The 54384-nt window shown below is 50.3% G+C and carries 67 protein-coding genes, 4 tRNA genes and 1 pseudogene (1 of these 72 running past the window's edge); 35 read left to right on the plus strand and 37 right to left on the minus strand.

The genetic code is table 11. The annotated features are described in order from the left end of the window. Positions 1-4 precede the first annotated feature (4 nt). Positions 5-508 (plus strand): non-heme ferritin-like protein, encoded by a 504-nt coding sequence (locus OOJ59_RS04935; protein ID WP_038641501.1) that lies wholly within the window; start codon positions 5-7, stop codon positions 506-508. Positions 509-644: 136 nt separating this feature from the next. On the opposite strand, the gene OOJ59_RS04940 is transcribed toward OOJ59_RS04935, so the two are convergent. After that, positions 645-896, minus strand: coding sequence for a DUF2766 family protein (locus tag OOJ59_RS04940; protein ID WP_005127709.1), 252 nt, complete (start codon positions 894-896; stop codon positions 645-647). A gap of 131 nt (positions 897-1027) precedes the next feature. Between OOJ59_RS04940 and OOJ59_RS04945 the strand changes: the two genes are divergently transcribed. After that, entirely contained in the window at positions 1028-2449 is a 1422-nt protein-coding gene (locus OOJ59_RS04945) for an MFS transporter (protein ID WP_159120902.1), read from the plus strand. A gap of 33 nt (positions 2450-2482) precedes the next feature. Here the strand turns inward: OOJ59_RS04945 and OOJ59_RS04950 are convergent, their stop codons facing one another. Then, positions 2483-3121: an RpiB/LacA/LacB family sugar-phosphate isomerase gene (locus OOJ59_RS04950; protein ID WP_038641506.1), complete on the minus strand. Its 639-nt coding sequence runs from the start codon at positions 3119-3121 to the stop codon at positions 2483-2485. A 267-nt stretch (positions 3122-3388) separates the two neighbouring features. On the opposite strand from OOJ59_RS04950, the gene OOJ59_RS04955 reads away from it, so the two are divergent. Continuing rightward, positions 3389-3724, plus strand: coding sequence for a YecR-like lipofamily protein (locus OOJ59_RS04955; protein ID WP_038641508.1), 336 nt, complete (start codon positions 3389-3391; stop codon positions 3722-3724). A gap of 193 nt (positions 3725-3917) precedes the next feature. Beyond that, positions 3918-4415, plus strand: coding sequence for a non-heme ferritin (gene ftnA / locus OOJ59_RS04960; protein ID WP_038641510.1), 498 nt, complete (start codon positions 3918-3920; stop codon positions 4413-4415). 45 nt (positions 4416-4460) lie between these two features. Here the strand turns inward: ftnA and OOJ59_RS04965 are convergent, their stop codons facing one another. Continuing rightward, the gene (locus OOJ59_RS04965; RefSeq protein ID WP_038641513.1) at positions 4461-4700 is read right to left on the minus strand and encodes a YecH family metal-binding protein; all 240 of its coding nucleotides are present in this window, start codon (positions 4698-4700) and stop codon (positions 4461-4463) included. Positions 4701-4927: 227 nt separating this feature from the next. Between OOJ59_RS04965 and tyrP the strand changes: the two genes are divergently transcribed. Continuing rightward, positions 4928-6139, plus strand: a complete 1212-nt coding sequence (gene tyrP, locus OOJ59_RS04970) for a tyrosine transporter TyrP (protein WP_085048020.1) — start codon at positions 4928-4930, stop codon at positions 6137-6139. A gap of 27 nt (positions 6140-6166) precedes the next feature. Here the strand turns inward: tyrP and OOJ59_RS04975 are convergent, their stop codons facing one another. From OOJ59_RS04975 to OOJ59_RS04990, 4 genes are all read right to left on the minus strand, one after another. Then, the gene (locus tag OOJ59_RS04975) at positions 6167-6832 is read right to left on the minus strand and encodes a YecA/YgfB family protein (RefSeq protein WP_038641516.1); all 666 of its coding nucleotides are present in this window, start codon (positions 6830-6832) and stop codon (positions 6167-6169) included. Positions 6833-7040: 208 nt separating this feature from the next. Continuing rightward, on the minus strand, positions 7041-7322 hold the full coding sequence (locus OOJ59_RS04980; protein ID WP_160955820.1) for a heavy-metal-associated domain-containing protein: 282 nt from the start codon (positions 7320-7322) through the stop codon (positions 7041-7043). After that, positions 7319-7675 (minus strand): mercuric transporter MerT family protein, encoded by a 357-nt coding sequence (locus OOJ59_RS04985; RefSeq protein ID WP_160955819.1) that lies wholly within the window; start codon positions 7673-7675, stop codon positions 7319-7321. Before OOJ59_RS04985 ends, OOJ59_RS04980 begins: the two co-directional genes overlap by 4 nt. Then, positions 7653-8795 carry a transglutaminase-like domain-containing protein gene (locus OOJ59_RS04990; protein ID WP_160955818.1) on the minus strand — a complete coding sequence of 381 codons (1143 nt, stop codon included), beginning with the start codon at positions 8793-8795 and terminating at the stop codon, positions 7653-7655. Before OOJ59_RS04990 ends, OOJ59_RS04985 begins: the two co-directional genes overlap by 23 nt. A 328-nt stretch (positions 8796-9123) precedes the next feature. Between OOJ59_RS04990 and OOJ59_RS04995 the strand changes: the two genes are divergently transcribed. Beyond that, a complete protein-coding gene (locus OOJ59_RS04995) occupies positions 9124-10149 on the plus strand; it encodes a patatin-like phospholipase family protein (RefSeq protein ID WP_085048015.1) in 1026 nt (341 codons plus the stop codon). 19 nt (positions 10150-10168) lie between these two features. Here the strand turns inward: OOJ59_RS04995 and OOJ59_RS05000 are convergent, their stop codons facing one another. Together OOJ59_RS05000 and OOJ59_RS05005 are read right to left on the minus strand one after the other, a co-directional pair. Continuing rightward, the gene (locus OOJ59_RS05000) at positions 10169-10639 is read right to left on the minus strand and encodes an SRPBCC family protein (RefSeq protein ID WP_069323579.1); all 471 of its coding nucleotides are present in this window, start codon (positions 10637-10639) and stop codon (positions 10169-10171) included. A 13-nt stretch (positions 10640-10652) separates the two neighbouring features. Beyond that, positions 10653-11342, minus strand: a complete 690-nt coding sequence (locus tag OOJ59_RS05005) for a LolA family protein (RefSeq protein ID WP_160955817.1) — start codon at positions 11340-11342, stop codon at positions 10653-10655. 200 nt (positions 11343-11542) lie between these two features. Here OOJ59_RS05005 and OOJ59_RS05010 point away from each other — a divergent pair, with 200 nt between their 5' ends. After that, on the plus strand, positions 11543-11887 hold the full coding sequence (locus OOJ59_RS05010; protein WP_159120908.1) for a hypothetical protein: 345 nt from the start codon (positions 11543-11545) through the stop codon (positions 11885-11887). Between the two features lie 138 nt (positions 11888-12025). Here OOJ59_RS05010 and OOJ59_RS05015 read toward each other — a convergent pair. The 6 genes from OOJ59_RS05015 to uvrY all read right to left on the minus strand — a co-directional run bounded on the left by OOJ59_RS05015 (position 12026) and on the right by uvrY (position 15566). Next, a tRNA-Leu gene (locus OOJ59_RS05015) sits at positions 12026-12112 on the minus strand. A gap of 12 nt (positions 12113-12124) precedes the next feature. Next, positions 12125-12198, minus strand: a tRNA-Cys gene (locus tag OOJ59_RS05020). A 51-nt stretch (positions 12199-12249) separates the two neighbouring features. After that, positions 12250-12325 (minus strand) — tRNA-Gly (locus tag OOJ59_RS05025). A gap of 151 nt (positions 12326-12476) precedes the next feature. Next, entirely contained in the window at positions 12477-13025 is a 549-nt protein-coding gene (pgsA, locus tag OOJ59_RS05030) for a CDP-diacylglycerol--glycerol-3-phosphate 3-phosphatidyltransferase (RefSeq protein ID WP_038641531.1), read from the minus strand. Positions 13026-13080: 55 nt separating this feature from the next. After that, positions 13081-14913, minus strand: a complete 1833-nt coding sequence (uvrC, locus tag OOJ59_RS05035; RefSeq protein WP_087856028.1) for an excinuclease ABC subunit UvrC — start codon at positions 14911-14913, stop codon at positions 13081-13083. Then, entirely contained in the window at positions 14910-15566 is a 657-nt protein-coding gene (gene uvrY / locus OOJ59_RS05040) for a UvrY/SirA/GacA family response regulator transcription factor (protein ID WP_038641535.1), read from the minus strand. Before uvrY ends, uvrC begins: the two co-directional genes overlap by 4 nt. A 392-nt stretch (positions 15567-15958) precedes the next feature. On the opposite strand from uvrY, the gene OOJ59_RS28165 reads away from it, so the two are divergent. After that, positions 15959-16006: a hypothetical protein gene (locus OOJ59_RS28165; protein WP_419866966.1), complete on the plus strand. Its 48-nt coding sequence runs from the start codon at positions 15959-15961 to the stop codon at positions 16004-16006. Positions 16007-16025: 19 nt separating this feature from the next. Next, complete coding sequence (locus OOJ59_RS05045; RefSeq protein ID WP_006684077.1) at positions 16026-16250, plus strand: DUF2594 family protein; 225 nt, start codon at positions 16026-16028, stop codon at positions 16248-16250. A gap of 66 nt (positions 16251-16316) precedes the next feature. Here the strand turns inward: OOJ59_RS05045 and sdiA are convergent, their stop codons facing one another. From sdiA to OOJ59_RS05090, 9 genes are all read right to left on the minus strand, one after another. After that, positions 16317-17039, minus strand: coding sequence for a transcriptional regulator SdiA (sdiA, locus tag OOJ59_RS05050; RefSeq protein WP_087856027.1), 723 nt, complete (start codon positions 17037-17039; stop codon positions 16317-16319). 231 nt (positions 17040-17270) lie between these two features. Then, positions 17271-18023, minus strand: coding sequence for an L-cystine ABC transporter ATP-binding protein TcyN (gene tcyN / locus OOJ59_RS05055; protein ID WP_003030477.1), 753 nt, complete (start codon positions 18021-18023; stop codon positions 17271-17273). After that, on the minus strand, positions 18020-18688 hold the full coding sequence (gene tcyL, locus OOJ59_RS05060) for a cystine ABC transporter permease (protein ID WP_006684074.1): 669 nt from the start codon (positions 18686-18688) through the stop codon (positions 18020-18022). Before tcyL ends, tcyN begins: the two co-directional genes overlap by 4 nt. 20 nt (positions 18689-18708) lie before the next feature. After that, the gene (gene dcyD, locus OOJ59_RS05065) at positions 18709-19695 is read right to left on the minus strand and encodes a D-cysteine desulfhydrase (protein ID WP_087856025.1); all 987 of its coding nucleotides are present in this window, start codon (positions 19693-19695) and stop codon (positions 18709-18711) included. 107 nt (positions 19696-19802) lie between these two features. Further along, positions 19803-20603, minus strand: coding sequence for a cystine ABC transporter substrate-binding protein (tcyJ, locus tag OOJ59_RS05070; protein ID WP_032939603.1), 801 nt, complete (start codon positions 20601-20603; stop codon positions 19803-19805). A 225-nt stretch (positions 20604-20828) separates the two neighbouring features. Further along, positions 20829-21380: a flagella biosynthesis regulatory protein FliZ gene (gene fliZ, locus OOJ59_RS05075; RefSeq protein ID WP_069323574.1), complete on the minus strand. Its 552-nt coding sequence runs from the start codon at positions 21378-21380 to the stop codon at positions 20829-20831. Positions 21381-21436: 56 nt separating this feature from the next. Then, on the minus strand, positions 21437-22156 hold the full coding sequence (gene fliA / locus OOJ59_RS05080; protein WP_038641545.1) for an RNA polymerase sigma factor FliA: 720 nt from the start codon (positions 22154-22156) through the stop codon (positions 21437-21439). 196 nt (positions 22157-22352) lie between these two features. Further along, a complete protein-coding gene (gene fliB, locus OOJ59_RS05085) occupies positions 22353-23555 on the minus strand; it encodes a flagellin lysine-N-methylase (protein WP_160955816.1) in 1203 nt (400 codons plus the stop codon). A gap of 79 nt (positions 23556-23634) precedes the next feature. Further along, entirely contained in the window at positions 23635-24873 is a 1239-nt protein-coding gene (locus OOJ59_RS05090) for a FliC/FljB family flagellin (RefSeq protein WP_160955815.1), read from the minus strand. A 255-nt stretch (positions 24874-25128) separates the two neighbouring features. On the opposite strand from OOJ59_RS05090, the gene fliD reads away from it, so the two are divergent. The 4 genes from fliD (at position 25129) to amyA (ending at position 28879) form a co-directional block, all read left to right on the plus strand. Beyond that, on the plus strand, positions 25129-26529 hold the full coding sequence (fliD, locus tag OOJ59_RS05095) for a flagellar filament capping protein FliD (protein WP_121529191.1): 1401 nt from the start codon (positions 25129-25131) through the stop codon (positions 26527-26529). A 15-nt stretch (positions 26530-26544) separates the two neighbouring features. Next, positions 26545-26952, plus strand: a complete 408-nt coding sequence (gene fliS / locus OOJ59_RS05100; protein ID WP_085048008.1) for a flagellar export chaperone FliS — start codon at positions 26545-26547, stop codon at positions 26950-26952. Beyond that, positions 26952-27323 (plus strand): flagella biosynthesis regulatory protein FliT, encoded by a 372-nt coding sequence (fliT, locus tag OOJ59_RS05105; protein ID WP_003030458.1) that lies wholly within the window; start codon positions 26952-26954, stop codon positions 27321-27323. Before fliS ends, fliT begins: the two co-directional genes overlap by 1 nt. 68 nt (positions 27324-27391) lie before the next feature. Then, a complete protein-coding gene (gene amyA / locus OOJ59_RS05110; RefSeq protein ID WP_160955814.1) occupies positions 27392-28879 on the plus strand; it encodes an alpha-amylase in 1488 nt (495 codons plus the stop codon). A 40-nt stretch (positions 28880-28919) separates the two neighbouring features. Here the strand turns inward: amyA and yedD are convergent, their stop codons facing one another. After that, a complete protein-coding gene (gene yedD, locus OOJ59_RS05115) occupies positions 28920-29333 on the minus strand; it encodes a lipoprotein YedD (RefSeq protein WP_268063362.1) in 414 nt (137 codons plus the stop codon). Between the two features lie 164 nt (positions 29334-29497). On the opposite strand from yedD, the gene yedE reads away from it, so the two are divergent. After that, the gene (yedE, locus tag OOJ59_RS05120; RefSeq protein ID WP_371414781.1) at positions 29498-30724 is read left to right on the plus strand and encodes a selenium metabolism membrane protein YedE/FdhT; all 1227 of its coding nucleotides are present in this window, start codon (positions 29498-29500) and stop codon (positions 30722-30724) included. Next, entirely contained in the window at positions 30721-30954 is a 234-nt protein-coding gene (gene yedF, locus OOJ59_RS05125; RefSeq protein ID WP_000790504.1) for a sulfurtransferase-like selenium metabolism protein YedF, read from the plus strand. The genes yedE and yedF overlap by 4 nt, the downstream gene beginning before the upstream one ends. Positions 30955-31008: 54 nt before the next feature. On the opposite strand, the gene fliE is transcribed toward yedF, so the two are convergent. Next, the gene (gene fliE / locus OOJ59_RS05130) at positions 31009-31323 is read right to left on the minus strand and encodes a flagellar hook-basal body complex protein FliE (protein WP_016153486.1); all 315 of its coding nucleotides are present in this window, start codon (positions 31321-31323) and stop codon (positions 31009-31011) included. 216 nt (positions 31324-31539) lie between these two features. Here fliE and fliF point away from each other — a divergent pair, with 216 nt between their 5' ends. From fliF to rcsA, 14 genes are all read left to right on the plus strand, one after another. Beyond that, positions 31540-33213: a flagellar basal-body MS-ring/collar protein FliF gene (gene fliF / locus OOJ59_RS05135; protein ID WP_038641569.1), complete on the plus strand. Its 1674-nt coding sequence runs from the start codon at positions 31540-31542 to the stop codon at positions 33211-33213. Further along, the gene (fliG, locus tag OOJ59_RS05140; RefSeq protein ID WP_003030443.1) at positions 33206-34204 is read left to right on the plus strand and encodes a flagellar motor switch protein FliG; all 999 of its coding nucleotides are present in this window, start codon (positions 33206-33208) and stop codon (positions 34202-34204) included. Before fliF ends, fliG begins: the two co-directional genes overlap by 8 nt. Beyond that, positions 34197-34904, plus strand: a complete 708-nt coding sequence (gene fliH, locus OOJ59_RS05145) for a flagellar assembly protein FliH (protein ID WP_069323568.1) — start codon at positions 34197-34199, stop codon at positions 34902-34904. Before fliG ends, fliH begins: the two co-directional genes overlap by 8 nt. Then, entirely contained in the window at positions 34904-36274 is a 1371-nt protein-coding gene (gene fliI / locus OOJ59_RS05150; RefSeq protein WP_042307679.1) for a flagellar protein export ATPase FliI, read from the plus strand. The genes fliH and fliI overlap by 1 nt, the downstream gene beginning before the upstream one ends. A gap of 21 nt (positions 36275-36295) precedes the next feature. Next, positions 36296-36739, plus strand: a complete 444-nt coding sequence (gene fliJ, locus OOJ59_RS05155) for a flagellar export protein FliJ (protein ID WP_003030438.1) — start codon at positions 36296-36298, stop codon at positions 36737-36739. Next, a complete protein-coding gene (fliK, locus tag OOJ59_RS05160) occupies positions 36736-37950 on the plus strand; it encodes a flagellar hook length control protein FliK (protein ID WP_160955812.1) in 1215 nt (404 codons plus the stop codon). Before fliJ ends, fliK begins: the two co-directional genes overlap by 4 nt. A 104-nt stretch (positions 37951-38054) precedes the next feature. After that, complete coding sequence (fliL, locus tag OOJ59_RS05165) at positions 38055-38522, plus strand: flagellar basal body-associated protein FliL (RefSeq protein WP_038641578.1); 468 nt, start codon at positions 38055-38057, stop codon at positions 38520-38522. 4 nt (positions 38523-38526) lie between these two features. Further along, positions 38527-39531 carry a flagellar motor switch protein FliM gene (gene fliM, locus OOJ59_RS05170; protein ID WP_038641580.1) on the plus strand — a complete coding sequence of 335 codons (1005 nt, stop codon included), beginning with the start codon at positions 38527-38529 and terminating at the stop codon, positions 39529-39531. Further along, positions 39528-39941, plus strand: coding sequence for a flagellar motor switch protein FliN (gene fliN, locus OOJ59_RS05175; RefSeq protein ID WP_005127761.1), 414 nt, complete (start codon positions 39528-39530; stop codon positions 39939-39941). Before fliM ends, fliN begins: the two co-directional genes overlap by 4 nt. Beyond that, positions 39941-40318, plus strand: a complete 378-nt coding sequence (gene fliO / locus OOJ59_RS05180) for a flagellar biosynthetic protein FliO (protein ID WP_137350964.1) — start codon at positions 39941-39943, stop codon at positions 40316-40318. Before fliN ends, fliO begins: the two co-directional genes overlap by 1 nt. Continuing rightward, on the plus strand, positions 40318-41055 hold the full coding sequence (gene fliP, locus OOJ59_RS05185; protein ID WP_038641584.1) for a flagellar type III secretion system pore protein FliP: 738 nt from the start codon (positions 40318-40320) through the stop codon (positions 41053-41055). The genes fliO and fliP overlap by 1 nt, the downstream gene beginning before the upstream one ends. A 9-nt stretch (positions 41056-41064) precedes the next feature. Next, positions 41065-41334 (plus strand): flagellar biosynthesis protein FliQ, encoded by a 270-nt coding sequence (fliQ, locus tag OOJ59_RS05190; protein ID WP_032939600.1) that lies wholly within the window; start codon positions 41065-41067, stop codon positions 41332-41334. An 8-nt stretch (positions 41335-41342) separates the two neighbouring features. Next, on the plus strand, positions 41343-42128 hold the full coding sequence (gene fliR, locus OOJ59_RS05195; protein WP_160955811.1) for a flagellar biosynthetic protein FliR: 786 nt from the start codon (positions 41343-41345) through the stop codon (positions 42126-42128). 287 nt (positions 42129-42415) lie between these two features. After that, positions 42416-43039: a transcriptional regulator RcsA gene (rcsA, locus tag OOJ59_RS05200; protein WP_038641587.1), complete on the plus strand. Its 624-nt coding sequence runs from the start codon at positions 42416-42418 to the stop codon at positions 43037-43039. 54 nt (positions 43040-43093) lie between these two features. Here the strand turns inward: rcsA and dsrB are convergent, their stop codons facing one another. After that, positions 43094-43282, minus strand: coding sequence for a protein DsrB (dsrB, locus tag OOJ59_RS05205; protein ID WP_038641589.1), 189 nt, complete (start codon positions 43280-43282; stop codon positions 43094-43096). Between the two features lie 163 nt (positions 43283-43445). On the opposite strand from dsrB, the gene yodD reads away from it, so the two are divergent. Then, a complete protein-coding gene (gene yodD / locus OOJ59_RS05210) occupies positions 43446-43673 on the plus strand; it encodes a YodD family peroxide/acid resistance protein (protein ID WP_032939599.1) in 228 nt (75 codons plus the stop codon). 205 nt (positions 43674-43878) lie between these two features. Here yodD and OOJ59_RS05215 read toward each other — a convergent pair whose 3' ends face one another. Beyond that, positions 43879-44061, minus strand: coding sequence for a YodC family protein (locus OOJ59_RS05215; protein WP_038641592.1), 183 nt, complete (start codon positions 44059-44061; stop codon positions 43879-43881). Between the two features lie 77 nt (positions 44062-44138). Then, a complete protein-coding gene (locus OOJ59_RS05220; protein ID WP_193157171.1) occupies positions 44139-45053 on the minus strand; it encodes a DUF808 domain-containing protein in 915 nt (304 codons plus the stop codon). A gap of 175 nt (positions 45054-45228) precedes the next feature. On the opposite strand from OOJ59_RS05220, the gene yedA reads away from it, so the two are divergent. Further along, the gene (gene yedA, locus OOJ59_RS05225) at positions 45229-46149 is read left to right on the plus strand and encodes a drug/metabolite exporter YedA (RefSeq protein WP_087856013.1); all 921 of its coding nucleotides are present in this window, start codon (positions 45229-45231) and stop codon (positions 46147-46149) included. Here the strand turns inward: yedA and OOJ59_RS05230 are convergent. The 3 genes from OOJ59_RS05230 to OOJ59_RS05240 all read right to left on the minus strand — a co-directional run bounded on the left by OOJ59_RS05230 (position 46141) and on the right by OOJ59_RS05240 (position 48788). After that, positions 46141-46608 carry a very short patch repair endonuclease gene (locus OOJ59_RS05230; RefSeq protein WP_038641598.1) on the minus strand — a complete coding sequence of 156 codons (468 nt, stop codon included), beginning with the start codon at positions 46606-46608 and terminating at the stop codon, positions 46141-46143. The genes yedA and OOJ59_RS05230 overlap by 9 nt on opposite strands. Then, a complete protein-coding gene (locus OOJ59_RS05235) occupies positions 46589-48019 on the minus strand; it encodes a DNA cytosine methyltransferase (protein WP_160955809.1) in 1431 nt (476 codons plus the stop codon). The genes OOJ59_RS05230 and OOJ59_RS05235 overlap by 20 nt, the downstream gene beginning before the upstream one ends. Before the next feature lie 76 nt (positions 48020-48095). Continuing rightward, complete coding sequence (locus OOJ59_RS05240) at positions 48096-48788, minus strand: phosphohydrolase (protein ID WP_160955808.1); 693 nt, start codon at positions 48786-48788, stop codon at positions 48096-48098. 440 nt (positions 48789-49228) lie between these two features. Between OOJ59_RS05240 and ompC the strand changes: the two genes are divergently transcribed. After that, on the plus strand, positions 49229-50404 hold the full coding sequence (ompC, locus tag OOJ59_RS05245) for a porin OmpC (protein ID WP_085047996.1): 1176 nt from the start codon (positions 49229-49231) through the stop codon (positions 50402-50404). A gap of 105 nt (positions 50405-50509) precedes the next feature. Here ompC and OOJ59_RS05250 read toward each other — a convergent pair whose 3' ends face one another. Then, positions 50510-50842, minus strand: coding sequence for an EmrE family multidrug efflux SMR transporter (locus OOJ59_RS05250; RefSeq protein WP_003839058.1), 333 nt, complete (start codon positions 50840-50842; stop codon positions 50510-50512). Positions 50843-50921: 79 nt separating this feature from the next. Further along, complete coding sequence (locus tag OOJ59_RS05255) at positions 50922-51281, minus strand: hypothetical protein (RefSeq protein WP_160956366.1); 360 nt, start codon at positions 51279-51281, stop codon at positions 50922-50924. A gap of 294 nt (positions 51282-51575) precedes the next feature. Between OOJ59_RS05255 and OOJ59_RS05260 the strand changes: the two genes are divergently transcribed. Both OOJ59_RS05260 and OOJ59_RS05265 read left to right on the plus strand, forming a co-directional pair. Next, positions 51576-51950, plus strand: coding sequence for a VOC family protein (locus OOJ59_RS05260; RefSeq protein WP_193157068.1), 375 nt, complete (start codon positions 51576-51578; stop codon positions 51948-51950). 18 nt (positions 51951-51968) lie between these two features. Then, positions 51969-52139, plus strand: a pseudogene (locus OOJ59_RS05265) (tyrosine-type recombinase/integrase); the annotation flags it as partial. A gap of 7 nt (positions 52140-52146) precedes the next feature. Here OOJ59_RS05265 and OOJ59_RS05270 read toward each other — a convergent pair. The 3 genes from OOJ59_RS05270 to OOJ59_RS05280 all read right to left on the minus strand — a co-directional run bounded on the left by OOJ59_RS05270 (position 52147) and on the right by OOJ59_RS05280 (position 54271). Continuing rightward, positions 52147-52680, minus strand: a complete 534-nt coding sequence (locus tag OOJ59_RS05270) for a hypothetical protein (protein ID WP_268063353.1) — start codon at positions 52678-52680, stop codon at positions 52147-52149. Continuing rightward, entirely contained in the window at positions 52677-53951 is a 1275-nt protein-coding gene (locus OOJ59_RS05275) for an AAA family ATPase (RefSeq protein WP_193157070.1), read from the minus strand. Before OOJ59_RS05275 ends, OOJ59_RS05270 begins: the two co-directional genes overlap by 4 nt. Positions 53952-54181: 230 nt before the next feature. After that, positions 54182-54271 (minus strand) — tRNA-Ser (locus tag OOJ59_RS05280). A 93-nt stretch (positions 54272-54364) separates the two neighbouring features. On the opposite strand from OOJ59_RS05280, the gene mtfA reads away from it, so the two are divergent. Next, positions 54365-54384, plus strand: partial view of a DgsA anti-repressor MtfA gene (mtfA, locus tag OOJ59_RS05285; RefSeq protein ID WP_038641617.1) — the 5' portion only. The gene runs 778 nt beyond the window's last position; 20 of the gene's 798 nt are visible here — the first part of the coding sequence; it begins with the start codon at positions 54365-54367; its stop codon lies off the right edge, out of view.

Here is a 54384-nt window from a genome sequence, read left to right on the forward strand (position 1 = left end):
TGATATGGCTGCAGTTGGAATTGTTCATAAACTCAACACGCAAATGAATCTTGAGTTCTACGCATCGAATCTTTACCTGCACCTTAGCGAATGGTGCTACGAACATAGCCTGACAGGTACCGCAACGTTTCTACGCACGCAGGCGCAGGGTAACGTAACTCAAATGATGCGTATGTTTAATTTTATGAAAAGCGCCGGGGCTAACCCCATCGTCAAGGCCATCGATGTTCCGGGTGATGAACTGACTTCCCTTGAAGAACTGTTTCAGAAAACACTGGATGAGTACCAACAGCGTTCGAGTAAGCTTTCACGCTTAACCAATGAAGCTGAAGCATTGAACGATGAGCCAACCGTTGATTTTCTCCACGATCTGGAAAAAGAGCAGCAGCAGGATGGCGTACTGTTACAAACCATTCTTGATGAAGTCCGCAGCGCGAAACGCGCGGGACTGTGCATGGCGCAAACCGATAAACATCTGCTGAACGTCGTAAACTACCAACATCACTAATCTTCAATTTTCATAACGCTAGCCGGATAGTCATGCCACGCATCTTATCCGGCTAGCGCTCAATGATCGCTACGCTCGCGCCTCTCATTCTCAAAGGCGCAAAAAACCTTTCTAAAACCTGAAACAACGGTTTATTTTAGTGAGACTCATTCTGCGGCGTGAATTTCAACTCGATCAAGGCAACTGCTTTTTGTATTGCACGCATAGTAACCGGATCGGCACCTGCAGGGTGACTTGAAAAGTCGATGCTTTTCAGTTGGCTGGACATTTTCTCCCGGACTTCTACCGGGGCGATAACATCAATGACATCCAGAATTTGTTTGATAACCAGCTGACAGGCAACAACGTCCGAGAGCAGTTCCTGATCGGCATTCAGTGTTTGGGACATAATGAGCTCCTTATAGAAAGGTCGTCATAGTACCCATTCAGCGATCGAAACGGTAGCGGCGTACGCATAACGGATACGCTGAAAATAAAAAAACAGACCCGGTCAGTTTCTTTTGAGATGGCAAGCACAACATGAGTGAACATTTAGCAGTTGAGAATAAACGCGGTCTCTCCCCGGCGGCATTACTTGTAGCCGGCGCTTTCTTTATGGAGTTTATTGACGGTACGGTGATCGCTACCGCCCTGCCCGACATGGCCAAAAGCTTTGGCGTACAGGCGGTTGACCTGAATATTGGTATTAGCGCCTACCTGATCACCCTCGCCGTACTTATCCCCGCCAGCGGCTGGATTGCGGACCGCTTTGGCGCCAGAAAAGTGTTTACCCTCGCACTGGCGATATTTACCCTCGCCTCGGTCTTATGCGGTTTGTCCACCAGTCTTGAAAGCTTTGTCGCCATGCGAATCTTACAGGGCGTGGGCGGCGCATTAATGGTTCCTGTTGGCCGCCTTGCGGTATTACGCACCACGCCTAAACATCAGTTAATCACCGCCATTGCGACTCTGACCTGGCCCGCGTTAGTCGCGCCCATCATCGGTCCTCCGCTTGGCGGATTCATCACCAGCTATGCCAACTGGCGTTGGATCTTCTTCATTAACGTCCCATTGGGAATACTGGCGATAGCGCTGGCGCTACGTTTTATTCCGGATATTCATGACGACGAGCGCCGTCCGTTTGATATAGCGGGGTTTGTCGCGACCTCTGTTGCCATGGTAAGTCTGGTGTATGCCATGGAGTTGCTGGGAACCCAGCAGCCGCAGGGTTGGCTAACTGCCGGACTTCTCACGCTGGGAATAGCGACTTTCCTGTTTGCCCTACGCCATTTTCGCCGCGCCGCCTGGCCGATGATTCGTCTTGATGCCATGAGCGTCCCGACTTTTCGCGTCACGATGTATGGCGGATCGCTGTTTCGCGCCTCTATCAGCGCCGTACCATTTCTGCTGCCGTTAATGTTCCAGGTAGGTTTTGGCATGAACGCTTTTCACGCAGGTTCGCTGGTGCTGGCGGTGTTTGTAGGCAATCTGACGATAAAACCTGCCACCACGCCGTTGATACGCTGGCTGGGCTTTAAGAAATTGCTGTTGATCAACGGGGCCCTTAACATCCTGGCGCTGCTGGCCTGTGCATTGATAACGCCGCAAACGCCCGTATGGGTTATTTTGCTGGTGCTGTATCTGGGCGGTGTGTTCCGTTCAATCCAGTTTACCGGCGTCAGTACGCTTGCGTTTGCGGACGTCCCCGCGTCGCAAATGAGCTACGCCAATACGCTGTTCAGTACGGCAACACAGTTAGCAGTGGGACTGGGAATTTCATTAGCCGCTATTGGGATCCGCATCGGCGCTGAAGTCAGTGAATGGCTGGCGCTGGGCAATATTCCGGGGATCAGCTTCCGCCTGGCCTTTGTGGCTATCGCCATAATTTGTCTGGTCGGTATGGTGGATACGCTGCGGCTTACCCATGATGCCGGAAGTGCGGTGTCAGATAAGAATAGATAGCCCGGCGGGAGAACACCGCCGGGCCAGCAGGATTTAGCCAATAATCTCGCGCACAAACGCTTCGATCGACTTGTCCTGGCAGTTTTCAAAGAAGCACTGCTGGAAGCGTGGACCCGAGACGGCGGTTTTCACCAGTTCAGGATCGATAGCGCGCAGCGTATCCAGATAATTCTCTTTTACCACTGCCGCTTTCACCTGATTCAGAATACCGGCGTTACGCACCTGAGGCTCTTTACGTTCCGGTGGATAACCTTCCCCGGTACGTCCAGTAAACGCTTTTTCAAACATATAGCGCACATTGAGCTCGGCGCCCCAGCCAAAGCCTTTGGCGAAGGCCAGAGAAAGCGCATTCCCATTGTTGATTTGAGAAAACAAGAATGCGTCCGCCGGATCGAGGCAGTAGCCGCATACGACCCCCGGATGGATATTCAGTGACATCATTGCGCCCTGACCCGTACCACAGCCGGTGACCACAAAATCCACGGCTCTGGAATTCAGCAGGATGCTGGCCATAATCCCTAAATGAATGTAGGTCAGATGATGGTCATTTTCATCGCTCATGCCGACGTTATAAACGGGAAAACCTTTCTCATCCGCAACGGCTTTAAGCTCGTTATGAATGATGGCGTTTTTGCTTGCCTGGCTGTTTTCCATCATCAATGCAATTTTCATTCTGTCATCTCCTGAATGCGTAGCGTGGACTGCTGAAAGTCATAACATTCAGGCCACATTACTATTTTGCAAACCCACTTTCAAATTTAATGAAATTTTGTTTTATAAAGTAATGAAGGGCTCACATTTTTCCCTCAGCAGCTCAGAATGGCCTCAAGAAAGTAACGTCGTTGCGATTAATCGCAGGTGATCTTCAGGCTATTCAAGCCATTGATACGTCGAAAGGCATGCCATGATAGACTATCTCCGAACTTTCAGAGCGATCTCATGAAGACCTTTATCATTGCCCTTTTGCCGCTCGTGCTGACAGGATGCACTATTACTAAACAGGCGCAGGTGAGCGAAGCCAGCGCCATCACCGGCGTGGTTCGCCTGACTTACAACCAGGCCATGTTGCAAACGGCACGAACCGATGACTACGTAACCCAGGGAACCGCCACCAAAGAGTGCCAGCGTATGGGTTATGCCAGCGCCGTTGCGTTTGGGCAGCCAGTGTCAACCTGTAGCGTATATGCCGGTTCTTTGTGTTTGAACACCAAAATTACGCTCGCCTGGCAGTGTCACGGCGTCGCGGTATCTCCAGCGTCCTCATTCAATTACTAATATTTTCGACCAGCATTTTTTTGCTGGTCATTTGTTACTTCGGTATTTATATCCTCCGCTCAATAGCGTTAATGCGTTTTATTCCCATTCGTATTTTTAATAAATAAATTTATTATTTTACCTTTTGCAAATAATTAAATAACAAATTATAGTGGCGCCACGTAATATATAATAACGTTTGTGGAGCAGAACCATGCTGAAAACAGAAATGATCGACCAACTGAATGAGCAAATGAACCTTGAATTATATTCATCTCTGCTCTACCAACAGATGAGCGCGTGGTGCAGCTATCACAGCTTCGAAGGTGCTGCCGCGTTTCTGCGCCGTCACGCCCAGGAAGAGATGACGCATATGCAGCGTCTGTTCGACTACCTGACTGACACCGGTAGCTTACCGCGTATTAATACCGTCTCTTCCCCCTTCGCTGAATATGCTTCTCTGGACGAACTGTTCCGTGTCACTTACGAACACGAACAGCTGATCACCCGGAAAATTAATGAACTGGCTCACGCGGCAATGACCCACCAGGATTATCCGACGTTTAATTTCCTGCAGTGGTATGTTGCCGAGCAGCATGAAGAAGAGAAATTATTTAAATCTGTTATTGATAAGCTATCGCTGGCAGGAAAAAGCGGTGAAGGTCTTTATTTCATCGACAAAGAGCTGGCTACGCTCGATACGCAGAATTAATTCTGTTGGATAACGGTGGTGAGATGCCACCGTTATTCGATAATCTTAATGGCGGCAGATCTTGCTTTCGTGCGTAGAGAAGCCGTCTTCTTTTGCAATAAACTTCCCCTTCGCCGCTAAAAATGCCACCAGCTCAGCCGCCGTCATTCCTTGCGCAGAACAGGTGTGAAAACGTGCCCGCTCGCCAAAACGAGCCGTAATCGCCGCTTCAAGACTGGCATTTGAATACTGCTCGCCAGATTCAATCATCATGTTGAGCACTTCATGCCCGTGAATAGATTCCATACTACCTCCTCAATAAAGGGCATAGCCTAATGTGAACCGCAGGGTGCTGCTTTGCGCTAACACAGGTTTACCAGCAGATAAATGTCATTTCCCATACATCTTAAAATCACCCAACAATCGTAAAGATTTATGTACACGCATTGTAACGGTGATTTGACGAAAATAATGTTTTGCCTTAACCTGCGCCGCAGATATAACCGTTGATTATCTCTGGGACAGAGGAAAGCGTGAAAAACAGAACCCTGGGTAGTATTTTTATCGTGGCGGGAACCACGATTGGTGCCGGTATGTTGGCAATGCCGCTGGCTGCGGCAGGCGTGGGGTTTAGCGTCACGCTGGTATTGTTAGTCAGTCTTTGGGCGTTAATGTGCTACACCGCGCTGTTGCTGCTTGAAGTGTATCAACACGTACCGGCTGACACCGGGCTGGGTACCCTGGCGAAACGTTATCTTGGCCGTTACGGACAATGGGTAACGGGTTTTAGCATGATGTTTTTAATGTACGCGCTGACGGCGGCGTACATCAGTGGCGCAGGTGAACTGCTGGCCTCCAGCATCAGCGACTGGACCGGGACAGCTATCTCGCCATCAACAGGTGTACTGCTGTTCACCTTTGTTGCCGGTGGTGTGGTTTGCGTTGGGACGTCGCTGGTCGATCTGTTCAACCGTCTGTTGTTCAGTGCCAAGATAATTTTCCTGGTGGCGATGCTGGCCCTGTTAATGCCGCATATCCATAAAGTGAATCTGCTTACGCTGCCGCTTCAGCAAGGGCTTGCGCTGTCCGCAATCCCGGTTATCTTCACGTCGTTCGGTTTTCACGGCAGCGTTCCGAGTATCGTCAGCTATATGAACGGTAACATCCGTAAACTGCGCTGGGTATTTATTACCGGTAGCGCCATTCCTCTGATCGCCTATATTTTCTGGCAACTGGCAACGCTGGGCAGCATTAACTCGTCCACGTTCATGGGGCTGTTAGCCAACCACGCTGGTTTAAACGGATTGCTACAGGCATTACGTGAAGTCGTGGCATCGCCGCACGTTGAACTGGCGGTACATTTGTTTGCCGATCTCGCACTGGCGACCTCTTTCCTCGGTGTCGCGCTGGGGCTGTTTGACTATCTGGCAGACCTTTTCCAGCGCCGAAATACCGTAGCAGGAAGGATGCAAACCGGCGTGGTGACGTTCCTGCCGCCGCTGGCATTCGCGCTGTTCTATCCACGTGGTTTCGTGATGGCGCTGGGATATGCGGGCGTTGCCCTCGCGGTACTGGCGCTACTGATCCCCGCCATGCTGGCATGGCAAAGCAGAAAACATAACCCGCAGGCTAATTACCGCGTGGCGGGTGGCGCACCGGCGCTGGCGTTGGTGTTTATGTGCGGCATTGTGGTGATCGCGGTACAGTTTTCCATTGCAGCAGGGTTACTGCCTGAAGTGGGTTAAACAAAAGGGGCTTTACGCCCCTTTCTGTTAATGCAGACAGCACTGCTTGTATTTTTTCCCACTGCCGCACGGGCACGGGTCGTTACGTCCTACCTTGGCATCCACTTTTACCGGCACCTTCACCGGCGTTTCCTGCGGATGCGCCATCCACCAGGCATGCAGATCCAACGCCGCCAGACGGATAGCGTCCACGCTTTCCTCAAACTCTTCTGGCGTCAGTTTCTCAACCACCGCGAAGTTTTCTTCTGTACCGTGCAGCGCAATAGCCTCGAGCGCCGGTTTCAACGTATCCGGTAATGTGGACCAGTCCGACAACGCGACGCCGCGCATATAACCAAAGCACCACTCTTCTACGATGGTCAGTTCATGCTCGTCAATTTCACGCAGACCAAACAGCGGCTCAAACTGCTCAGGGTATTCATCCAGACGATCGGCCGTATCCGCCATGTGCTGAAACGCCAGGTTCATGAAGCGCGTCATTTCTTTTTCGGAGGACCAGCGAGGGACATACTGCGCACCACCCCAAATTGCGACCAGCCACTGCTCCGGTTCAATTTCATACGGTGAACTCAGCACCGCCGTCAGCAAACCATCCAGTTCTGACACATCCAGAATAGCCTTGTCCGTATTGTACTTAGTCAGTACATCATCCAGCCATTCCAGTTCGCTCTCGTTTAATGGTCCCGTTTTCATAACGCTTTTCCTTAGTCAAAAATTCTCGCCTGTAATCATCCTACATGGCTGGAGGGATAACAGATACAAATGGGCGTGGGCGGCTTACAATTGCCGCCAGTTCAGGTTAACAGGAAACGAGGGGAATTCCGGTAGTTAACGCACAAAAGAGAACACCCGGCCGCCGGGCATCATACCGGGAAAACAGAACAAAACCACCCGTAGGTGGTTATTGTTGCTCAATACGGTTAAGCGTCGCGCTATACCCGGTTTTTTCTACCGCTTTAAGCAAAGTATCGGTAGGAAAACCTTCAGGCACGATCGCTTCTGTCTGCCTTGTCTTGAGTGAGGATTTCGCCTTAATGACGCCATCGGTTTCGCGTAATGCCTGATTGACCGAAATTACGCATAACGAGCAGGTCATATTTTGTATATCCAGCACCACTTTTTGATTGGCCGCCTGAACCCACAACGGCAATAATAAGCCTGCAACTAACGTGAAAATCTTCATTCAAACACCTCATAAAACCAGGCAACCAGCGTTGGGTAAAATAACACCGGCAAAATCAACGCCAGCGCACACCAGTAGAGAACGCGCGCTTGTTTCAGGGTTAGCCAGCCAGAACACCACAACCGTTTGGAAAAATAGAGTCGCCAGAAAACACGCAGTAATAATCCCAATGACAGCAGCATCAAAGGAATTCGTATAAACTCAAACCGGGTTAAAACAGCAAAGCTCGCCGCTGAAATACCAAATAACAGATATAACAGCGGCCCAACGCAGCATAAACCGGCAGTGACGGCAGCCGCCGCGGCCGTCAGCAGGGTCAGTCCCGCGCCTTTAGCGTTGTTCTGTGGCGACATAGCGGTAGGAGAACACTTTAGGATCGTAGAAATTGATCGGGTCGCCATCGACTTCTGCGTAAGGATAACCAAAGTTGTTCATGGCGCCCTGCTCTGTCGCCGGATACAGCTCGAAATCACGTCCATAGTTGAATCCTACCCAGTTCATTTCCCAGTTACCGAACAAGTAAGCGTTGACGGCCTGGACATCGGCATCCTGATGCGATTTTTTCTCAGCCAGACGCATTTTGGTCACGTCAGCGGGATCGCACGGTAACCAACCGTAGCCTGCCAGATAGAATTCGGCGCGACAGTGCTGTCCACCGCTGACATCGGCAACGCCTGCGCTATCGGCCTTGCCAAAGGCGCTTGTCGAGTAGCGCTCGAGCTTATTGGCTTTGCCCAGACGGATGCCAAACAGTTCACGCGCCGGAATACCGCTGGCCCGTGTCAAAGCAACAAAAACGGAGCTCATATCGGTACATTTTCCCTTGAGCTTGCCGCTTTTTAAGATCTCCGCCACATCACCGGTACCGCAGCCAATAACGTCATTATCTCGTTCCATATGGCTACTCACCCAGTCGTAAATGAGACGCGCTTTTTTCAGCGGATCTTGCTCATTACCGGTAATTTTGCGCGCGGTTTCCAGAACCAGCCCATCAACAGGCGTATGTGCCGTCGGTAACAAGTAGGGTTTTACATCCAGCGGATAAATAATCTGCTCCGGTACTTGCCAGGTTTTTAGCGCATCCTGCTTCAACGGCTCCCAGTCGGCAGTTTCGATGTCGATATCAACGTTAATCAACAATTCGCTCTGGGAGTCTGGCCAGGTGGCGAACAGCGTCTTCGCGCCATAGGCATTGTTGGTGGTGACATATGCCTGCTGATAGTTCCCGCTAAAGGCAAGGGCTGTCATTTGTTGAAACGCAGTGTCTACAGGTAGCGGGATCCAGAGTTTCACCACACCGCGCGATCCCTCAGCAGGGTTGAGTTTATACGTTTGTGATAAGACAAAGCGTCGACGCGCGACAGGCGCGACTGTTGGCTCCGCAGCATGTACCGTCTGGCTAAGAACCGTAGGCCCGACTAAACCGGCGGCGGAAAGGAGAACGCTATTTTTGAGAAATTGTCGACGTTGCATTGCTGTCTGTCCATGTTGTAAGAGTTGAGCTACGGCCCGTTGGGAAACCGGCGATCATCACAGCAGACAGACGCTGACTTAAAAAGGCGAGTCGATGGAGATTATTCATCAATAACAGACCTGTTAACTGTGAATGAAATGAGAGACTACAAGGTCGCTATTAAGCCATTTACAGGCAAAAAAGTACAGTAGCAAGCGGATATCAATCTGCCAGATCACCCTGTCGCATGAAGCAAACGCAGCAGAAATCCGGCCTATATTTAAATGCATGCAATAGTAGAAATAACCCAATCCATAATCCCGTTTCATATTCTGGGAGGAAGTAAAAATGGCAATGAGAATACTGTCTATTGATGGCGGCGGGATCAGAGGCATCCTGCCGGGTATGCTACTTGTGGCACTGGAGAAGAAATTGCAGGATATATCAGAAAATCCTGCCGCCAGAATTGCGGATTACTTCGATCTGGTTGCCGGTACCAGTACCGGGGCCATTCTGTGTTCTGCTTATGTTTGCCCTGACACAAAAGGAAAACCAAAGTTCTCCGCTCAGGAAGCCGTCAATTTCTACCTTCAGGATGGGGATGAAATTTTTGATGTCGGTGTCTGGAAAACAATCAGTTCACTGGGTGGCGCTACCGATGAGAAATATTCTGCAAAGGAGCTGGAGCGAGTATTAAAAATGGCATTCGGTGAAACAAAACTCAGTGAATTATTAAGACCAACCTGCTTTGTTTCTTATGACGTGAGCAGTCGTCTTCCTGTCATTTTCAAACAACATTCAGCCCTCGCCAAAAATCGGGACTTCCTGGTCAGGGACGCTTTACGGGGTACCTCTGCGGCTCCCACCTATTTCGAAGCAGCGCGTATTTATTCATTGCCCCCTGTTCCCGAAAAATTTGTCCTGGTTGATGGCGGTGTGGTAGCAAACGACCCCGCGCTCTGTGCCTATTCCGAAGCGATTAAATTCAGTAATGTCGCTGGCATTAAGGATATGATTATTGTCTCACTGGGAACCGGCAAGAAATTGCAGGGGTATTCCTATTCCGAAGTTAAGGACTGGGGCCCCTTTGGCTGGGCAAAACCGGCTATTGATATCGCGCTTGAGGGGGGGCCGCAGATGACCGCGTATTATCTGCAACAAATTGCCTCAACGGTAAAAAATTCTAAATACTACAGAATACAGCCTGAACTATACGGCGCCGATCCAACGCTGGATAACGCATCGCGTGAAAACTTAGAACTTCTGCGCCAGGCAGGTCTACAAAATGCCGCCGTGTATGATAAGACATTGACTGAGATCGCTAAGTTATTAATCAATAGTGGAGGCAATTTTAAATATCAGGACGCTCATTAATCCCCAACGCTGACTGAACTCAAAATATATGCACCTTCGTTGCCAGTTTACGGGCTAACCCTCTTGCCCCCTCACGCATGACCGTATTGTGATTCCAGCGAAATACGGGTGCCGCCAGCGGGGCAAGATAATTCATCCAACGGATAGTGGTTCGGACATTCCAGTCATATTTGACAATAGTCTCTTTGCCACTCGCAGTAAAAGACCACACACCTCGCCCTTCTACCGCCCCGCTGGCTTGTCCTTCAAGCAGAGAGCAAGGGAGAATATTCAATACATTGATATCAAAGGTTAAACGATAAGGAAGCGCCCCTTTCCAGGTATAACGATGTAGCGCGCCAATGCCCTGTAAATCCCCCTTCTTGATCTCCACAATTCTTTCCAGACTTCCCCACCATTCCGGCCACTGGTCCGGATGGGAAAAAATATCCCATACCTCCTGGATTGAAGCCTCAACCCGCCAGACCGTGGAAAACTGATACTCAGCCATAGTACGGGCTCCCTCAAGGCGTGAAGAAATTAGCGGGAAAACGGATGTTGATAACCATAGCTTCCAGAAGAACGGTTTCTAATCGCCGCCCATCTGGGGCATAGCCGATCACTTTGGCAGGGAATCCGTGATAATTATCCAGCCAGACGTCGTAGCGGTGAACGCCATCCACTGTCATTATTCCTGGCCCAACCACAGACACATGCGTCGTCTCCCGCCCCGCCAGACGCTCCTGAGCAACAAGCGTCGTTGTTCCCTCGCGCTGCAGATGGCGAATATTGCCTAACAACACGCCGATATCAGAGCGATCCACCCGATGACCGCGCTCATCCTGGATCAATGAATTGGTCGGCGACAGGTGCAAAATGGGCAACGACCCCACACCAAATGGCCATAATGTCACTTTACCGGTGACGGGATTAAAGATGAGCACCGCGCCTGAATGCGGCTGGGTAAAATCCATTCGTACGTAGCCGGGTTTCTGATAGCTGTAGCGAATGATTTTATTCTCATCCTGCGCAGATGAAGATCGCAGCATGACCTGATAAGAGCTCATGTTGTTAAATGACTGCAGCGAAAATGCAACAGGATCCGTGGCTCTGGCTCGCGGTGATAATCCCCCTCTTTCTTCCACCGACCATACTGAGCAACTAAAGACAAGCAATGCGGTGAACGCAACTAGCGGAAAAAATGAGACGCTCATGGCCGCCCCCTGTATCTGTACTATCTGCCAACAGGAGTCATCGCCTGTCGACTGTTATTATAGTTCTTAACCGCGTGGCGCTACTCTCCCTGCTTCTCAGACGCAGTAGGAACAGTTGGTTAAATTGTTGGTTTTCTTTTCAGTTGAGATGACAACATCAAGCTATACTTTAATAGCCACACTCTTAACAGGTATTAATCATGAAACTGCCATCGGTATTTTCATGCGCCGTTCTCATCTTACTGCTGCTGGCGTCATCATCTGCCGCAGCCAGCGCGTTACAAAATCAGGCCGCGAGTGAGCAAGCGTTAAGCGCGGCACTCCGTGCCGGTAATGGCATCATCATCATTGGCGGTACAGATGATTTCGCTTTCACGTTCAGGGCACCAAACCGAATCCACAGACATTTAGCGATTCAGGATAGCTTTGGCGATCCCACCATGATAAATGGTTTCCAGGACCTCAACGATAATCCTGCCCGAAATGGGTTTATCAACAACCCTGCCCGAGGACGATTTATGCTTAACGCACCGATTCGTCGATAGAGTGATTATCTATTGCAAATGTTTGAAGGGCATTTTACGTTTCAGGCAGGATAAAACGACGGATTACAGGCACAAAAAAACCACCCGTAGGTGGTTTCACGACACTGCTTATTGCTTTGATTATTCTATTCTTTCCCATGGTACCCGGAGTGGGACTTGAACCCACACAGCGCGAACGCCGAGGGATTTTAAATCCCTTGTGTCTACCGATTCCACCATCCGGGCTCGGGAAGAAATTGGAGGCGCGTTCCGGAGTCGAACCGGACTAGACGGATTTGCAATCCGCTACATAACCGCTTTGCTAACGCGCCGAAATCTTCTGGCTTTTCAGCCGACATCCGCTATTGCCGATGCCTTTAATTTGGAGCGGGAAACGAGACTCGAACTCGCGACCCCGACCTTGGCAAGGTCGTGCTCTACCAACTGAGCTATTCCCGCATCACCAAGTAACTTTGTTAATCACTTGATTTTGTTATCGTCTGGCAATCAGTGCTGCCGTTCGATGCGTTGCATTCTACTTACCTGACGCAATGAGTCAACGATATTTTTCACCACTGACGATCGTTTGCTGAAATTTGCGCCGAAACGATCACTGTTCAAGCAAATCTCCCCATGCAGCGCTCAAATACTGGAACATTGACCACAAAGTCAGTACCGCAGCGACGAAGAAAAGTGCGATCCCGGCATACTCTACCCAAATATTTGGACGCCACAGCAGCCACGCCAATGCGGCCATCTGCGAAGTGGTTTTCACTTTACCGATCCAGGACACTGCCACACTGCTGCGTTTACCCAGTTCTGCCATCCATTCACGTAGCGCAGAGATGATAATTTCACGCGCGATCATCGTGGCGGCAGGAAGCGTCACCCACCAGCTGTGATAGTGCTCCGTCACCAGCACCATCGCGATAGCAACCAGCACTTTATCGGCAACGGGGTCGAGGAAGGCGCCAAAACGCGTGCTTTGGTTCCAGCGACGCGCCAGATAGCCATCAAACCAGTCGGTGACCGCCGCAATACAGAAGATCAGCGCACAAACAAAGGGAGCCCAGGTGAATGGCAGATAAAACGCCAATACAAAGAATGGGATCAGGATGACGCGAAACAGCGTGAGCAACGTAGGGATATTAAATTGCATATGACGGATAACTATCTGTTGTCAGTGAAATTACCCCTATGTTGCTACAGAGGGCCTAATGTTTCAACGAGTAGAAGATCTTTTCTGCCAGAGCTTGCGAAATACCCGGCACTTTTGCAATTTCTTCAATACTTGCGTTACGAAGACCTTGCAAACCGCCCATATATTTCAACAACATCTGCCGACGCTTAGGCCCAACGCCTTCAATGGTCTCAAGCGTGCTGGTACTTTTCACCTTCGCGCGTTTTTTCCGGTGTCCGCTGATCGCATGATCGTGAGATTCATCGCGGATATGCTGTATCACATGCAACGCGGGCGAATCCGGCGGCAGGCTAAAGCCCTCTCCTTCCGGCTCAAAGAATAGCGTTTCCAGACCCGCTTTACGATCGGCCCCTTTCGCCACCCCCAGCAAAAGTGGGTGCTGTTTATCCCAGGGAACATCCAGCTCGGCAAAAACGGCTTTCGCCTGTCCCAACTGACCTTTACCGCCATCGATCAATATTACGTCCGGAACCTTACTTTCTTCTATCGCCTTACCGTAACGCCGACGCAGAACCTGATTCATCGCCGCATAATCGTCGCCCGGCGTAATGCCGGTGATGTTGTAACGACGATACTCTGCGCGCAGTGGGCCATTGGCATCAAAAACCACGCAGGAGGCGACCGTCTGCTCGCCCATCGTATGGCTGATGTCAAAACATTCCATGCGTTTTACAGCGGGTAACTTCAATACCGATGCCAGCGCCGTCAGTCGCTGAGTAATGGTCGACTGCTGAGAAAGCCTGGTGGTTAACGCTACTGCCGCGTTGGTACGCGCCAGCTTCAGATAACGCGCACGATCTCCGCGCGGTTTCGTCTGAACATTAATCTTCCGCCCGGCCAGGTCAGACAATGAATCCGCCAGCAGAGTTTTATCGCTAAGATTAAAATCGAGCAGGATCTCGCCGGGTAAGGTACGCATTTGACTTCCCTGCAAATAAAACTGCCCGACAAAGGTTTCCACCACCTCGCCGAGTTCTGTTCCATTCGGTACTTTCGGGAAATAGCTGCGACTGCCCAACACTTTACCCTGACGAATGAACAGTACGTGCACACAAGCCATGCCAGCGTCAAACGCCACCCCGATAACGTCCAGATCATCCCCGGAATTCGAGACAAACTGTTTTTCGGTGACGCGACGTACAGCCTGAATTTGGTCACGAATACGCGCAGCCTCTTCAAATTCGAGATTTTGGCTGGCCTTTTCCATCCGGGCGATCAGTTGGGTTAATACCTGATCGTCTTTCCCGGACAGGAATAAACGGACGTACTCGACCTGCTGTGCATACTCTTCTTCACTCACCAGGCCCGCCACACAGGGACCGAGGCAACGGCCAATCTGATATTGCAGGCAAGGTCGCGAGCGATTGCGATACACGCTGTTTTCGCACTGGCGGATGGGAAAAATTTTCTGCAGCAGCGCCAGCGTTTCTCGTACGGCATAGCCGTTGGGGAACGGTCCAAAGTACTCGCCTTTGGCATGCTTGGCCCCACGATGCATCGCCAGGCGTGGATGAGTATCGCCGCTGAGGAAAATAAAAGGATACGATTTATCATCGCGCAGCAATACGTTATAGCGCGGCTGATACAGCTTGATGTAGTTGTGTTCAAGCAATAACGCTTCGGTTTCGGTGTGTGTCACCGTGACATCAATCTGCTGGATTTGCGCGACCAACGCTTCGGTCTTACGCGACGCGAGATTACTACGGAAGTAACTGGAAAGCCTTTTTTTCAGGTCTTTCGCTTTCCCGACATAGATAACCGTCCCGGCGGTATCATACATACGATAAACGCCGGGCTGACTGGTTACGCTCTTCAGGAACGCTTTGGCATCAAACTGATCGGTCACTGGCTTGTTAATGTCTCCGCATTACACAGGCCATGGCGAATTGCCAGGTGAGTCAACTCGACATCGCCGTGAATGTTTAATTTACTGAACATTCGATAGCGATAGCTGTTCACCGTTTTAGGACTAAGATTCAGTTGTTCTGAAATCTCATTGACCTTCTGACCTTTGGTGATCATCAGCATAATCTGCAACTCGCGTTCAGACAAACTGGCAAACGGGGTTTCCGTTTTCTCAGGTTCAATCTGGCTGAGCGCCATCTGCTGAGCGATATCGGAGGCAATATAACGTTGCCCGGAATAAACCGAACGAATGGCACTCACAACTTCCTGGGGGGCGGCTCCTTTGCTGAGATACCCCGCGGCACCTGCCTGCATGACCTTTGCAGGTAACGGGTTCTCGGTATGTACCGTCAGCATAATCACTTTAATGTCTGCCGTTGAACGCGCAATTTTGCGGGTTGCTTCGAGACCGCCAATACCGGGCATATTCATATCCATCAGCACAACGTCCACGGTATTTGAGCGGCACCATTTCACCGCATCTTCACCACAGCACGCTTCGCCGACAACTTTTATGCCTTTTATATCTTCCAGAATGCGTCGTATCCCTGCGCGCACCAGTTCGTGGTCATCAACAAGAAAAACGTTGATCAAAGGAATATCTCCAGAATAGGGATAACGCTACCGATAGTTAATCGGTCCTATGTTAACGGGTTTTATCTCAACTTTGAAATGTAAAAAACGTCCGACTTTCGATTTTGCTCTCGTTTTTGGAAATTAGATTGTACGGCGGGTGGAAAATTTCAGGCCTCATAGCCTGCTGCCACGGTTATATCTGCATAGCTGTTTCAGAATAGTGACAAAAAATTCATATTCCTGCGCTGAATGCAAAACAGGCAGCCAAAGTTGTAACAATAATTAACGAGTAAAATACTCGAAATAAACAACAAGTGGAGAAAATATATGCACTGCAACATGTTGTTTATTTTAATGTCCATCCCTTTAGCTTGCACAAAAAACAACCACTGATATTTTTAGCCTCGCTTATGGTATACTCCGCCGCCTTAAGATCTGACATCGCACTTTTTCATTGAAACATAACGAGGAAAATAAATGAGTACGCCTGACTTTTCCACTGCTGAGAATAACCAGGAACTGGCCAATGAAGTCACCTGTCTGAAAGCCCTGTTAACACTGATGCTGCAGGCAATGGGTCAAGCCGATGCTGGACGCGTGATTCTTAAAATGGAAAAACAGATCGCGCTGATTGAAGATCAATCACAGGCTGCGGTATTTTCCAGCACTGTTAAGCAAATTAAACAGGCCTACCGCCAGTAACAAGAAACCGGCTGACAGCATTGCTATCAGCCGGTTTTGCGTCTGACACTCAGAACGATAATTTATTCAGATAAGCCCGGTCGCAGCGGCGTAACACGCTATCTGCGTTTTGTTTGGCGCATTGAATTTCTTTTGCATATTCTTCTGGTGAAAGTTGACGGTATTTTCAGAAATCGACAGTATTATCGCTATCTCCGAAGACGTTTTCCCCTCTGCGGTCCACTTCAATATTTCTTTTTCCCGCTTGCTAAAACGCATCTCTGGCACCATGACCATGTCATCTTCCAGTCGCGTCAGCACCGACAGGCTTTCCCGCACCAGAAGCTGCATTCTGAGCTCCACTTCATCATTCGCAAAACGACTATTTTGGACACTCGTTCGCGATACCGATAAAAATCCCAACGCCCGATTCGGCAACATTAAACATTGCGTCATCCCTTTGCGTAAACCGTGATTGCGTGCGGCGTCCCACAGGGGTTGCGCATCACGAAACAAGCTATCGTCCCAGGGTAAATGCCCCTGGCTGAAGTTTTCAGGCTTCAGCACCGGATCAATGGCGAAATAATTCTCGGACTGATAATGCGCCACCCACGCTTTGGGATAGGTCGTATGAAGTGACGTTTTAGGACGGGTAAAGGGTACGGGATGACGAACACAGAGTGCGTAGAAATCGAACTCTAAATGCTGCGTCTGTTGTTGTAACTCATTATAGACATCCTCTGCCGTCGCCATTTCCTGAAAGCGTAACAGCATGCTCCGTCGCCAGGTAAAGAAATCATGATCCTGCATACTAAGTGGTAATGCCCCTGCGATTGATAATCATCCAAACATATGAAACAAGCTAACACATAAATGTATTTTATATATGCAAATTATCGGACAAATGAAAAATTACTTGAGCGTGACTCAATCGCCAGAGTAAGCAACAGAATCAAGCATTAATAATAAAGCAATATTTATAAATAGTTATGCGCACAGCACTCACCATAAAACAATGCCGGTGAGTGCTGCTTGTACTATTTATTGCATGAGGAATTTTTCGAGAAACTGACGGGTTCGCGGCTGTTGCGGATGCGTAAATAAAGATTTAGCGGGTCCCTGCTCCACTATCCGTCCTTGATCCATAAATATCGCCCGGTCAGCCACATCACGCGCAAAGCTCATTTCATGCGTCACAATCACCATGGTGCGTTTTTCCTGCGCCAACTGGCGAATGGTATTAAGCACCTCGCCAACCAGTTCAGGGTCAAGCGCTGAGGTGGGTTCATCGAATAAAATAACCTCTGGTCGCATCGCCAGCGCCCGGGCAATCGCCACGCGCTGCTGCTGCCCACCGGACAGGCGGCGCGGATAGCTGGTTTCTTTTCCCGCCAGCCCGACTTTTGCAAGCAGTTCGCGCGCACGGGCTGTCGCTTCGGCTTTAGGTTCGCCTTTGACAATCACCGGACCTTCAATAATGTTTTCCAGCACCGTACGATGGGGAAACAAATTAAAGTTCTGGAACACAAAGCCTACGTGCTGGCGCAACTGGCGAATCAGTCCTTTCTGCTGAGTTAACGACCGCGCGGTATCAATGGTTATCTCACCCACTTTAATGGTGCCCGCCTCCGGTTGCTCCAGCAAATTAATGCTCCTCAGCAGCGTGGTTTTGCCCGAACCGCTCGGTCCGATAATTGCCACAACTTCACCGGGTTTGACGTCGAGATCGATCCCATGCAGCACCGTTTGCCCATGGAATTTTTTGACCAGGTTTCTGACTTCAATAGCACTCATTTCGGCTCTTTCTCCTGGCGGTTCAGTTGTTCTTCAAAATAGTTCTGCAGCGCAGAAAGCACTGTCGCCATTACCCAATATATCAAGGAGGCCGCCAGATACATAGTGAACACTTCCAGCGTACGCGAGGTAATCAGCTGCGCCTGACGGAACAGTTCAGGAACCTGAATAGTCGCGGCCAGCGAAGTGTCCTTCACCAGGCTGATAAAGCTGTTGCTCAGCGGCGGCAGCGCAACGCGTGCCGCCTGCGGCAGGATCGCCCGGCGCATGGTCTGCCAGCGCGTCATGCCAATACTGGCCCCCGCTTCCCACTGCCCTTTGTCGATGGAAGAGATTGCCGCCCGCAGCGTTTCCGCCGCGTAGGCCGCCGTATTCAGCGACAAACCAATCATCGCCGCCGGGATGGGATCCAGCTCAATACCAAACTGCGGCAGACCGTAATAGATCATAAAAAGTTGGGCGATCAACGGCGTTCCGCGAAAGACAGAGATATAAAAGCGCGCCAGCCAACGTACAGGTAATAGCGGCGACAGGCGCATTAGCGCCAGGATAAACCCCAGCACGAGGCCAAAGAACATCCCGCCGATACTCAGTTGCAGCGTAAAAACCGCGCCTTTAAGCAGATACGGTAGGGAATCGATCACCAGTTGGATACTTTCTTGCATTACGTTTTTCTACCTGATTGTTACACGTGAGGATGGTAGGCAAACAATGCAGGCGCCCCACCGGTATGGATAAAGAGAATTGGGCCTTCATCTTTAAAGCGCTTCTGGCTGATGCCGTCAATCAGACCCGCCATCGCCTTGCCGGTATAGACCGGATCCAACAAGATGCCTTCCAGCCGCGCCAGCAGTTTTACCGCTTCCATGCCCTCTTCGTTTGGCGTACCGTAGCCCGGCGCATAATAATCATCCCATAGCAGGATATCCGCTGAGGCCGTCAGTTCCAGTTCACGGGCAATGTCCTGCTGTAGCGTAACAACTTTGGGCTTTTGATCGGCCACGCTGCGCGAGACGGTCACGCCAATCAGCTCAACGTGTGGCATCAGCTGTTCCAGCCCAACGGCCAGTCCGGCATGCGTACCCGCGCTACCCGACGCCACGACCACGGAAGACAGCTCTACGGCCCCTTCACACTGTTGCGCAATTTCCAGCGCGCTTTCCACATAGCCCAGCGCGCCCAGAGCATTGGAACCCCCAACCGGGATCACGTACGGACGGAACCCTTGCGCTTCAATCCGCGTCGCCAGTTCCTGAAGTTGCGCATTCGGATCGGTCAGTGCATCGCACATTTCAATCTGGGTATTAAACAGGTCCAGCAGCAGACGGTTGCCGTTGCTGAGATAGTTTTCCGCCGTGGTGCCAATCGGGTTTTCCAGCAGCGCCACGCAGTGCAGGCCAAGTTTAGCCGCTACCGCCGCCGTCTGGCGCACATGGTTAGACTGGATAGCGCCCGCGGTTATCAACGTATCGGCCCCTTCACGCAGCGCATCCGCCGCCAGAAACTCCAGCTTACGCAGTTTATTGCCGCCCATGGCCATCGGCGTAACGTCATCGCGTTTAATGAAAATATCGCGCCCAAGATAGTCGGAGAAGCGTGGAAGATATTCGAGTGGTGTTGGCGCGCCAATAAATTCCAGACGTGGAAAGCGCGTTAAGTTATGCAGCGGCATACAGCCTCCGGTATTTGTTGTTGTGATGTTCTTTTTATTATGCACATTCAGGCGCAATGAAATAAAAAAAGGCGCTGTTAAAGGCGCCTTTTTTCATCGGATGACGATTATTTCGTCACATCCGCTCCAAACCATTTTTCAGACAGCGCTTTCAACGTACCGTCTTTTTGCATTTCGGCAATGGCGGCATCAACCGCTTTCAGCAGATCTTCATTGCCCTTGCGCAGCGCCACACCAGATTCCTGGCGGGAGAAGGCCTCACCGGTGACCGCCAGCGTATCTTTGGTTTTCTTCACCAGATCCAGCGCTGCCAGACGGTCAACCAGAATCGCGTCGATACGGCCTACACGCAGATCCTGATATTTGGTCGGGTCATCATCATAGGTACGAATATCCACGCCCTGCACGTTCTGGCGCAGCCACTCTTCATAGTTGGTGCCCAGACCCACGCCGACTTTTTTACCTTTCAGATCGGCAGCGGTCTTGATAACGCCTTCATTGCCTTTCTTCACCAGCGCCTGGATACCAGAGACCGTATACGGGGTAGAGAAATCGTATTTTTTCTTCCGTTCGTCAGAGATGGTCACCTGGTTGATAACCACGTCAATGCGTTTGGAATCAAGCGAGGCCAGCATGCCGTCCCACTTGGTCGGCTTCAACGTGGCTTTCACCCCCAGGTGCTTTGCCAGTGCTTCGGCGAACTCCACTTCGAAACCCGTCAGCTTGCCGTCATCGCCCTGAAAACTAAACGGGGGATAGGTCCCTTCCAGGCCCACCAGCAGCGTACCGCGCTCTTTAACTTTATTTAACAGACCTTCATCTGCATAAGTCTTTACGCTCATTCCGGCGACAAGTGCAACAGCCATTACACCCATCAGAGCCTGACGTCCCAGAAGTGCTAATTTCATAGTTACCCCGAATATTGTCATTAGTGACTGCTATTTATACACAAAATCATTCGAGTTGCATCAAGGCGGCAAGCGAGTAAGTCCCCAGGAGCTTACTAAAGTAAGTGACTGGGGCGAGGGAGTGCAGCCAACGCAGAGACAGCTTGAAGGATGACGTGTATATGAGCGTAGTGTAGAGCGTTTGTCGTGATTCACAAACACCACTCCGTTACACCTTATTCGTTTTTAATATATATCAGAACTGGCTGTCCAGGAGGATTTCTGCATATGCCCCATATGCGTATGGGCTTTAAACTGCTCATACTTACGCAATGCGATGCGATAATTGTTGGTGCTGGTTTCCGGCAGCCACGGGGCAAGGTTTTCGTCGAGGAACCCTTCCTGCAGCAATTCGTGAGAGATATTTTGTTCGGTCAGATGATTGCCAAGGCGGCGCAGGCGGACAACGTATTCACGTACCGTGCCGTGGCTCATTTCGGTCTGCTCAAATAAAAATTGTTTAAATCCGATGATGTCAAAAAAGTCGCTCTGCTCTTTGCAATGCAAATCACCGCAAAAACGACACAGCGCCACCCACTCTTTTTTCTCCTGTTCCCACTCAGCTTCATCCAGCAACGTATCCAGGCGGGCGATGGCGATTTTATTAACAATTTGTCCACGGCGAACCAGCGTGATCCTGTCGAGCAACTTCAGGCAATGGGCGCAATGCGTCTGGCTGTGTTTGAAATCTTTGAGGTAGCGGCTTAGAGGCCGTCTTTTTGATTGCTGCACCGTCATGAGAACTCCTGGTAGTCAATTCGTAATGCGGCATTGTTCAGGGGTAATGATTACCCCTATAGCTTACCCAGCTTGGTGCGTAGACGTTTGATGGCCTGGCTGTGCAACTGGCTGACCCGCGACTCCCCGACTTCCAGTACCGCGCCGATCTCTTTCAGATTCAGCTCTTCCTGGTAGTACAGCGTTAACACCAGCTTTTCGCGCTCCGGCAACGCCTCGATCGCCTCCATCACGCGCTGGCGGAGGTTACCCTCAAGTAGCTGTTGTAACGGGTTTTCCTGCTGATGTTCTTCCGTCACCAGCTCAATACTATCGCCATGCTCTTCCCGCCACTCGTCGTAGGAGAAGAGTTGGCTGTTATTGGTATCAAGCAACATCTGACGATACTCTTGCACAGGAATAGCCAGACGCTCCGCCACTTCGGTTTCCGTCGCGTTACGCCCTAACTCCTGCTCCAGTTGTCCCATCGCCTGTGCCACTTCGCGAGCATTGCGCCGAACGCTACGCGGCACCCAATCCCGGCTACGTAGTTCGTCCAGCATCGCTCCACGAATACGCTGCACTGCGTAAGTGGTAAATGCCGTTCCTTGCAAAGCGTCATATCGGTCAACTGCATTCAATAACCCGATGCCGCCCGCTTGTAGCAGGTCATCCAGTTCTACGCTCGCCGGCAAACGCACCTGAAGGCGCAATGCTTCGTGACGCACCAACGGTACATAACGCTGCCACAGCGAGTGTTTATCCATTACACCTTCAGCGGTATACAGTGAATTCACGATAAACAGCCCTGCGTTAAATGAGTTATCGGCATGATTATCCGTTTCTGCAGGGGGTTCTATCGGGGGAATAAGGCTATAAAAGAAGGGTTATTTCACTTATGTAGCTGATGGCGTTATTTCGCATCAGAAATAATCAAACATAAATCAAATGGTTAGCTTGCGAGGGATGCGTTTTCACGCATCCCTGCTTAAATTATGTCAAGAGATGAATCATCGACAGGTCATCACCTGTGCGCACGGTCTCGATATGCTTTTGAAAGTTCTCATGTACGGTAGGGTTATGCTGACTTAACGAATGGAAACTGTAGACGATATTGATGGCGTCCTCCTTCTCCAGGTATGTTCTTTCGAAGGCACTTGCAGCAATCAGCATTTTGATGAAATAGTATTCGACACTTATCATATATAACGTACGAAGCGGGTCTACGTTCTTTTGATTGGGAAAGTTGTTTTCCCAAATTTTATACAAAATGAAATTTTTAAGATCGAATCCAGCCTCATCCTGTTGTTCGTAAACCTTCTGCCATGTAGCCTCAAGTTTAGCAACCCCTTCACCCACAGAGTGATTATCTTCCAGGGTCAATGTTCTCAAAAGACACTGGATATAATAGTTAAGTACACCATTGGCGCGGCTTACCGGAAGACTGCGGAAATAATCCTGTAGCAAGAGCACTAAATTGACTTTAACATTGTTGTCAGCAGAAAATTTCGACAGCTCCTCTCGCATTTCACCTGACTGCATCTGAGTCATAATCGCGTGATAAATTTGCTCAACTTCAGCCAGCGCCACATTATCAATCTGATTAAACTTCTTAACGCATAAAGTAAGTTTAATCAGCGCATATAGACCCACATCCACATCACGTCCTGCCTGTTCCACCAGGCTCAGACAGAAAAGATTAAGTAGCTTTTGCTGTTGCGAAAAGACCGGTGCAGTAAAAGCATTAGGCACAATTTTACTGCTCTCATTCAGAACCATCGCATTGGGATCGGTCAGGACTAAACTGGCGACTTCCGGACACGACAGATTTAATGCTTTTCGGACATCGTTTTTGTAGATACGCTCACTACGCGGAAATGTTTTACATGTCGTGCTTAATGCCTTAGCACCCAACGTTTTCTGTACCTGGCAAAGACTGTCTTCAGTCAGATAAGGACAATGTCTTGTATCATCCGCAAGTTTAATCGTCCCCCAGTTCGTAATATCCTTTTTAAGAATAATAATATTTTCTTTAGCAATTTTCTTAATGTAGTCATCTTTACTGGAGAGATATTTATTCACCGTTGATTTATCCAGATGTATATTCCAACTTTTACAGCAATGATCGCGACATTGCGTTCCAGAGCATTGGAAGGCTTTAACAAAAGCCGGTTCGGTAACGGTAATTTCTTGCATTATTCAGACTCCAGTATAGAAAAAAGGCAGCTTTCGCTGCCTTTATTTTCTCTGACTACTAAGTAACCCAATCGATGGATTAACGCAGTAAAGAGAGGACGTTTTGCGTGGTCTGGTTAGCCTGCGCCAGTACAGAAGTACCCGCCTGCTGCAGGATCTGCGCACGAGACATGTTAGACACTTCGGTCGCGTAGTCGGAGTCTTCGATACGGCTACGGGCAGAAGACAGGTTGTTAACGGTGTTACCCAGGTTAGTTACTGCAGATTCAAAACGGTTCTGCACCGCACCCAGGGAGCTACGGAATTTATCAACATCAGACAACGCAGCATCAATTTTCTTCAGCGGATCAACTGAAAGATTCGCTGGAATGTTTGTTGCAGCAGCGGTGTCAGCCGTCACTTCACCTGTTGTAGCATCGAATTTTGCTGCTTTAAATACACCATTGGCCTCTTTTACTGCATATGCAGTTTTACCATTAGCATCTTTAAATGACACTAAAGAATTTCCAGTGCCAGCGTTAACCTTATACTCTTTTCCAATCTCTGTTACCGCTGTTCCATTCGGATCGGCAACTACATTCGCAGCATCCTTTTCATATTTAACGGTACCGGCTTTCTCATCAACATCAGCCTTATAATAGTCACCGCCATCTTCAACAAAATAGCTACTACCTTTTTTCTCCAGAGTAGCACCAGCAACAACAGCGCCACCTTTAGTATCATAAATTTTACCAGTGATAGTTACTTTACCCTGAACGGTAGAACCATCTTTAATAGACGTTGCTATATTGGAAACATCAAGGCCATCCAGCCCCAAAGTCGCACTATCGATTTTTTTCAGGTCGATCGTGATAGTTTCACCATCTTTCGCACCAACCTGAATAGTCAGCTGACCATCCTGGTTCAGGACTTTTTTACCGTTGAAGTCGGTCTGTTCGGAGACACGGTTAATTTCTGCCAGACGCTGGTTAATTTCGTCCTGGATAGAAGTCAGGTCAGACTCAGAGTTAGAGCCGTTCGCTGCCTGGACGGACAGTTCACGCACACGCTGCAGGTTGTTGTTGATTTCAGACAGCGCGCCTTCAGTGGTCTGTGCAACAGAGATACCGTCGTTAGCGTTACGGGAAGCCTGAGTCAGACCTTTGATGTTAGCGGTGAAACGGTTTGCAATCGCCTGACCAGCAGCATCGTCTTTCGCGCTGTTGATACGCAGACCAGAGGACAGACGCTCGATAGCAGAGCCCAGAGCGGACTGAGATTTGTTCAGGTTGTTTTGGGTCAACAGCGACAGGCTGTTTGTATTGATGACTTGTGCCATGATCTTTTCCTTATCAATTACAACTCGATGTTATTGGGCTGTTGCCCACGGTTTCTCACCGTAACCCATGTATCGGCACCTTAAATTCGAACTTTAGAAAATTTTTACTTTCCGCTCTCTTTTTTCTTAGCCCGTGAAATACCCTCTATATGCACCACTATTCCGCGCATTATTTTGACAAAACTATCATTAAACTTTGCGCGCAGATTGCCGATAACCCGCTTAACAATTGTTTGCAATCACAAGGAATCGGGCATGGCTTCATTTACATCATTAGGCGTAGGCTCAGGCTTACCACTGGACACGTTGCTAAACAACCTGACTATCGCTGAGAAAAAACGTTTAAATCCAATTACTCAGCAACAGACCGACAATACCGCCCGTCTGACGGCTTATGGTACGCTGAAGAGTGCGCTGGAAAAATTCCAGACGGCCAATACCGCGTTAAATAAACCGGAACTGTTCAGAAGCAGCAATGTGACCAGCAGTACTGAAGACCTGAAAGTGACCACCGAAGCCGGCGCGGCACCGGGTATTTATACCATCAGCGTCACGCAGCTGGCCCAGGCGCAGTCTCTGAGCACCTCATCGGTTGCTTCAAACAAAGAGGCGCTGGGTGATGGTTCTGCCACCCGTACAATTAAGATTGAGCAGCCGGGTCGTAAAGAGCCGCTGGAGATTAAATTGTCGCAAGACAAAACCACGCTGGACGATATCAGTAAGGCGATTAACGATACCGATAGCGGCATCTCCGCCAGCATCGTGAAGGTAAAAGATGGCGAGTTCAAACTGGTGCTGACCGCAGCAGAAGGTATGGACAGCAAAATGACCATCTCTGTTGACGGCGACAGCAAGCTGAACGATATGCTGGCCTACGACAGTACAACCGGCACCGGAAAAATGACTGAGTTGGTTAAAGCGCAAAACTCCAAGCTCACGATGAACGGTATCGATATTGAACGTCAGAGTAACAAAGTCACCGATGCCCCGCAGGGCGTGACGCTGGAACTGACCAAAAAAGTCACCGACGCGCGTGTCACTGTCACGAAAAGCAATGAGAAAGCCACGGAAGCGATTAAAGGCTGGGTCGATGCCTATAACTCACTGATCGATACCTTTAATACGCTGACCAAATATAAAGCCGTAGACGCAGGTGCTGAAGGTCAGGACAAAGATAACGGCGCGCTGGTGGGCGACAGCGTGGTACGTACCATTCAGACCGGTATTCGCGCGCAGTTTGCCAACTCTGGTAGCGAAGGTGCCTTTAAGACGCTGAATGAAATTGGCATCAAGCAGGATGGCAAAACCGGCAAGATGACCATCGATGACACCAAACTGAAAAAAGCGCTGGACGAAAACACCGCTTCGGTACGTGAGTTGTTGGCTGGCGACGGCAAAGAAACCGGGATCACCACTAAAATTGCCGCTGAAGTGAAAAGTTATCTGGCTGATGACGGCATTATCGATAATGCGCAAGACACCATTAACGCCACGCTGAAGAAACTGACCAAACAGTACCTGTCCGTCAGCGCCAGCATTGACGACATGGTTGCGCGCTATACGGCGCAGTTTACCCAGCTCGATAGCATGATGAGCAAACTGAATAACACCAGTACCTACCTGGGCCAACAATTTACAGCGATGAATAAATCCTGATAACACGAGGTAAGCATGTATACCGCGAGCGGTACCAAAGCCTATGCACAGGTCAGTGTGGAAAGCGCCGTAATGAGCGCCAGCCCGCATCAGCTGATCGAAATGTTGTTTGATGGCGCGAACAGTGCCCTGGTGCGCGCTCGCCTGTTTATGCAACAGGGTGATATCGTCGCCAAAGGCGAGGCGTTAAGTAAAGCCATTAATATTATCGACAATGGTCTGAAAGCAGGTCTGGATCAGGAAAATGGCGGTGAAATCGCCACCAACCTGTCTGCGCTCTATGACTATATGATTCGCCGTTTACTGCAAGCCAACTTGCGTAATGATTGTCAGGCTATTGAAGAAGTCGAAGGGTTGCTCGGCAACATTGCGGAAGCCTGGAAACAGATCTCACCGAAAGCGTCGTCCCAGGAGTCTCGTTAATGACCTCAGCCGTGGAGTTTATCAACCGTTGGCAGCGCATCGCGCTACTCAGTCACTCGCTGCTGGAACTGGCGCAGCGGGGTGAATGGGACCTTTTACTGGAACAGGAAGTTACCTATCTGCAAAGTATTGAAGTGGTCATGGAAGAGCAAACTCCACCTGGCATTACACGAAGTATTCAGGACTTAGTGGCCGGGTATATTAAACAGACGCTGGATAACGAACAGTTACTCAAAACATTGTTACAACAGCGGCTGGATGAACTCAGCAATCTTATCGGTCAGTCGACACGCCAGAAGACGCTCAATAACGCCTATGGCCGTCTTTCCGGCATGCTGTTAGTACCCGACGCCCCCACCGCCCCGCAATAATTTTCTGTTAAATCTGAATAATCTTCCATACTCCAGAGGTCGGCCAAACGACTTCTGGAGCACGGAAGATGAAAAATCCCACGTTATTGCAGTATTTTCACTGGTATTACCCCGATGGGGGTCAACTCTGGCCCGAGCTTGCCGAACGCGCAGGCGGACTCAATGATATCGGCATCAATATGGTATGGCTGCCCCCCGCCTATAAAGGCGCATCAGGTGGTTATTCCGTTGGCTACGACTCGTACGATCTGTTTGACCTGGGCGAGTTTGACCAGAGGGGAACCATCCCCACCAAATATGGCGATAAAAACCAGCTGCTGGCGGCAATTGACGCGCTGAAACACAACGACATCGCCGTACTGCTCGACGTGGTGGTTAACCACAAAATGGGCGCGGATGAAAAAGAGAGTATTCGTGTCCAGCGGGTTAACGCCGACGATCGCACGCAAATAGACGATGAAATCATCGAATGTGAGGCCTGGACGCGCTATACCTTCCCCGCCCGCGCAGGCCAGTATTCACAATTCATTTGGGACTATAAATGCTTCAGCGGCATTGACCATATCGAGAACCCCTCCGAAGACGGCATTTTCAAAATCGTTAACGATTATACCGGTGAAGGCTGGAACGATCAGGTGGATGATGAACTGGGTAATTTTGATTATCTGATGGGCGAGAACATCGATTTTCGAAATCACGCCGTGACCGAGGAGATCAAATACTGGGCGCGCTGGGTGATGGAGCAAACCCAGTGTGACGGTTTTCGTTTAGATGCGGTGAAACATATTCCGGCATGGTTTTATAAAGAGTGGATTGAACACGTACAGGAGGTCGCGCCCAAGCCATTATTTATTGTCGCGGAATACTGGTCCCACGAGGTCGACAAACTGCAAACCTACATTAACCAGGTGGAGGGGAAAACCATGCTGTTCGACGCCCCATTGCAGATGAAATTCCACGAAGCCTCCCGTCAGGGCCGCGATTACGACATGAGCCAAATCTTCACGGACACGTTAGTCGAGGCCGATCCGTTTCATGCCGTCACGCTGGTTGCCAATCACGATACCCAGCCGTTGCAGGCGCTGGAAGCCCCTGTCGAGTCATGGTTTAAGCCGCTGGCCTATGCGTTGATCCTGCTACGGGAAAACGGTGTACCGTCGGTGTTTTATCCTGACCTCTACGGGGCGCATTACGAAGACACCGGCGGCGATGGCGAAACCTATCCTATCGACATGCCGATCATTGAACAGCTTGCCGAACTGATCCTCGCGCGCCAGCGCTTCGCCCACGGCGTACAGACGCTCTTTTTCGATCACCCTAACTGTATCGCCTTTAGCCGCAGCGGAACGGACGAAGATCCCGGCTGTGTGGTGGTGTTGTCTAATGGTGATGATGGGGAAAAGACCATCAATCTCGGCGCGAATTACGGTAATAAAACCTGGCGTGATTATCTGGGAAATCGCGAAGAAAGCGTGGTCACCGATGAAAACGGGGAAGCAACGTTTTTCTGTAACGGCGGTAGCGTCAGCGTGTGGGTGATTGAAGACGTGTTGTAATACTCAACCCCGGTGGCCGCTGGCTACCGGGGCGTGCTGCTTATGGCAGCGGCGTGGCCAGCGGTGTTTTCTTTAACGTGTCAGCACATTCCGGCGTCGGGCGATCCACCCGTTGCAGCGTCATGCCATCATACTCCAGCGTATTGCCTTCGTGCTCAATCTCATACAGCTCGCGTTTCACCGTCACGTTGGTGAGATCGCCGGAAATCATCGTCAGTTTCCCCGGTAGAGCAATGACCCGCTGCCACTGGCGACAATCCAGCGTATCGCCCTCTTTCGTCACCACCAGGCTGGCAATGGCTTCCGGGCTGACCAGGCTGCGTTGCGGACCTTTTGACTGCCAGTAGCCTTCCAGACCTGCTGGCGCTGGCGTTTTCACCACGTCGTTATAATTCTCTACTTCGGCGCATCCGCTCAGCGCCAGAAATACCCCAACGATTGCTAATTTTATCATCATTCATCCTGCATGCGAAGAAAATGGGATTGTGGCATTAAAGGTCTGATGCCGCCAGCCTTTCGGTAGCATTGAGAAATATTGATCCAGACAGTGTTACCTCTTATTACTCATAGTCAAAAATTCTGATCGGTGTAGTATCCACACTTCTTGTTACATACCTTCTGAGTTCAGAGGCAAAACGCATGTCATGGCAACACTTCAAACAGGCCTGGTTAATTAAATTTTGGGCCCCTGCCCCTGCGGTCATCGCAGCGGGTATTCTCTCTACTTACTACTTCGGCATCACCGGAACCTTCTGGGCCGTTACCGGCGAATTCACCCGTTGGGGTGGTCAAATCCTGCAATTATTTGGCGTTCACGCCGAAGAGTGGGGATACTACAAGCTGATCCATCTTGAAGGCTCTCCCCTGACCCGCATCGACGGTATGATGATACTCGGTATGTTCGGCGGCTGTTTTGCTGCCGCACTCTGGGCCAACAACGTCAAACTCCGCATGCCGCGCAGTCGGATACGCATTATGCAGGCGATAGTCGGCGGGATGATTGCCGGATTCGGCGCCCGTCTGGCGATGGGGTGTAACCTGGCCGCGTTCTTCACCGGTATTCCACAGTTCTCACTACACGCCTGGTTTTTTGCGCTGGCAACAGCCATTGGCTCGTGGTTTGGCGCACGCTTTACCCTGCTGCCGATGTTCCGTATTCCGGTCAAAATGCAGAAAGTCTCCGCCGCTTCCCCGCTGACGCAAAAACCGGATCAGGCGCGTCGTCGTTTTCGCCTCGGGATGCTGGTGTTTATCGGCATGATCGGCTGGGCGTTACTCACTGCGATGGATAAACCTAAGCTCGGCCTGGCGATGCTGTTCGGCGTCGGGTTCGGTCTGCTGATTGAACGGGCGCAGATCTGCTTCACTTCAGCCTTCCGCGACCTGTGGATTTCTGGTCGCACCCATATGGCAAAAGCGATCATTTTCGGGATGGCGGTCAGCGCCATCGGTATCTTTAGCTACGTGCAACTGGGCGTCGAGCCGAAGATTATGTGGGCGGGTCCGAATGCAGTGCTTGGCGGCTTGCTGTTCGGCTTCGGCATCGTTTTAGCGGGCGGGTGTGAAACCGGCTGGATGTACCGCGCGGTTGAAGGCCAGGTGCATTACTGGTGGGTTGGTCTGGGCAACGTTATTGGCTCAACCATTCTGGCTTACTACTGGGATGATTTTGCGCCTGCTCTGGCCACCAACTGGGATAAGGTGAATCTGCTCAACACCTTTGGTCCGCTGGGTGGCCTGCTGGTGACCTATCTGCTGTTATTTACCGCGCTGATGCTCATCATCGGCTGGGAAAAGCGTTTCTTCCGCCGTGCCGGGCTGACGCCAGCCAAGGAGTCTGTATGAAAAATATCGTGCCTGATTATCGCCTCGATATGGTCGGCGAACCGTGTCCGTATCCGGCAGTTGCCACGCTGGAGGCGATGCCGCAATTGAAGAAAGGTGAAATTCTGGAAGTGGTGAGCGACTGCCCGCAGTCAATCAATAATATTCCACTGGATGCGCGCAATCACGGCTATACGGTGCTGGATATTCAGCAGGATGGCCCAACGATTCGCTATTTGATTCAAAAGTAAGTGTTTGCCGGATGGCGCTACGCTCATCCGGCCTACATTATCTGCACGTTGTCCCTACACCTGCATCGACATCACTTCCTGATACGCCGATACCAGTTTATTACGAACCTGAATCCCCATCTGCATCGACACCGACGCTTTTTGCATATCGGTCATCACATCATTCAGCGCAATACCCGGTTCACCGAGGGTAAATTTCTCAGCCTGGACACGGGACGCGGTCTGCACATCGCTGATTCTGTCTAACGCCGCATGTAGCTGACCGGCAAAACTCACGGTCGGTTGTGGCTGCATATCCTGCATTTTTGCTGACATCGCCGTGGTTTGTAACTGGCTGATGACCCCTTCAATCCCCTGTATTGCCGACATTCTGATCCCCTGGATGAATTTTCACATAGCTGAGATTACCAGTTAGTCAATAAGATAAAGGCGTTAAATAACGATAAAAAACCACGGTTTTTAACCCATAGAAAAATTCGAAACCGCAAATAATGAGACCGTCAATTTTTCGAGTTTGCTGACCCGGGAGTGAGTCTTGTTCCACTTTGCAAAAAACGCCGTCCACGATAAGCCACGAGGTGCGAGATGAGTGCGACAGCATCGACTGCAACCCAGCTTAAACCTCTCGAGTGGTTAAACCGCCTGCGCGCGAATCCCAGAATTCCTCTGATTGTGGCAGGAGCCGCTGCCGTCGCTATCGTTGTGGCGATGGTTCTGTGGGCCAAAGCGCCCGACTACCGCACCTTGTTCAGCAATCTTTCCGATCAGGATGGCGGCGCGATTGTCACCCAACTGACGCAGATGAACGTTCCCTATCGTTTTACTGAGGGAAGCGGCGCTATTGAAGTTCCTGCCGATAAAGTCCACGAGCTGCGCTTGCGTCTGGCGCAGCAAGGCCTGCCGAAAGGTGGCGCCGTTGGCTTTGAACTGCTGGATCAGGAAAAGTTTGGTATCAGCCAGTTTAGCGAGCAGGTTAACTACCAGCGCGCGCTGGAAGGTGAGTTAGCCCGTACCATTGAAACCCTGGGCCCGGTAAAACGCGCCCGCGTGCATCTGGCGATGCCTAAACCATCGCTGTTTGTACGTGAGCAAAAAGCACCTTCGGCCTCCGTCACTGTTAATCTGGAACCGGGGCGTGCGCTGGATGAAGGTCAAATCAGCGCGGTCACGCATTTGGTCTCCAGCGCTGTTGCAGGCTTACCGCCGGGCAACGTAACGCTGGTCGACCAGGCGGGTCATCTGTTAACCCAGTCGAACACCAGCAGCCGCGATCTCAACGATGCGCAACTGAAATACGCCAGCGATGTCGAGGCCCGCGTGCAACGCCGGATCGAATCGATCCTGTCGCCGATTGTCGGCAACGGCAACGTACACGCGCAGGTCACCGCACAGCTGGATTTTGCCAACAAAGAGCAAACCGAAGAGCAATACCGTCCAAACGGCGATGAGTCCCAGGCCGTGCTGCGCTCACGCCAGTTAAACGTCAGTGAGCAAATTGGTAGCGGAGCGCCTGGCGGCGTCCCGGGCGCATTGTCTAATCAGCCAGCCCCGGCTAATACCGCGCCAATCGCCAACCCACCGGCTAATCAGCAAAATGCGCAAACCACGCAGACAACGAATAACAGTAACAATGCAGGTCCGCGCAGTACGCAGCGCAATGAAACCAGTAACTATGAAGTCGACCGTACCATTCGCCATACCAAAATGAACGTTGGCGATGTGCAGCGTCTCTCGGTGGCCGTCGTGGTCAACTATAAAACGTTACCGGATGGCAAACCGCTACCGTTAACTGCCGAACAGATGAAACAGATTGAGGATCTGACCCGCGAGGCGATGGGGTTCTCCGACAAACGTGGCGACACCCTGAACGTGGTGAACTCTCCGTTCACAGCGACCGACGATTCCATGGGTGAGCTTCCGTTCTGGAAACAGCCGTTCTTTATTGATCAGTTAATGTCCGCAGGTCGTTGGTTACTGGTTCTGCTGGTCGCCTGGCTCCTGTGGCGGAAAGCCGTTCGCCCGCAGTTGCTCCGTCGCAGCGAAGAAGCGAAAGCCGCGCAAGAACAAACGCGAATCCGTCAGGAAACCGAAGAAGCGGTAGAAGTTCGCCTCAGCAAAGACGAACAGACCCAGCAACGTCGCACGAATCAGCGTCTGGGCGCAGAAGTCATGAGCCAGCGTATTCGTGAAATGTCAGATAACGATCCGCGCGTCGTGGCGCTGGTCATTCGTCAGTGGATGAGTAACGATCATGAGTAATGCCCTTACCGGTACCGATAAAAGCGTCATCCTGCTGATGACCATTGGCGAAGATCGCGCGGCGGAGGTGTTTAAGCACCTTTCCACGCGCGAAGTTCAGGCGCTCAGTACGGCGATGGCCAACGTACGCCAGATCTCCAATAAACAGTTGACGGAAGTGCTGGCGGAGTTTGAACAAGAAGCCGAACAATTTGCCGCGCTCAACATTAACGCCAACGAATATCTGCGCTCGGTGCTGGTGAAAGCGCTGGGTGAAGAACGCGCGTCCAGCCTGCTGGAAGATATTCTGGAAACCCGCGATACCACCAGCGGCATTGAAACGCTCAACTTTATGGAGCCGCAAAGCGCCGCCGACCTTATCCGCGACGAGCATCCACAGATTATCGCTACCATTCTGGTGCACCTCAAACGGGGCCAGGCGGCCGATATTCTGGCGCTGTTCGACGAACGTTTACGTCACGACGTCATGCTGCGTATCGCCACTTTCGGCGGCGTACAGCCTGCCGCGCTGGCGGAATTGACCGAAGTATTGAATGGACTGCTCGACGGCCAGAACCTCAAGCGCAGCAAAATGGGCGGCGTGAGAACGGCAGCGGAAATCATCAACCTGATGAAAACCCAGCAGGAAGAAGCCGTTATTACCGCCGTGCGCGAATTCGACGGCGAACTGGCGCAGAAAATTATCGACGAGATGTTCCTGTTCGAAAACCTGGTGGACGTCGACGATCGCAGTATCCAGCGCCTGCTGCAGGAAGTGGATTCCGAATCGCTGCTGATTGCCCTGAAAGGCGCCGAACAGCCGCTACGCGAGAAGTTCCTGCGCAATATGTCGCAACGTGCTGCCGATATTCTGCGCGACGACCTTGCCAACCGCGGTCCGGTACGTTTGTCGCAAGTGGAAAACGAACAGAAAGCGATTCTGCTTATTGTGCGTCGTCTGGCGGAAACCGGCGAGATGGTGATCGGCAGCGGCGAGGATACTTATGTCTAACGAACTGCCGTGGAAAGTCTGGACCCCGGACGATCTCGCCCCACCGGTGGCGGAGTTCGTCCTGGCCGACCACAGTGAAACACCGTTGTCAGAAGAGACCGACGAGCCGGAACTCTCAGCAGAGCAACAGCTTGAGCAGCAGCTCGCGCAGTTGCAAATGCAGGCCCACGAGCAAGGTTATAACGCTGGTCTGGCGGAAGGTCGACAAAAGGGCCACGAACAAGGCTATCAGGAAGGACTGAATCAGGGCCTGGAGCAAGGCCAGAACCAGGCACGCGCGCAGCATGCGCCAATCACTGCCCGTATGCAGCAATTGGTGAGCGAATTTCAGAATACGCTGGACGCTCTGGACAGCGTGATTGCCTCGCGCCTGATGCAAATGGCGCTGGAGGCGGCGCGTCAGGTGATAGGTCAGACGCCTGTCGTAGATAACGCGGCGCTGATTAAACAAATCCAACAGCTGTTGCAGCAGGAACCGCTGTTTAGCGGTAAACCGCAGTTGCGCGTACATCCGGACGATCTCCAGCGGGTGGAAGAGATGCTCGGTGCCACCCTCAGTCTGCACGGCTGGCGGCTGCGCGGCGATCCCACGTTGCATCACGGCGGCTGTAAAGTCTCTGCCGACGAAGGCGATCTGGATGCCAGCGTCGCCACGCGCTGGCAAGAGCTCTGCCGTCTGGCCGCGCCAGGAGTCGTGTAATGACCACTCGTCTGACTCGCTGGCTCAATACGCTGGACAACTTCGAAGAGAAAATGTCGCTGCTGCCTGCGGTGCGTCGTTACGGGCGTCTGACCCGCGCCACCGGGCTGGTGCTGGAAGCCACCGGATTACAGCTGCCGCTGGGCGCCACCTGCGTCATTGAACGCCAGGATGGCAACGAAACCCAGGAAGTTGAAAGTGAAGTCGTGGGCTTTAACGGTCAGCGACTGTTTCTGATGCCGCTCGAAGAGGTCGAAGGCGTTCTGCCCGGCGCGCGCGTGTACGCGAAGAATATTGCCGGAGAAGGTCTGCAAAGCGGGAAACAATTACCGCTGGGTCCTGCTCTGCTGGGCCGGGTGCTCGACGGCAGCGGCAAACCGCTCGACGGTCTGCCCGCGCCGGACACCACCGAAACCGGGGCGCTGATGACGCCGCCGTTTAACCCGCTGCAGCGCACACCTATTGAACATGTGCTGGATACCGGCGTGCGCCCCATTAACGCGTTATTAACCGTCGGGCGCGGTCAGCGTATGGGACTTTTCGCAGGTTCGGGCGTCGGTAAAAGCGTCCTGCTTGGCATGATGGCGCGTTATACCCAGGCCGATGTCATCGTCGTCGGTCTGATTGGCGAACGTGGCCGCGAAGTTAAAGATTTTATTGAAAATATTCTCGGCGCTGACGGTCGCGCACGCTCGGTGGTGATTGCCGCTCCGGCGGACGTTTCGCCGCTGTTGCGTATGCAGGGCGCGGCCTACGCCACGCGCATCGCCGAAGATTTCCGCGATCGTGGACAGCACGTATTGCTGATTATGGATTCCCTCACCCGCTATGCGATGGCGCAACGTGAGATCGCGCTGGCGATCGGCGAGCCGCCAGCAACCAAAGGTTATCCGCCGTCAGTATTCGCCAAATTACCGGCGCTGGTGGAACGTGCCGGGAACGGTATTCACGGTGGCGGGTCAGTTACCGCGTTTTACACCGTCCTGACCGAGGGTGACGATCAGCAGGACCCGATTGCCGACTCCGCACGCGCGATTCTGGACGGTCACATTGTGCTGTCCCGCCATCTGGCCGAGGCAGGTCATTACCCGGCAATCGATATAGAAGCCTCGATCAGCCGTGCCATGACCGCGCTCATTAGTGAGCAACACTATGCGCGGGTGCGTAATTTTAAACAGTTGCTATCCAGCTTCCAGCGTAACCGCGACCTGGTCAGCGTCGGGGCATATGCCAAAGGCAGCGATCCGATGTTGGATAAAGCCATCGCCTTATGGCCACAACTGGAAGCATTTTTACAGCAAGGCATCTTTGAACGGGCTGACTGGGAAGATTCCCTGCACGCTTTAGAACTGATTTTCCCTGGTGTGTGATTGAGCAGGAGAGCATAGGTCATGGCACAACATGGTGCATTAGCAACGCTGAAAGACCTGGCTGAAAAAGAGGTAGATGACGCTGCTGTCTTATTGGGAGAGATGCGTCGTGGCTGTCAGCAGGCGGAAGAACAGTTGAAAATGCTGATCGATTATCAGCATGAGTACCGTAACAATCTGAATAACGATATGGGTCAGGGTATTACCAGTAATCGCTGGATTAACTATCAGCAGTTTATTCAGACCCTGGAAAAAGCGATTGAGCAACATCGCCAGCAGCTCAATCAATGGACACAGAAAGTGGACCAGGCGCTGAACAGTTGGCGCGATAAAAAACAACGGTTGCAGGCGTGGCAAACTCTGCAGGACAGACAAACCTCGGCGGCGTTACTGGCCGAAAACCGTCTGGATCAGAAAAAAATGGATGAATTTGCTCAGCGTGCAGCTATGAGGAAACCCGAATGATTACTTTACCCCAACTGATTACCACCGACACCGACGTAGCCGCAGGTCTTCAGTCAGGCAAAGCGGTAGATTCACGCGAGGATTTTTTAGCGCTGCTGGCTGGCGCATTAGGTGCGGGCGACGCGCAGGGTAAAGGCGCGCCATTGACGCTTGCCGATTTACAGGCGGCGGGCAGTAAACTGCAAAAAGGGTTGCTGCAAAAAAATGGCGATGTCACACAGTCGGTCAAGTTAACCGATCTTCTGGCGCAAAAAGAGATGCAAACCGATGCTTCTCTTGCCGACATGACTGATGCTCAGCAACTGTTGTCAGCGCTGACGCCGTCGCTGAAAGTGAATGCCCTGACGACACTGGGCAAAACGGTTCAGCAGGATGAAAAAAACACCACGCTCAGCGATGACGATCTCGCTAACCTGAGCGCGCTGTTCGCCATGCTACCGGGACAACCGATGGCGACACCTGCCGTCGACAACACCCCTGCCCCCGTTGATGCCTCGCTTTCGGCGTTGTCACGAGACACGGCACATGGCGCTATCACCGATAACGCGGTCGAACTGCTGCCCGGTGACGCCAAAAAAGGCAAAACGGACATTGCCTCTCCTGGCAGCAGCCTGGATCAGACAAACAATCCGACGCTAACCCCACTGACGGTAGCGGCGGCGACCAGAGCGGAAATTGATAGCGCCCCTTCGCCGACCAGCATTGGCGTGACGGCGGCTCCGTTAAGTGGCCCACAGACACATGCTCAGCCGTTACCTACCGCCGCGCCGGTGCTAAGCGCTCCGTTGGGTAGTCAGGAATGGCAGCAATCACTGAGTCAGCACGTCACACTATTCACGCGTCAGGGCCAGCACAGCGCAGAGCTGCGCCTGCATCCGCAGGATCTGGGTCAGGTGCACATTTCCATTAAGCTGGATGACAACCTCGCACAGTTGCAAATGGTATCACCACACAGTCACGTGCGCGCCGCGCTGGAAGCCGCGTTACCGATGCTGCGTACGCAGTTGGCTGACAGTGGGATCCAGTTGGGACAAAGCAACATTAGCAGTGAGAGCTTTGCCGGACAGCAGCAGTCTTCCGGACAGCAACAACAGGCTGGTCGCGCTCAGGGACAAGATATTTTTGCCGCTGAAGATGACGCCATCCTGGCAACGCCAGCCTCGCTGCAAGCCGCTGCCCGCGGTGATGGAGCAGTAGACATCTTCGCCTAACGCCAGAGGTAGCATGATTATCCGCGTCTTTTCCACGCTTTGTCGTGGACAGGACACGGGATAATCAGCCCATAAGCTGTACCGAAACAGGAAGCCCGTATCTGATGACTGACTCCGCGATTAACAAAAAAAGTAAACGCGCTATTTGGATCCCTCTGCTGGTATTAATTACCCTCGCCGCCTGCGCAACTGCGGGGTATAGCTACTGGCGCATGCAGCAGCAGCCGTCCGCCAGCGTCAAAGCGGAACCGGCTCCACCGCCTGCGCCGGTGTTCTTTGCGCTGGATACCTTTACCGTCAATCTGGGTGATGCGGACCGTGTGCTGTATATCGGTATCACGTTGCGCATGAAAGACGAAGCGACACGTGCGCGTCTGAATGAATATTTGCCGGAAGTACGCAGCCGCTTGCTGCTGCTGTTTTCTCGTCAAAATGCGGCTACGCTCGCCACCGAGGAAGGTAAACAACAGCTGATTACCGCCATCAAAGAGACGCTCGCGACTCCGCTCGTTGTCGGGCAGCCAAAACAGGTTGTCACCGACGTTCTTTATACAGCTTTTATTCTGCGGTAAAGACATGGGCGACAGTATTCTTTCTCAGGCTGAAATCGACGCATTGCTGAATGGCGATAGCGAAACCAAAGACGAACCCATTACCGGTATCGCAAAAGAGAGCGATATTCGACCTTATGATCCCAACACCCAACGCCGCGTGGTGCGTGAGCGTTTACAGGCGCTGGAGATCATTAACGAACGCTTCGCGCGCCAGTTCCGTATGGGATTATTTAACCTGTTGCGCCGTAGCCCGGATATTACCGTGGGGGCGATTCGTATCCAGCCGTATCACGAATTTGCGCGTAACTTACCGGTGCCGACCAACCTGAACTTAATCCACCTCAAGCCGCTGCGCGGTACGGGCCTGGTGGTGTTCTCACCAAGTCTGGTATTTATCGCCGTTGATAACCTGTTCGGCGGCGATGGACGCTTTCCGACGAAAGTGGAAGGTCGCGAATTTACGCATACTGAACAGCGCGTTATCAACCGCATGCTGAAGCTGGCGCTGGAAAGCTACAGCGACGCGTGGAAGGCCATCAATCCGCTGGAAGTGGAATACGTTCGTTCCGAGATGCAGGTGAAATTTACCAACATCACCACCTCGCCTAACGACATCGTGGTGAACACCCCGTTCCACGTTGAAATTGGCAATCTGACCGGTGAATTTAACATCTGTCTGCCATTCAGCATGATTGAACCATTGCGCGAGCTGCTGGTGAATCCACCGCTGGAAAACTCACGTAATGAAGATCAGAACTGGCGCAATAATCTGGTGCGTCAGGTTCAGCATTCTGAGCTGGAGCTGGTGGCAAACTTTGCCGACATTCCGCTGCGGCTGTCCCAGATTTTAAAGCTGAAACCCGGCGATGTACTGCCGATTGAAAAACCCGACCGCATTATTGCTCATGTGGACGGCGTGCCTGTACTGACCAGCCAGTATGGCACCGTGAACGGTCAGTATGCGTTACGCGTAGAACATCTGATAAACCCGATTTTGAATTCGCTGAATGAGGAACAGCCCAAATGAGTGATATGAATAATCCGTCCGATGAGAACACTGGCGCATTGGACGATCTGTGGGCTGACGCGTTAAACGAGCAAAAAACCACGACCACCAAAAGCGCGGCCGATGCGGTATTCCAGCAGTTAGGCGGCGGCGACGTTAGCGGCGCTTTGCAGGACATCGACCTGATCATGGACATTCCGGTCAAACTGACCGTTGAACTGGGCCGTACGCGCATGACCATCAAAGAGCTGCTGCGTCTGACGCAAGGTTCCGTTGTCGCGCTGGATGGTCTGGCGGGCGAACCGCTGGATATCCTGATCAACGGTTATCTGATCGCCCAGGGTGAAGTGGTGGTGGTCGCGGATAAATACGGCGTGCGTATCACCGACATTATCACCCCATCAGAACGCATGCGCCGTCTGAGCCGTTGATCATGAACACCCAGGCGACAGTTTCTCAGCCAGCCGCCGTCCCCGGCTCACCGCTGGTGCAGGTAAGCGGCGCGCTGCTGGGGATCATTGTGTTGATCCTGGCGGCAGCCTGGGTCATTAAACGCCTGGGCTTTGCCCCCAAAAGCAACGGTACGCGAGGGCTGAAGGTTGCGGCAAGTACCTCACTGGGCCCACGTGAGCGCGTGGTGATTGTTGAGGTGGAAGATGCGCGCCTGGTGCTGGGCGTCACGGCCTCGCAAATTAACCTATTGCACACCCTGCCCCCGGCACCTGCCGATGCAGAAGAAAAACCGGCCTCCCCTGCGGATTTCCAGGCCATGATGAAGAGTTTGCTCAAGCGTCCCGGGAGATCCTGATGCGCCGTTTGTTTTCCATCACGCTGGCAGGCTTATGGCTTTTCAGTCCAGTCGCCCTCGCCCAGCTCCCGGGCCTGGTGAGTCAACCGCTGCCAGGCGGCGGACAAAGCTGGTCATTGCCTGTACAGACGCTGGTGTTTATCACCTCGCTGACCTTCCTGCCTGCCATTTTATTGATGATGACCAGCTTCACCCGCATCATCATCGTTTTCGGTTTGTTGCGAAATGCATTGGGAACGCCGTCTGCGCCCCCTAATCAGGTACTGCTGGGGCTGGCGCTATTTTTAACCTTTTTCATCATGTCGCCAGTGATCGATAAAATCTACGTTGACGCCTATCAGCCGTTCAGCGAAGAGAAGATCTCCATGCAGGAAGCCATGGAGAAAGGCGCCCAACCGTTACGCGAGTTTATGCTGCGCCAAACCCGTGAAGCCGATCTGGCGTTGTTCGCTCGTCTGGCAAACAGCGGTCCCTTACAGGGACCAGAAGCCGTACCGATGCGAATTTTGCTTCCGGCTTATGTCACCAGTGAGCTGAAAACCGCATTCCAGATAGGCTTTACCATTTTTATCCCGTTTCTGATTATCGATCTGGTCATCGCCAGCGTGCTGATGGCGCTCGGGATGATGATGGTGCCGCCCGCCACGATCGCGTTACCGTTTAAGCTGATGCTGTTCGTGTTGGTGGACGGTTGGCAATTGCTTGTCGGCTCGCTGGCACAAAGCTTTTACAGTTAGAGGCGCGAAATGACACCTGAATCGGTCATGATGATGGGGACAGAAGCGATGAAAGTCGCTCTGGCCCTTGCTGCGCCTTTGCTGTTGGTGGCCCTCGTCACAGGTCTTATCATCAGCATTTTGCAGGCGGCGACCCAGATTAACGAAATGACGCTGTCCTTCATTCCCAAAATTGTTGCGGTTTTTATTGCCATCATTGTTGCCGGCCCGTGGATGCTTAACCTGTTGCTCGACTACGTGCGTACGCTGTTCAGCAATTTACCGTATATCATCGGGTAGACAACGTTATGTTGCAGGTGAGCAGCGTTGAGTGGATGCAGTGGCTGAATCTTTACTTCTGGCCGTTGCTGCGCATCCTGGCGCTCATCTCCACAGCGCCCATCCTCAGCGAACGCGCTATCCCCAAACGGGTAAAGCTGGGGCTGGGATTGATAATAACCATCGTTATCGCCCCATCTATTCCCCCAGCAGACGTCCCCATCTTTTCCATCGGCGCGTTGTGGCAGGCCATGCAACAAATTCTGATCGGTATCGCCTTAGGCTTCACCATGCAGTTTGCGTTTGCCGCCGTTCGTACCGCCGGGGAACTGATTGGCCTGCAAATGGGGCTTTCCTTTGCGACATTCTTTGACCCCGGTAGCCGCCTGAATATGCCGGTTCTGGCACGACTGATCGACATGCTCGCCATGCTGTTATTCCTCACCTTTAATGGCCATCTGTGGCTGATTTCGCTGTTGGTGGATACGTTTCATACCTTGCCCATTGGCGGCAATCCGGTTAACAGCAATGCATTTCTCGCGCTGGCGCGGGCGGGTAGCCTGATTTTCCTCAACGGGCTGATGCTGGCCCTACCGGTTATGACGCTGCTGCTGACGCTGAACCTTGCGCTTGGCTTGTTAAATCGCATGGCGCCACAGCTGTCGATTTTTGTCATTGGCTTTCCTCTCACCCTGACCGTGGGTATTTCATTAATGGCGGCGCTGATGCCATTAATTGCGCCATTCTGCGAGCGCTTGTTCAGCGAAATTTTTAATTTGTTGGCCGATATCGTCAGCGAAATGCCCGGAAAATAATAACCCTTAATTTTTATCCTGTTTTACTAAGGATTGTCCTAAATTTAAAAACCGACAACATCCACCAGGATATCGCTGTCGCGGTTTATTTGTTTTTGCCTCACTCACATAACGCAACATTTACTTTACTTTAAGATGTTTCCTGGCAAATTATACGCAACTTTACGGGATAGTAAATTCGCCTGAAAACAGCGAAAGCGTCATCTTGGGTCGTTATTATTCCGTTTAGTTGTGATGCAATAATCAGGTAAGGGGAATTATCGTTACGCATTGAGTGAGGGTATGCCATGTCAACGATTATTATGGATTTATGCAGTTACACCCGGCTAGGGTTGACCGGATATCTGGTCAGTCGGGGGGTGAAAAAAAGGGAAATCAACAATATTTCCAGCGTTGGTGAACTCAGTCTCGCCTGTGTTTCTCTGCAACCCGCTGTGGTGTTTATTAATGAGGACTGTTTTATCCACGATCCTGCTGACAGTCAGCAAATCAAGCAAATCATTAATCAGCATCCCAGTACATTATTTATTGTATTTATGGCGATTGCCAATGTGCATTTTGATGAGTATCTTTTAGTCAGAAAAAATTTATTGATCAGTTCTAAATCAATTAAGCCTGATTCACTGGACGAACTTCTTGGCGATATTCTGAAAAAGGAAGTCAATATTGCTATCGATGTTAATCTGCCGACATTGTCATTAAGCCGTACCGAATCCAGCATGCTACGCATGTGGATGGAGGGACAGGGAACAATACAGATATCAGATCAAATGAATATCAAGGCCAAGACCGTCTCATCCCATAAGGGAAATATAAAACGAAAGATTAAGACGCATAATAAGCAAGTTATCTATCACGTGGTTCGACTCACGGATAACGTCACCAATGGTATCTTTGTGAATATGCGCTAAAACGTTCTGACTGGTGGCGGAACCACCAGTCAGAATCATGCAGAAGAACTTACCTCACTCTATTTTTTCCACAAAGATACCGTCCTGATGACCTGATTCATTAAAGAACCAGATACCGAGCGGGTAGTCTTCCAGCGAAACCAGGTACATGGTGCCTTCACTAAACTCTTCGATTGCCAGTACCACGCCCGGCCGACGTGGACCGCCGTCCGTTTTGACTGTGACCCGATCATTCACCTTCATCATTTTCCTCCTGTGGCTTTGTGCCAGTGTAGAACAAATTCCTTTTTGTGGCAGCGTCCGGCGCATGCGATTGCGGGTTTTCTCGACGGTCTATACTTAAGTGGTGCGCATCTGAGGTTTTGATGCGCTCCCCCGGTATCCTTAACGGTTGAGAGGTATGAGGATGAAAACCGCGAAAGAGTACAGCGATACGGCCAAACGTGAAGTCAGCGTCGATGTAGACGCGCTGCTGAAGGCAATCAACGAAATCTGCGAGAGTGAAATTCATCGCAGTCAGGACGATCCTGAACGCGTCAGCATCGACGGGCGTGATTACCATACATGGCATGAACTGGCCGATGCGTTCGAGCTTGATATCCATGATTTTAGCGTGTCGGAAATCAATCGCTGACTGAGGGTGAAAAAAATCCCGGCCCTCATCGGGCCGGGATCAAGCTTGCTTATGCAAGAAGCACTTGAAAATTCGTTACACCAGGAAATCTGATGTAAAACAAACCTTATCTGCAATTTTTTTGCCTGACAAGAAAATAATTCTCACCAAAATGATAAATATAACTAATGGTTGAGAGTTAGCCGGGTTACGGCCAGGCCCAATATCAGGTGTCCTGGCAGAGCGATCTTTGCTCGCCGGGCACCAGTTCATCTTCACGGAATGCTTCCCGTTTAACGCCAAAGCCGTCGTACCAGCGACACTCCACCATTCCGCTGGCATACCCGGTAACGATCATGCGTGGGCCACCCTCTTTCGAAGTGACTTCCTCACTGACAGAAAAGACCATACCTGCCTCCTGTATCAAGAGAAACCTTTACACCTTAGACGACAAAAAGGCTTTTTGCGTAATTAATCCGGCGACAATTAGTGCGAAACTCCGCGCAGTCTGGTAACGGTTTTCACCAGCAGAACGACTATTCCACCAATGATAAAGCCGAGCACCAGATTAAGCAGGGTCGGAAGCATAAGCCCAATCAATGCGCTTTGCTGCTGGGCAAAATGTTCTATCGCATGATGCAGCGGTGATATGCCATGTACAACAATCCCCCCCCCTACTAAAAACATCGCCAGCGTGCCCACCACTGAAAGTGTTTTCATCAGCCAGGGAGCAACAACCAGTAGTCCTTTCCCCAGCGATTGGGCAAGCAGGCTGCGCTTTTCTGCCAGCCAGTAGCCGATATCATCCAGCTTAACGATAATCCCTACCAGGCCATACACGCCCACGGTCACCACTAAGGCGATACCTGATAACACCAGCACCTGATTCAACAACGGCGCATCCGCCACAATACCGAGGGTGATGGCGACAATCTCAGCGGATAAAATGAAGTCGGTACGTATCGCACCTTTGATTTTATCTTTCTCGAAGGTCAGTGGGTCCTGCGCCGCCAGAGATGCCAGACGCTGCTGGCGCTCTTCCGGGGTCTCTTTGTGTTTACGCGCTTCCAGGGTGTGAAGCACTTTTTCCGCCCCTTCAAAACAGAGAAACGCCCCGCCTACCATTAATAAGGGGGTGATCGCCCAAGGTATAAAGGCGCTAATCAATAGCGCCAGCGGTACAAGAATAACTTTGTTAACAAACGACCCTTTAGCCACGCTCCAGACCACCGGGAGTTCGCGGTTCGCCCGCACGCCCGACACCTGTTGCGCATTGAGCGATAAGTCATCTCCCAAGACACCCGCGGTTTTTTTCGCGGCCAGTTTTCCCATGACCGAGATATCGTCGAGTAAGGTAGCGATATCATCGAGTAAGGTCAGTAAGCTACTTCCTGCCAAAATGTTAACCCTCAATATTATTTTTTTGCCGTATTAAGTATGAAGTAAAACACGCCATGCGGAAACTGGCCTTTCTGGTCAACAAATATTTAACAATGGCATGCAATTATAAATCTCGCCAGCACGATAGTTTTGACGTTTACTATGTTGCACCTTTTTATTTCCACCGTGAGGGATTATGCGTTTCAGGCAATTGTTACCACTTTTCAGTGCGCTCTTCGCGCTGTATATCATTTGGGGTTCCACCTACTTCGTTATTCGCATTGGCGTGGAAAGCTGGCCGCCGTTGATGATGGCTGGCGTGCGTTTTCTCTCTGCGGGCATTTTGTTAACCGCATTCTTACTGATTCGCGGGCATAAGCTGCCGCCTCTGCGCCAGCTCCTGAACGCCGCGTTAATTGGCGTCCTGCTGCTGGCTGTGGGTAATGGGCTGGTCACCGTCGCAGAACATCAAAATGTGCCTTCCGGTATCGCCGCGGTGGTGGTTGCTACCGTTCCGCTGTTTACGCTGTGCTTTAGCCACTTTTTTGGTATCAAAACGCGCAAACTGGAATGGGTGGGAATCGCCATTGGGTTGGCTGGAATTATCATGCTGAACAGCGGCGGTAATTTAAGTGGTAATCCTTGGGGCGCTGTATTAATCCTGATCGGTTCGATAAGTTGGGCGTTTGGCTCGGTGTACGGCTCACGCATAACGTTACCCGTTGGCATGATGGCTGGGGCCATTGAAATGTTAGCCGCCGGGGTTGTGCTGATGTGCGCCTCGTTGCTCTCCGGGGAAAAACTGACCACTATGCCGACATTTTCAGGCTTTATGGCGGTGGCGTACCTGGCCCTGTTTGGCTCTATTATTGCCATTAACGCGTATATGTACCTGATTCGCAACGTCAGTCCGGCGTTAGCCACCAGCTATGCCTACGTTAATCCGGTTGTCGCCGTACTGCTAGGTACCGGTCTGGGAGGAGAAAGTCTGGCGCTCATCGAATGGCTGGCGCTCGGCGTGATCGTATTTGCGGTGGTATTGGTTACCCTCGGTAAATACTTATTCCCAATGAAAGCGGATGCCGTTGCTACCCCATCGGAAAAGACACTACAGTAAGTGAATACCCTGAGTGTCGATCTGCGCGGTGGCACCGCCGCCGCAGATCCACTCGATGACACGTTCAGATAACGCCTCATCGCCGAGTTTTTCGCGCCCGCGCAGGGCGCACTCCCAGACAATCAGTACACGCCAGCCCAGAGTCTGCAATTTTTCACAATCCCGCGCGTCACGCTGGACATTTTTACCTATTTTTTCCAGCCAGAATTCCGTTCGCGTGGCAGGGACTTTAAACAAGTAGCAGTTGTGATGATGCCAGAAACAGCCATGGGTAAAGATCACACAACGGTAATCATCCACTACAAAATCGGGGCGACCAGGTAACGTCGCATCCTGCACGCGAAACGTTACGCCCTGCTCTGTCAGTACGCTGGCAAGGCGTTTTTCAATGGCGGTATCACGGGTGGCGATCGCCCGCATATTTTTACTGCGCGTTGCTTTATCGTGAACGTCTGCCATGCAGGTTCTCTTTTTCGCGAATAGCAACCGCCTGTATGATTTTCGGCTCCAGCAGTCTGGCAACCGCCGCGAATGCCGGAACGACCACCGAATTACCAAACTGGCGATAAGCCTGAGTATCCGACACCGGGATCCTGAACTGATAGCCCTGGGGTGATTCAAACCCCATCAGGCGCGCGCACTCCCGTGGTGTAAGCCGGCGCGGACGGTGTTGCTGGTTCAACGGATCGTCAAAATCCTTTTCCCCCAGCGCCATATCCCAGCCGCGATCGACAAGGATCTCGGCGCCGTCTTTATAATAGCGTGCGGATAATGTGCGCGTTACACTATCGGGATTACCAGGATACACCATGCCATAACCAAACCCATTCCCCCGCGCCTGGTGCTTTTTCGCATAGCGGTATAAATATTTCCACAACACCGGCGTCAGCACATATTTCGCATCGACGGTCGGCTCAAGCAGCTCCGCCAGCGTAGTACGTCGCGGCGGATAGCGAGTGACAATATTGCGCAGCGTGAAGTCTGATTTCAGATTCAGATCGCGTCGAAATCCGACGAGCACAATACGTTCGCGATGCTGAGGTAAAAAATGTTGTCCATCGATTATTTTCGGATCGTCAGGTCCATTATCTGCCGCATCCGCGACGTCATAACCCAGCTCATCCAGCGTCTGCATAATGATGCGAAACGTTTTACCCTGGTCGTGACTTTTCAGATTTTTAACGTTTTCGAGCACAAATATTGCTGGTCGACGCGCATCGATAATGCGCACCACATCAAAAAAGAGTGTGCCTTGTGTATCACAGGCAAAGCCGTGGGCCCGCCCTAACGCATTTTTCTTTGATACCCCAGCCAGGGAGAAAGGCTGACAAGGAAATCCTGCCAGCAGTACGTCATGTTCAGGAATATGTTGGCGAATATGTTCCGCCGCCTGCTGGTCGCTTACTCCATCATGATGACTCAGCGTGACATCGCGAATATCTTCATTAAAGTGATGCTGGAGCGGATCGCAATAATTATTCGCTTTGTAGGTGCGCACCGCATGCTTGTTCCATTCGCTGGTAAACACGCACTGCCCGCCAATCGCCTCAAAGCCGCGACGAATCCCGCCGATGCCGGCAAACAGATCGATAAATCGAAAGGCATAGTGCGGATGATGCGCAGGTGGCGTCGGCAGCAAGGAATTCAGATGAGCAAGCTCATTGTCGCTGAGGCGATACCATGTTTCGTTCGCCACTACTCGCTTAAAGATGGCCGGACTCCAGCGGTTCTCACCAACACCATTCAGATGAGCAACCAGGGTTTTCACGTCATAAATTTCAAGCAACTTAGCCAAAATTACCTGTGCGGCGGCCTTGTTATCATCTGTCATTGGGTTCATGGAGCCTGCTACTGAAAAATTATCCTGCATACATTTAACCGGCCGAAATGGATAACCGACAGATTAACATAAAATAGCGCGGTTGACGTTGCGGCTGTATTGGCGACTAACGTGCTTTAAAGGGTTGAATCGCGTCGAGATCCAGCATTGCATACTCTCCTTTTAACTCCGCACTCAGCTTCGCCATATACGTCAGTAAAAAGTCAGCATTATGCTGCGCTAAATGTCGGCCTTGTTCAGTTTGCATTGTCAGCGGCAGCGTCAATAATTTGGTCTGAAAGTGATCGAGCGCGTACTGTTTATCGTCAAGGCAACGCTTCCGCGCGAATGGATCTTCCGCGTCAAACAGCGCCACGCCTAACGCACCAGACACGGCAAATACGCGTGCTAAACCGATAGCCCCCAGCGCCTCAAGCCTGTCGGAATCCTGCACAATTTTAGCTTCAATAGTTTCCGGTGCTATCTTCGCGCTGAAACTGTGCGCCTCAATGGCATGACATACGGCAGGTATACAGTGTTGCGGAAAATCAGGGAAATCGCGCCTCAGAATGCGGCGTGTTTCCTGCGCCGCCAATACCGACGAGCGATGACGATCCGGATGATTCTTCGGCAAGCTGACAAGATCATGGAAGTAGCACGCTGTAAGAACCACCAGCCAATTTACGGTCGCATCCGTGCTTAGCTTTTGCGAGGTCTTCCACACGCGACGAAAATGAGAGATATCATGGGCAGCATCCTGCCCGGAATGGTTATCCTGTAGCCAGGCTTCAAATTTTGACTGCCAATCTTTTCGTTCCATGCGGTCTCTCTTTGCAGAAAGAAAATCACCTTAACAACAATTTTCATTGCAGACCACTGCCAGCGCTTCAATTTATATAAATATATTATCACTCTCAATTTTATATAATCACAGAAAATTTATTATTTCTTGATCACCATAGCAACAGATAATCATATGTAATCAAACAACAAATAACCCACAAAAATAAAATACACGAAAACAATGAACACAAGAAATACATAACCAACTGATAAAAATAAATTTATCATCTAAATAACATTATTAAACACATATACATTAATTTATAAAAAGACACCGTAGAAACATTATGAAATATCTTAAATACATTTGTTACATGTTATATTTTAAATTAAATGAACTTCATAGATAGTATCCAAATGTAGTCTTTCGGATAGTACTACATATTCATATTAATTATTATCATAAGGGAATACATAATGAAAAGAAAAGTACTGGCACTTCTCCTCCCTGCTTTATTAGCTGCAGGCGCAGCGAATGCCGCTGAAATTTATAATAAGAACGGCAATAAACTGGATCTGTACGGCAAAGTCGATGGTCTGCATTATTTCTCTGACGATGCGGGTAGCGACGGCGATCAGACCTATGTACGTGTGGGCTTTAAAGGCGAAACCCAGATCAACGACATGCTGACTGGTTATGGTCAGTGGGAATATAACGTCCAGGCCAACGGCACCGAAGGTGAAGGTGCAGATTCATGGACCCGTCTGGCTTTCGCTGGCTTAGGTTTTGGTCAGAACGGTACCTTTGACTACGGTCGTAACTATGGCGTTGTCTACGACGTAGAAGCCTGGACCGATATGCTGCCGGAATTCGGCGGCGATACCTACACCCAGACCGACGTGTATATGACCGGTCGTACAAACGGCGTTGCCACCTACCGTAATAAAGGTTTCTTCGGTGAGGTTGATGGCCTGAACTTCGCTCTGCAGTACCAGGGCAATAATGAAGATGGTGGTTCAGGCGAAGGTACTGGTAATGGTGATGGACGTAGACTGTCTCGTGAAAATGGCGACGGTTTCGGTATGTCTACCTCCTATGACTTCGACTTCGGTTTAAGCCTCGGTGCGGCATACTCCAGCTCTGACCGTACTAATAATCAGGTTGCTGCTGGACGTGGCGACAGTAGCCATGCCAACCGCTATGCTGGTGGTGACACAGCTGATGCCTGGACCGTGGGTGCCAAATATGATGCGAATAACGTGTACCTGGCTGCCATGTATGCTGAAACACGCAATATGACCGCATACGGTAAAGGGGATGGAGTTGAAGGCGGTATTGCTAACAAAACGCAAAACTTCGAAGTTGTTGCACAATACCAGTTTGACTTTGGTTTGCGCCCGTCCGTTGCATTCCTGCAGTCTAAAGGCGTTGATTTAGGCGGCTGGGATCACCATAGCAATGGCACCCCACGCTACACCGACAAAGATTTGGTCAAATATGTTGATGTAGGTATGACTTACTACTTCAACAAAAACATGTCCACCTACGTTGATTACAAAATCAACCTGCTGGATGAAGACGATAGCTTCTATGAAAGCAATGGTATCGCAACTGACGACATCGTTGCCGTTGGTTTAGTCTACCAGTTCTGATTGAGATACAAACAGCAAGCCCGCTTCATATGAAGCGGGCTTTTTTCACCGCACGGGGATAAGCTCTGCTAAGAGCGCCAGATATGCGACACGCTTTCAATAGAATTAATGCGGGGAAGATTTGGAAAAAATATTAATAACCAGAACCCCTGCACAAATAAGGAACATGCCTGCGATCGCCGGAAAATCAAGCTTTTGCCCACTTACCAACCAGCCCAAAAGGCTGATTAATACGATTCCAGCACCTGACCAAATTGCGTACGCAATACCCGTTGGAATGGTCGACAGCGTCTGAGCGAGAAGATAAAAAGCAGTGCAGTAGCATACAATGGTTGCTACAGATGGCCATAGACGTGTAAATCCGTCAGAGAACTTCATCAGGGTTGTACCTATTACTTCAGCTACAATGGCCCCGGCAAGGAAAATGTATGAATTCAAAATCTGGCCCCATGTGACAATCTAAAACAATTATCGTATCACAAAGGGTCAGGTGAGTTTGAACACAGCCAAAACTCCTTCAACTTAGTACAAAAAGACCGTCTGAAGCGCCGCGAGGTCTGCTATGCGCGGACGTTGGGGTTGATGTTAAAGTCACCACAGAGCTGATATCGGTCTGTGGACTGCCAGATTCGAATACCCAGTTTTCCATTTCCCGGGTAAGTTTTTGCTTAGTATCAGCATCAACGACGCCATCAGGAAATCTGATATTTATAACTTTTCCTTTATCATCAATATCATATACTACTTTGAATTCGTTATTTTCATCCACCAACGTCCTTACCCAAGTTTTGCTTATTGTTTCACTTGCATGAGAACTAAAAGCTAAACCTGCCGACAAAACAGCAATAATGGCCACACCCAACAGCTTGTTATTCATAGTGTTATCCACTCGCAAATAAATAATGTTAAATAGAAATAGTTATCATTTCCACTGTTTGTTTTTACAGCTACGCTGGGTGTGGCAATAGTGAGGGACCTGAACTGGTGCTCTCACGGCGCAGAACCAAACCTAATCTGACGGACCACTCTGTGTCGGCAGCAGACCGTTAGCAAAGTGAAGCATGATATTTCGGAGGCTCTTATGGACAAATGAAAAGATAATCACATGTAAACTCAGCGCGATTTCAATGTTAAACGGTATTTCCCCTGGAGACCCCGGATATTTACTCATATGCGTATTGCCAAACCCGTCAACAATCTCGAAAGCTCTTTTCTGATGTACAGCCAGGGATTGGGGCTACATAAAATTGCTGAATTCAACGATCATGAGGGGTTCAATGGAATAATGTTAGGGCGGGAAGACTTAGACTGGCACATAGAATTCACCTTTTGCCAAAACCATCCCGTTCAACCTTTGCACACTGAAGAAGATTTACTCGTTCTTTATTACCCTGATGAAAATGAATGGTTGCATGCCTGCGAAAGAATGAACGATGCTGGTTTCAGAATGACAGCGTCATTCAATCCCTACTGGGATGTGAACGGAAGGACATTTGTTGACGTCGACGGATATAGGGTGGTTATCCAAAACAAGTCGTGGGCATAACCTCAATAAATATTGCAATGTATCTTTCATGAAATCAAAGCCAAGGGGATATCAGATTACCATGACTCGAGAAAGGACAAACAACTATTCTCAGGTCACAAAACTGAAAGCCAAGTTTTGGTTTATGATAGAAAAATCAAAAGATCGCCGACATTAGATCGAGCCCTAGTTGATAAAACTGCCCGCTAGGGCAGTTTTAAAACACAGTGAATACATCGCGTAAGTCAGTTAGTACCTCTCGGCAAATATGTCGATCGTCACTAATCACAGAGTTTATGTGTTGAAGTGTTATATACTCTTCATACCATTCTTGAGTTACAACATTTCTCAAATTATAAAACCTATGAAACGAATCTTTTGCATCCTGTGAATTGATGAATTGTTGATTATGGCCCATTAATCTCATTAAAAACCCTTCCAGGCATAATGGTGAGGATTGAATGATTTTTATGTCCCTATTCCTAGCCGCAGCTACTGCGTCAGCGGGTATTGCAAGATCTGAATCTATGAAGACAACCCTTTTATCAAAACCACCAGCATGATTTATAGCTGCCATTATCGCGGATTTCGGCCCCCCTCCACCAGCATCATCTAGTCTAACACTAAAACCTGCTGCCCTGGTTGTTAAAAGACGCTTTAAACAATCAGCAAATCTTTTGTCAGTTATTCCTTCACACATCAATAGCTTAGTTCGTTCAATACCGCGTTTTGCACGTTTGGGCTTGGTCATAAATCTGGTACTCCACCAAATGCACCCGCCAAATATTTAGCTGCAATGTTATCATCTACCCGAGCTTCACTGGATGGAAAATCATCAAGCCTGTAGCACTCACTTTTGTTGTACTTTTTCTCAGTAATAAGCACCCGATATTTACCCAAGTAGTTTATTAGCTCTGGTTTATGACAAGTAAATATTAATTGTGCATGCATCGGGTTTGTTTCTTTGCTTATGAATAGCTCTAAAATTGGCTTAACCATATGCGGATGCAAGTCATCACCAAGTTCATCAATGAAGCATGCGGTCCCTTTCTTTAAGCACTTCATAATATTATTCAATCTAACAAAGGCACTTTGAGTACCTGCGGATTCAAATGCAAATGGCAGTTCAAATTTTGTACCATCTTCCTTTGCATGAACACCTTTTAGAAGATAATAAGTTTCTTTTTCACCATTTACATCAATTTTCTCCTCTTTCTCAATAATAATATCATCCAATCCAAGATCCCATTTTCGTAAAATTCTTTTTACACTATTAAATGTAACAGTATCTTCATATAAATCTTCGGCAGTAGCTCCTAAATCCTCATAATCATAGCTATATCTACCCATAGCATTTACGTTTGTAGTATTGCTCATTTGCTCAGCAATATTCATAGCTAACGGAACACCCACACGCCTTGCAGCAGAAATGATACTGGTGTTAGATGGTGTTCTTTTACCTTCAAGCCCACCCAATGGGAACAACTCAGATTTTTCTACATAATCGTATTTTATTGTCTTTAAAAAATCCTCTATTTCTTTAGGGCTAAGCTCATCACCTTTCTTATTTAAATTATTTTTATAATTCTCTTTGTTTAAACCTCTTTTAAAAATATATATGTTTTTATTATTATCATTTTTTACATATAATTCTTCTTTAAGAATAAAATGATCACATGCTATAACAACATAAGTATATACTTTCCCTTCTAACACAAAGCAAACTTTAATCATTCCCGGATTCACAAATGGCCGGTTTATGTTCAAATAAAGATATTCTGTAACTTTTGCAGGTATAGACCAGAAAAACCAGCTCAAAAAAGACATAGGTTTAATGAGAGTCGTTTTACCAGAGGCATTCGCTCCCATGATAGCAGTGATCAAATTGACCTTGTGGCCATCAACATCGACCCACAGTTCTTTCTTCTTATCCTTAGCTGTAGTAGTAAGGTCAACGAACCCTCCTTCATCTTCAAAGCTACCGATATTCTTAATCTCATACCAAAGTATCGCGTTAGCCATAACCCCTCTTTTCATACAAAAAAATGTTCAAAAGCACCACATACTGAGTTTATAGTAGGAGTTGTATATGGCAAGAAAAAAAAAGCTGACAGCATTTTATGACAAAATGCTAACTCTTGATTTGTAGTAATGGGGTAATGTATGTGAAGGAATATACCTAGAAAGTATACCGACACTATACCAAGTGTGACATGAGTCGTTGAAAGGAATTGAGCTAAGTGTTTGAATAGTGGCGGAGAGAGGGGGATTTGAACCCCCGGTAGAGTTGCCCCTACTCCGGTTTTCGAGACCGGTCCATTCAGCCGCTCTGGCATCTCTCCGTTTTGGTGGTTGCCATGATGCCAGGTAATTTGGCATTTTAACAGACCCAGTTCCGTCAATTTCGTTCAAGTGACGAGTTTGCGAGCAAAACGATGATTAAGTGGCCCTGGAA

It is taken from the genome of Citrobacter sp. W9 (genome assembly GCF_026719375.1).
GTDB classification, from domain to species: Bacteria; Pseudomonadota; Gammaproteobacteria; order Enterobacterales; family Enterobacteriaceae; genus Citrobacter; species Citrobacter werkmanii.

Bases quoted from the DNA above. Each gene is read 5' to 3' on its own strand.
- fliT (WP_003030458.1), top strand. From the start codon at position 26,952: ATGACCTCAGCCGTGGAGTTTATCAACCGTTGGCAGCGCATCGCGCTA.
- fliJ (WP_003030438.1), top strand. From the start codon at position 36,296: ATGGCACAACATGGTGCATTAGCAACGCTGAAAGACCTGGCTGAAAAA.
- OOJ59_RS05275 (WP_193157070.1), bottom strand. From the start codon at position 53,951: ATGGCTAACGCGATACTTTGGTATGAGATTAAGAATATCGGTAGCTTT.
- OOJ59_RS05235 (WP_160955809.1), bottom strand. From the start codon at position 48,019: ATGCAGGATAATTTTTCAGTAGCAGGCTCCATGAACCCAATGACAGAT.
- OOJ59_RS04985 (WP_160955819.1), bottom strand. From the start codon at position 7,675: ATGTCGCCACAGAACAACGCTAAAGGCGCGGGACTGACCCTGCTGACG.
- OOJ59_RS05255 (WP_160956366.1), bottom strand. From the start codon at position 51,281: ATGAATAACAAGCTGTTGGGTGTGGCCATTATTGCTGTTTTGTCGGCA.
- yodD (WP_032939599.1), top strand. From the start codon at position 43,446: ATGAAAACCGCGAAAGAGTACAGCGATACGGCCAAACGTGAAGTCAGC.
- OOJ59_RS04955 (WP_038641508.1), top strand. From the start codon at position 3,389: ATGAAGACCTTTATCATTGCCCTTTTGCCGCTCGTGCTGACAGGATGC.
- fliZ (WP_069323574.1), bottom strand. From the start codon at position 21,380: ATGACGGTGCAGCAATCAAAAAGACGGCCTCTAAGCCGCTACCTCAAA.
- fliP (WP_038641584.1), top strand. From the start codon at position 40,318: ATGCGCCGTTTGTTTTCCATCACGCTGGCAGGCTTATGGCTTTTCAGT.
- dcyD (WP_087856025.1), bottom strand. From the start codon at position 19,695: ATGCCGCTGCATAACTTAACGCGCTTTCCACGTCTGGAATTTATTGGC.
- fliM (WP_038641580.1), top strand. From the start codon at position 38,527: ATGGGCGACAGTATTCTTTCTCAGGCTGAAATCGACGCATTGCTGAAT.
- fliH (WP_069323568.1), top strand. From the start codon at position 34,197: ATGTCTAACGAACTGCCGTGGAAAGTCTGGACCCCGGACGATCTCGCC.
- rcsA (WP_038641587.1), top strand. From the start codon at position 42,416: ATGTCAACGATTATTATGGATTTATGCAGTTACACCCGGCTAGGGTTG.
- fliS (WP_085048008.1), top strand. From the start codon at position 26,545: ATGTATACCGCGAGCGGTACCAAAGCCTATGCACAGGTCAGTGTGGAA.
- ompC (WP_085047996.1), top strand. From the start codon at position 49,229: ATGAAAAGAAAAGTACTGGCACTTCTCCTCCCTGCTTTATTAGCTGCA.
- OOJ59_RS05010 (WP_159120908.1), top strand. From the start codon at position 11,543: ATGAAACTGCCATCGGTATTTTCATGCGCCGTTCTCATCTTACTGCTG.
- OOJ59_RS05230 (WP_038641598.1), bottom strand. From the start codon at position 46,608: ATGGCAGACGTTCACGATAAAGCAACGCGCAGTAAAAATATGCGGGCG.
- OOJ59_RS05045 (WP_006684077.1), top strand. From the start codon at position 16,026: ATGAGTACGCCTGACTTTTCCACTGCTGAGAATAACCAGGAACTGGCC.
- fliD (WP_121529191.1), top strand. From the start codon at position 25,129: ATGGCTTCATTTACATCATTAGGCGTAGGCTCAGGCTTACCACTGGAC.
- fliE (WP_016153486.1), bottom strand. From the start codon at position 31,323: ATGTCGGCAATACAGGGGATTGAAGGGGTCATCAGCCAGTTACAAACC.
- fliK (WP_160955812.1), top strand. From the start codon at position 36,736: ATGATTACTTTACCCCAACTGATTACCACCGACACCGACGTAGCCGCA.
- OOJ59_RS04975 (WP_038641516.1), bottom strand. From the start codon at position 6,832: ATGAAAACGGGACCATTAAACGAGAGCGAACTGGAATGGCTGGATGAT.
- tcyJ (WP_032939603.1), bottom strand. From the start codon at position 20,603: ATGAAATTAGCACTTCTGGGACGTCAGGCTCTGATGGGTGTAATGGCT.
- OOJ59_RS04945 (WP_159120902.1), top strand. From the start codon at position 1,028: ATGAGTGAACATTTAGCAGTTGAGAATAAACGCGGTCTCTCCCCGGCG.
- yedD (WP_268063362.1), bottom strand. From the start codon at position 29,333: ATGATAAAATTAGCAATCGTTGGGGTATTTCTGGCGCTGAGCGGATGC.
- ftnA (WP_038641510.1), top strand. From the start codon at position 3,918: ATGCTGAAAACAGAAATGATCGACCAACTGAATGAGCAAATGAACCTT.
- OOJ59_RS04995 (WP_085048015.1), top strand. From the start codon at position 9,124: ATGGCAATGAGAATACTGTCTATTGATGGCGGCGGGATCAGAGGCATC.
- OOJ59_RS04935 (WP_038641501.1), top strand. From the start codon at position 5: ATGGCTGCAGTTGGAATTGTTCATAAACTCAACACGCAAATGAATCTT.
- fliG (WP_003030443.1), top strand. From the start codon at position 33,206: ATGAGTAATGCCCTTACCGGTACCGATAAAAGCGTCATCCTGCTGATG.
- dsrB (WP_038641589.1), bottom strand. From the start codon at position 43,282: ATGAAGGTGAATGATCGGGTCACAGTCAAAACGGACGGCGGTCCACGT.
- pgsA (WP_038641531.1), bottom strand. From the start codon at position 13,025: ATGCAATTTAATATCCCTACGTTGCTCACGCTGTTTCGCGTCATCCTG.
- OOJ59_RS05270 (WP_268063353.1), bottom strand. From the start codon at position 52,680: ATGACCAAGCCCAAACGTGCAAAACGCGGTATTGAACGAACTAAGCTA.
- sdiA (WP_087856027.1), bottom strand. From the start codon at position 17,039: ATGCAGGATCATGATTTCTTTACCTGGCGACGGAGCATGCTGTTACGC.
- fliR (WP_160955811.1), top strand. From the start codon at position 41,343: ATGTTGCAGGTGAGCAGCGTTGAGTGGATGCAGTGGCTGAATCTTTAC.
- OOJ59_RS04940 (WP_005127709.1), bottom strand. From the start codon at position 896: ATGTCCCAAACACTGAATGCCGATCAGGAACTGCTCTCGGACGTTGTT.
- yedA (WP_087856013.1), top strand. From the start codon at position 45,229: ATGCGTTTCAGGCAATTGTTACCACTTTTCAGTGCGCTCTTCGCGCTG.
- fliN (WP_005127761.1), top strand. From the start codon at position 39,528: ATGAGTGATATGAATAATCCGTCCGATGAGAACACTGGCGCATTGGAC.
- yedF (WP_000790504.1), top strand. From the start codon at position 30,721: ATGAAAAATATCGTGCCTGATTATCGCCTCGATATGGTCGGCGAACCG.
- tcyN (WP_003030477.1), bottom strand. From the start codon at position 18,023: ATGAGTGCTATTGAAGTCAGAAACCTGGTCAAAAAATTCCATGGGCAA.
- fliF (WP_038641569.1), top strand. From the start codon at position 31,540: ATGAGTGCGACAGCATCGACTGCAACCCAGCTTAAACCTCTCGAGTGG.
- amyA (WP_160955814.1), top strand. From the start codon at position 27,392: ATGAAAAATCCCACGTTATTGCAGTATTTTCACTGGTATTACCCCGAT.
- OOJ59_RS05215 (WP_038641592.1), bottom strand. From the start codon at position 44,061: ATGGTCTTTTCTGTCAGTGAGGAAGTCACTTCGAAAGAGGGTGGCCCA.
- OOJ59_RS05240 (WP_160955808.1), bottom strand. From the start codon at position 48,788: ATGGAACGAAAAGATTGGCAGTCAAAATTTGAAGCCTGGCTACAGGAT.
- OOJ59_RS05000 (WP_069323579.1), bottom strand. From the start codon at position 10,639: ATGGCTGAGTATCAGTTTTCCACGGTCTGGCGGGTTGAGGCTTCAATC.
- tcyL (WP_006684074.1), bottom strand. From the start codon at position 18,688: ATGCAAGAAAGTATCCAACTGGTGATCGATTCCCTACCGTATCTGCTT.
- fliB (WP_160955816.1), bottom strand. From the start codon at position 23,555: ATGCAAGAAATTACCGTTACCGAACCGGCTTTTGTTAAAGCCTTCCAA.
- fliI (WP_042307679.1), top strand. From the start codon at position 34,904: ATGACCACTCGTCTGACTCGCTGGCTCAATACGCTGGACAACTTCGAA.
- OOJ59_RS04965 (WP_038641513.1), bottom strand. From the start codon at position 4,700: ATGGAATCTATTCACGGGCATGAAGTGCTCAACATGATGATTGAATCT.
- OOJ59_RS05090 (WP_160955815.1), bottom strand. From the start codon at position 24,873: ATGGCACAAGTCATCAATACAAACAGCCTGTCGCTGTTGACCCAAAAC.
- OOJ59_RS05005 (WP_160955817.1), bottom strand. From the start codon at position 11,342: ATGAGCGTCTCATTTTTTCCGCTAGTTGCGTTCACCGCATTGCTTGTC.
- OOJ59_RS04990 (WP_160955818.1), bottom strand. From the start codon at position 8,795: ATGCAACGTCGACAATTTCTCAAAAATAGCGTTCTCCTTTCCGCCGCC.
- fliL (WP_038641578.1), top strand. From the start codon at position 38,055: ATGACTGACTCCGCGATTAACAAAAAAAGTAAACGCGCTATTTGGATC.
- fliQ (WP_032939600.1), top strand. From the start codon at position 41,065: ATGACACCTGAATCGGTCATGATGATGGGGACAGAAGCGATGAAAGTC.
- OOJ59_RS05260 (WP_193157068.1), top strand. From the start codon at position 51,576: ATGCGTATTGCCAAACCCGTCAACAATCTCGAAAGCTCTTTTCTGATG.
- OOJ59_RS04980 (WP_160955820.1), bottom strand. From the start codon at position 7,322: ATGAAGATTTTCACGTTAGTTGCAGGCTTATTATTGCCGTTGTGGGTT.
- OOJ59_RS04950 (WP_038641506.1), bottom strand. From the start codon at position 3,121: ATGAAAATTGCATTGATGATGGAAAACAGCCAGGCAAGCAAAAACGCC.